We start from the raw sequence: 53,162 nt of genomic DNA, 5'->3' as shown, positions 1-53,162 counted from the left end.
CTTTAAGAGTAAATTGTCATTCTTCCAATTTACAAGCGACAGCTCCCTTTACACAAGGGAGCCTTATTTGCTGAAATCTAACACTTTACATTTAGCCCTACAAACCCAAATTTGCAGAGCTAAATTATTATAATCTACAATAACCCACAATCGAAATCAAAAAACTAAATTGTATTATTATTTAGAACCGTTTACCATAGACTATAAAAACACATTACCGGTTTAGTTACATAAATAAAAGCAAGGAGTTTATAATGCTAAATACGCATAGCAATATAGCTAAAAGGGATAAATCGCATAGGGATACATATTGATAAAACGGAGAAGATAATGGATAATAATAGTTAAGAAATAAATGAGCGTTACTTACCAAAATAATATATTAGCTAAATAACATAATAATATAGCTTATAATAAACAATTTAATTACACACTTACACACTCAGAAGAATTAATAATACAATTTAGAAAAAGAAAATATAACAATACAGTAAAACATCTTATCAACAATAACAAAGAATAGAGATGATTAATTAATGGGAAAAATCAAAAGAAAATATACATTAGGGGAAGAAATTTTTTCTTCTGTCAGTCATGGTGTGGGAGCTTGTTTGTCCATAGCCGGTACAGTTGTTTTGCTTGTATTTTCGGTTATATACGGAAATGCATTGGCAGTTGTCAGTTCGGCAATTTACGGTGCATCACTGATAATTCTTTATACAATGAGCACACTGTATCATTCATTTACAAATGAAAGGGTAAAGCACTTCTTTCAAATAATGGACCACAACACAATATTTTTGCTTATTGCAGGTACATACACACCAATAACCCTTTATATTCTTGGTGGTGTTACAGGTTGGATATTGTTTTCTGTTGTGTGGGTTGCATCAATTATTGGCATAACACTAAATTCAATTAATATGGAAAAGGCTAAAATTCCTTCCCTTATTTGTTACATTGCTACAGGCTGGGTTATTATCTTTGCTATAAAGCCGTTAATTGCAAAAGTACCTTTCCTTTCTGCATTATTCCTTGTACTTGGTGGTGTAATTTATACTGTTGGTGTTGTGTTTTATGTAATTAAAAAGGTAAAATACTTCCATCCCATATGGCATATTTTCACTGTACTTGGCAGTGCATTCCACTACTTTTCAATCTTAATAGCAATTATAAAAATGTAATGTAAATCTAAATATAGGCTGTAAAAATTAAGGCTGATACTTTATTGTATCAGCCGTTTTTTGTATGAGAAAAGCCAAGACTATAATAGTAGCCTTGGCTTAGGATTATAAAAACTTAAAAATTATCTGTAATTTAATTATGCTAATGCTTTCTTTAGTTCTTCTACCTTATCGGTATCTTCCCACTTAACATTAAGGTCTGTTCTGCCCATATGACCATAAGCAGCAGTAGGTAGGAACTTAGTATTGCGAAGGTTAAGTTCTTCAATAATAGCAGCAGGACGGCAATCAAATACCTTCTTAACGGCATTTGCAATTTCACTGTTACTATACTTACTTGTACCGAAAGTATCTACCATAATTGAAACAGGCTTTGCAACACCGATTGCATAAGCAAGTTGCACTTCACATCTACTAGCAATACCTGAGGCAACAATGTTCTTAGCAATATATCTTGCATAGTAAGCAGCACTACGGTCAACCTTAGTTGGGTCTTTACCTGAGAATGCACCACCACCATGACGGCCATAACCACCGTATGTGTCAACAATAATCTTTCTACCTGTTAAACCTGAGTCACCGGCAGGACCACCGATAACAAATCTACCTGTTGGGTTTACAAGAATTCTTGTATCATCAGTTAGTAGATTTTCAGGGATAATTGGCTTAATAACATACTTGATTAAATCATTTCTAATCTGTTCAAGTGTAACATCTTCATCATGCTGAGTAGAGATAACAACTGTGTCAATGCTAACAACCTTGCCGTCTTTATAAAGAGCAGTAACCTGAGTTTTGCCATCAGGACGAAGATACTTTAGTGTGCCGTTCTTTCTAACCTCAGTTAACTTCTTAGCCAGTTTGTGAGATAGTGAAATAGTTAGTGGCATTAGTTCTTCTGTTTCGTCACAAGCATAACCAAACATCATACCTTGGTCACCTGCACCAAACTGATTGTACTTGTCCTCTTCACCGTCTTTTAGTTCGTAACTTTCGTTAACGCCCATTGCAATATCAGGTGACTGTGTTGTAATCATATTGTTGATTTTGCAGTTGTGACCGTTAAATAGAAGTTCATCTCTGTCATAGCCGATTTCGTTAATAACATTTCTTGTAACTGCTTCATAATCAACCTTAGCAGTTGTGCTGATTTCACCCATAATGTTTACGATACCGGCAACTGCAGTTGTTTCACAAGCTACATGAGCCATATTGTCTTGTTCAAAAATTGCATCAAGAATTGCGTCACTAATCTGGTCACAAACTTTGTCAGGATGTCCTTCAGTAACTGATTCTGATGTAAATAAATACTTTCCCATATCTATACTCCTTTTCTTATATTTCTTACCACAAAAAAAAGCCACCGTGAAAGACGGTGGCTTAATACTCATCTTTCGGTTATACCGCAGGAATTAGCACCTTGCTTTTCGCAGGTTGCCGGACTTCATAGGGCCTGTCCCTCAGTCGCTCTTGATAAGAAAATATTTAATTTTTCTACCTTCATAGTGTAACACATAGTAAATATAATGTCAACTATCGGAATAAATTGTCAGTTATTCTGCTGAAGAAGTGCTTTCAGAAGTAGGTTCTGTTGTGCTTTCTGCTACACTTTCTGTAGTATTTTCTTCAGTAGAGTTTTCTTCTGTGTTAATTGATGGGTTTGTGTTGTCCTCATCCATTGTTTCAAAGTTACCACCGTAGTTGTTAACAATTTCAACAACCTTGTTGTATGTAGAAGCATTTGCATCATTGTTGATTAGAGAAATTGTAGGGTCTGTTTCCTTTGACAATCTGTTATTTAATTCATCAACACTACTTAGTACTTCACCGTTATATGTTACTGTATCACCTGAAACTGTAATTGCAACAAGTGTTTCGTGAATTGAAGCAGAAGAAGTAGGTTCTGCACTGTCTGACACAGGTAGTAGGCTCTGAATATCCTCCTTAGTTGGAATATGTCCAAAGTAAGCATAAACGCCACCACATAAAGCACCTAGGATAATAATGATAACAACAAATGTTTTTAGTCCTGTATGCTTTTTCTTTTCGGAATGGCTTTTGTCGCTTCTCTTAGAAGATTTTTCAGCTTTTCTATTATCGGATTTACTGTTATCTTTTCTGTTACTGCTATGACTTTCGTGACTATCGTGGCTACTGTGTCCTCTGTCCTTGTCCTTTTTCTTGGACTTTTTCTTTTTGTCCTTAGAACCTTTGGAACTTTTACTGCTTGAACTTCTGCTACCTGAACTGCCGGAACTTCTGTTACTTCTGCTTTCACCACTATCATTAGTATCAGCAGAGTGACTACCCTGTGGTTCTTTAGTTTCAGGTGTAACTTCTTCAGTTTCTATATTTTCAGCATATGTATTTTTTCTAGGGCTATTGCTCTTTAGTTCTCTTGAAGAACTGTTGTCAAATACATATTCATCTTCGTTATTATCAATAGGTTCATCACTAAAGAAGTCAATCTGTTGTTTTGCTTTTCTTTGTTCGGCTAAGATTTTGTCAACTTCATCATCAATGTTAGTCATATCAGTTTTGAAGTCATCAAAAGATGTGTCTTTGTTTTCATCTTCAAAATAGCCGTGTGTACCTTTTTTTGCCATACTATCAACTCCTTTAATCAAATATATCACATTTTTGTGATTACTTCAACTGTTATTGTGTGTTCTTTTTTTGAAAAAATTAGGGAAGTTACATAGAAACTGTAACTTCCCTTTGTGTTAAAGTGATAAATTTTTAAGATACTTTATCAAACTGACTGTTGTATAGGTCTGCATAGTAGCCACCCTTAGCAAGTAGCTCATTATGAGTACCTTGTTCAACAATGTCCCCATCTTTCATAAATAGAATTAAGTCAGCGTTCTTGATTGTTGAAAGTCTGTGAGCAATAACAAAACTTGTTCTGCCTTCCATTAGGTTATCCATAGCCTTCTGAATATAAGCCTCTGTTCTTGTATCAACTGAAGAAGTAGCTTCATCAAGAATAAGAATCTTAGGGTCGGCAAGAATTGTTCTTGCAATAGTTAATAACTGCTTTTGACCTTGGCTAACATTTGATGCTTCTTCATTTAGAACCATATTGTAGCCATCAGGTAGGTGTTTAACAAAGTCATCAACATGAGCAGCCTTTGCAGCCTTTATAACATCTTCATCACCGGCATCCAATTTACCGTAACGAATGTTCTCCATAATTGAGCCTTTAAATAGCCATGTATCCTGAAGAACCATACCGTAAAGCTCTCTTAGTTCTCTTCTGTCAAAGTCATTAATGTTGTGTTCATCAACTAGGATGCTACCACCGTTTAGGTCATAGAATCTCATCAGTAGCTTAACCATTGTTGTTTTACCTGCACCTGTAGGGCCAACAATAGCAATCTTCTGACCTTGCTTAACTTTAGCTGAGAAGTCGTGAATAATAATTTTATCCTCGTTGTAGCCGAATTTAACATGGTCAAATGTTACATTACCTGTGATTTCATCAACAGTAACATTTTCACCGTTAGGCTTCTTGCAATGGTTTTCAGCTTCTTGGGACTCTTCCTTTTCACCGATAAATTCAAAAATTCTTTCAGCTGATGCAGTCATTTGCTGAATCATATTACTTACCTGAGCAAGTTGCTGAATAGGCATTGTAAACTGTCTTACATACTGTATAAATGACTGAATGTCACCGACAGTAATTGTACCCTGAATAGCTAAGTAACCACCAAGTACTGCAATTGCACCGTAAGCTAAGTTACCGATTACCTGCATAATAGGACCTGCTAAACCTGAGAAGAACTGGCTCTTCCATGCTGATTTATAAAGCATATTGTTGGACTTTTCGAATTCTTCAACATTTCTGTCAACTGTGTTAAATGCCTGAACAATGTTAACACCACTGATTGTTTCTTCAACTTGACCGTTAACATGACCTAAGTAATCCTGCTGATTTCTAAAATGTTTCTGAGAAATCTTAAAGATAAGTGAAATAAAGATTAGTGCAATCGGTAGAATAACTAATGCAATAAGTGTCATCATCCAGTTAATGCTAAACATCATATATAGCACACCGATGATTGTTGAAATTGATGTTACTGCCTGAGTTGCAACCTGGTTTAAACTTGTACAAAGAGTATCAACATCATTTGTGATAATAGATAGTGTTTCACCTGTTTGATGTCTGTCAAAGTAGTTCATAGGAAGAAGATTGATTTTGTAAGAAATATCTCTTCTTAATCTATAACCAACCTTCTGAGTTACTGTACTCATTAGGAAGTTCTGAACAAAACCACAAATCGAACTTGTAATATAGATACATAGTAGTCCGATTAAGATACCGGCAATTTTACCGAAATCAATGCCTGAACCACCGGAATACTTACTCATAATTCCGTTGAAAAGTTCTGTTGTTGCATTACCTAAAATCTTAGGTCCTATAACATTGAAAACTGTACTTGCAATGGCGAAAATTACAACAATGAGTATGGCAAATTTGTAGTTGCCGATATATTTAAAAAGGCTTTTGATAGAACCCTTAAAGTCTTTTGCTTTAGCTGTTCCCATCATTTTTCCTTGTGGACCTCTACCACCTCTAGGTCCTCCCATAGGCATAGGCATTACTGTAATTCCTCCTTTGACAACTGACTTTCTGCAATGTCACGATAAACTTGACAGTTTTTCAGTAGTTCTTTGTGTGTACCCTTACCAACGATTTTACCGTTGTCAAGTACAAGTATCTGTTCAGCATTTAGAACTGTGCTGATTCTTTGAGCAACAATAAGGATTGTGCTATTCTTAATATTTTCACTAAGTGCCTTTCTGACTGCAACATCAGTCTTAAAGTCTAGTGCTGAGAAGCTATCATCAAAGATTAGCACTTCAGGTTCATTTGCAATAGCTCTTGCAATAGAAAGTCTTTGTCTTTGACCACCTGAAACATTAGTACCACCTTGGCTAATATGTGTTTCATATTTCTGAGGCTTTTCATTGATGAATTCTGTTGCGTGAGCAATCTCTGCTGCTTTTTCGATTTTTTCCATTGGTAGGTCTTCATTTGCAAAAGCAATGTTTGACTTAATAGTACCGGAGAATAGCATACCTTTCTGTGGTACATAACCGATTTTATCTCTTAAATCAGTTAGCTTAACATCCTTAATATCTTGACCGTCAACTGTAACAGAACCCTTAGTTGTATCGTAAAATCTTGGGATAAGGTTGATAAGTGTACTCTTACCACTACCTGTTGAACCGATAATAGCAGTAGTTTCACCTGGCTTTGCAGTAAAGCTAATGTCCTTTAGTACAGGTTCTTCTGCTCCCGGATAAGCAAATGTTACATCCTTAAATTCTACAACGCCCTTTTGTTTTTCTTCAAACTGCTTAGGGTTTTCAGGGTTATGGATTGTAATTTCTGTATCGTAGATTTCACCAAGTCTTTTTGCTGAAACAAATGCTCTTGGAATCATAATACTTGCCATACAAATCATTAGGAAAGACATAATAATCTGCATTGTGTATTGGATATATGCCATAATGTCACCGACTTGCATATTACCTGCATTAGTTTCATTAGCACCAACCCAAACAATAAGTACTGTTGTACCGTTCATAATAAACATCATAGCAGGCATCATAATTGCCATAACTCTGTTTACAAATAGGTTAGTCTTTGTAAGAGTTTTGTTTGCATCGTCAAATCTTTCATTTTCGTGGTCTTCACGGCTAAATGCTCTGATAACAGGTAGACCTGTAAGAATTTCTCTTGAAACTAGGTTTACCTTATCAACTAGCTTTTGAAGTGCAGTAAACTTAGGCATTGCTACTGTCATTAGTGTTGAAACAAGTACAAGGATAACGCCAACTGCTAAGGCAATAACCCATACCATACCGGAACTCATATTAGTTACCTTTAATAATGCACCGATACCTAAGATTGGAGCATAGATAATCATTCTTAGCATCATTACAACAACCATCTGAATTTGCTGAATATCATTTGTACATCTTGTAATTAATGAAGCATTACTGAATTTGTTTGACTCACTGGCTGAGAAGTTGATAATTTGGTTATATGCATGACTTCTAATATCCTTAGAGAATCTAGCACCGATAATTGATGCAAGTAAGGAAACGGCAATCATACATACAAAGATTACACCGGCATAACCAAGCATTAATGCACCTGCTTTAAATAGGTAATTCATTCTAACCTGGTCAGTATCAACACCGGCAGACTTCATAAGGCTTTCTGTATATGGTGTTACAACCTGTGTGATTGTGTCCTCTCCTAGTTTGTCAAATGCCTTTAACTTGTCGTTCATTACATCAGTAATTTGACTCATAGTGTTTTCGCTGAATAAAGGCAAAATCTCAAACATATCAACTGTTTCACCGGCTTGAGACTTCTTATTGATTTCCATAAACTTCATTTGGTTTTCAGGTGTCATTTCTTTAACACCATTTTCCATAATCTCTTGGAAGTCCTTGTTGTCAATCTTGCCACTTACTGAGTCGGAAGAAAGTTCGCCTTTCTCACTCTTTTCTAACATATAAGTGATAAGCATAGGCTTTGTTAGCTTATCGGCAAGTTTATCGGCATTTTTATCGCCGATATTTTCCTTTAATACAAGAATATCTTTGTTTTTGTACTTCTCACTTTTATACTGAGAATTTACAAAGTCTTTGTCATTTTTGTCCATAAAAAGCTCTATTTTATCCATTTCACTTTTTGGAGCTTTTTCCGGTGTAACAGTTTCAATACCGGACTGCTGAATACCAACATTGACAATATTACTCATATATGTTGGCAATGATAAGTCACAATAAGCCTGAATTACTAGCAAAATTACAACGAAAATAATAGGAATGATTGCAGGCTTAAAGTGCTTTAGTAATTTCTTCAATATATTCACCTCTTATTTAGTTTAGTATATTGATTTTAACATTATTTAAGGATATGTACAATGTATATTTTAAATTCAATGTTCATTATTTTGCACAAGAAATAAACCGTTTAGTTGTACATAATGCTGAAAATAATAATCATTTCTGTTTTATTGATATTTATTTTAAGTTATGGCTATTCTTAACAATTATTTTATTAAAAAATAACATATATAATTCTATACTAGAATAAAAATATGAATAAAATGTGATATTCTATCCTTAATTAAGAAAGAGAGGTATTAATTATGATTAAAGAAATAACAAAAGATATTACTTATGTTGGTTGTGATGATAAAACTCTTGATTTGTTTGAAAGTCAGTATATAATTCCTAACGGTATTGCATATAATGCTTATGTTATTATGGATGAAAATATTGCACTTATTGATACAGTTGATAAAAGAAAAACTGATGAGTGGCTTGAAAATGTTGAGAAAGTTCTTGACGGTAAGACACCTAAATATCTGGTTGTAAACCATATGGAACCTGACCATTCCGGTTCTGTAGAGGCTTGTATCAAGAAGTACCCTGAAATCACTTTGGTAGGTAACAAGAAAACTTTCCTATTTCTAAAGCAGTTTACAGGTCTTGACCTAGAAACAACTTCAAAGGTTGTTGCTGAAGGTGATACTCTTGAACTTGGTACTCATACATTAAGTTTTGTAATGGCACCAATGGTTCATTGGCCTGAAGTTATGGTTACATACGACAGCACAGATAAGGTACTGTTCTCTGCTGATGCATTCGGTAAGTTCGGTGCATTAGATACTGATGAAGATTGGGCTTGTGAGGCTAGAAGATACTACTTTAACATTGTAGGTAAGTATGGAGTACCTGTACAAGGACTACTAAAGAAAACATCAAAGCTTGACATTCAGATTATCTGTCCTACTCATGGTCCTGTACTAACAGAAAACCTAGGCTACTACCTAGACCTATACAACACTTGGTCAACTTATCAGGCTGAAACAGATGGTGTATTTGTTGCTTATTGTTCAATTCATGGCAACACAACTGAGGCAGTAGGTAAGCTGGAAGAAATCCTAAAGTCTAAGACAGACAAGGAAGTTGTTGTAACTGACCTTTCAAGATGTGATATGGCAGAGGCTATTGAAGATGCATTTAGATATAGCAAGTTAATTGTTGCTGCTCCATCATATGATGCAGGTGTGTTCCCTGTAATGGCAGACTTCCTACATCATCTAAAGATTAAGGCTTATCAGAACAGAAAGGTAGCTATTGTAGAAAACGGTTCATGGGCACCTACTGCTGCAAGAACTATGAAGGGTTACCTGGAAGAAATGAAGAATGTTACTATCTGTGATACAGTAGTTACAATTAAGTCCAAGGCAACAGAAGATACATATAAAGAAATGGAAAAACTTGCTGACGAAATCTTGGCATAATTTTCAAACTCAATTATTATTAGCCTCTGCAAAATAGCAGAGGCTATTTTTATAGTAATTTGTGAAATTACTAAATGCAAACAAAATAAAAATAATGGCAACAAGGAGTTGCTTGTACTAATAAACAATTTACATTATAATACAAATAGGTGGTGAATAATATGGAAACAAAGGACATAATCCTTGAACTAAGGACAAAGAAAGGTTTATCACAAGATGAACTGGTGGAGAAAGATATTTCGGTATAGTAGCAAATATAGACTTTATCCTTGTATCAACATATGAAGAAAATGGAATTAACCCAGAACTGGTTCTATATAAGAAAAGATAATTTAGATTTATTAATATCTTAACCAACAAAAAGCCCCATAGCTTGTGCTATGGGGTAATTTTATATATTTCTGAATTTTTATAATTTTCCCTATAAAAAAGCAAGTGACAACATAAGTCATCACTTGCTTATAATTATTTCTTAATTTCTAGGAGTCTTTCGGCTTTTTCAACTTCTTCAGCAGTTGGAATTTTATAGCCGTCAAGTGGGTAAGGAATACCTAACTTTTCCCACTTCATAAGACCTAGTGTATGATAAGGAAGAATCTCAACCTTATCTACAGTTTTAAGTTGTTTAATAAACTGATTTAACTTCTTTAGACCTTCTTCGTCATCAGTAAGGTTAGGAACAAGAACATGTCTTATCCACATATGAACACCCTTATCTGATAGATACTGAGCCATAGCAAGAATATTTTCATTCTTATGACCTGTTAGTTCCTTATGCTTATCACTTTCAATTTCTTTAATGTCAAGCATAACAAGGTCGGTATATTTAATTAGTTCATCAAACTTACTTAGAAACTCAGGGTCATTTTTAAATGGTTGACCACAAGTATCAAGGGTAGTATGAACGCCCTTTTCCTTAGCTAGTCTGAAAACCTCTGTTACAAAATCAATCTGTAACAGTGGTTCACCACCACTGATTGTAATACCACCGTTGTTCTTCCAATAATTCTTATATCTATAAGCCTTATCAAAAAGCTGTTTAGCAGTTAATTCATCACCGGCGTTTTTGTCCCAAGTGTCTGGGTTGTGGCAATATTTACAACGCATATTGCAACCCTGTAAAAATGCCACATATCTAACACCCGGTCCGTCAACCAGACCAAAAGTTTCGTAAGTATTAATTCTACCTGTTATATTACATGCTTGCATGACAAGTACGAGCAATAACATCTAGCTGCTGTTCACGAGTTAGGTCGATGAACTTAACAGCATAACCTGAAACACGGATTGTGAAGTTTGCATATTCTTCTTTTTCTGGGTGTTCCATAGCGTCGATTAGCTTATCCTTACCAAATACATTAACATTTAGGTGATGAGCACCCTGATCGAAGTAACCGTCCATAACCTGAACTAGGTTATTAACTCTTTCATCTTCTGAGTGACCTAGAGCGTCTGGGTTGATTGTCTGAGTATTTGAAATACCATCTAGTGCCCAGTGATATGGTAGCTTAGCAACTGAGTTTAGAGAAGCTAGTAGACCGTTCTGTTCTGCACCGTAACTTGGGTTAGCACCAGGTGATAGTGGTTCGCCGGCCTTACGACCGTTAGGCATAGTACCTGTAGCCTTACCATAAACAACGTTAGATGTGATTGTTAGGATAGATGTTGTAGCTTCAGAATCACGGTATGTGTGACGCTTCTTAATCATATCTAGGAATGTCTTTAGTAGCCATAGAGCGATTTCGTCAGCTCTGTCATCATCGTTACCATACTTAGGGAAGTCGCCTTCTGTTTCGAAGTCAACGATGATACCGTCTTCATCACGGATTGGCTTAACTGTTGCGTACTTAATAGCACTTAGTGAGTCAACAACATGTGAGAAACCTGCAATACCTGTAGCAAATGTACGACGAACATCAGTATCAATAAGAGCCATTTCAGCTGCTTCATAATAATACTTATCGTGCATATACTGGATTAGGTTTAGTGTATTTACATATAGACCAGCTAGCCAGTCCATCATTGTTGTATACTTATCAATAACCTTATCATATTCTAGAGTGTCACCTTCGTATGGCTTGTAAGCAGGACCAACCTGTTCACGAGTCTTAACATCAACACCACCGTTTAGTGCGTATAGAAGACACTTAGCTAGGTTAGCTCTAGCACCGAAGAACTGCATTTCCTTACCTGTCTGAGTAGCAGATACACAGCAGCAGATTGAGTAATCGTCACCCCATACAGGCTTCATAACATCATCATTTTCATACTGAACTGAGCTTGTACGAATTGAAATCTGTGCAGCATAGTCCTTGAATGTTTCTGGAAGTGATGAAGAATATAGAACAGTTAGGTTTGGTTCTGGTGAAGGTCCCATATTTTCTAGTGTGTGTAGGAAACGGAAGTCTGTCTTTGTTACCATTGAACGACCGTCAACACCTGTACCACCAACTTCTAGTGTAGCCCAAACAGGGTCACCTGAGAATAGCTGATTGTATGATGGGATACGAGCGAATTTAACCATACGGAATTTCATTACCATGTGGTCGATTAGTTCCTGAGCTTCTTTTTCTGTTAATGTTCCGTTTTCTAGATCTCTCTGAATGTAGATGTCTAGGAATGTTGAAATTCTACCAACACTCATTGCAGCACCGTTCTGAGTCTTGATAGCAGCTAGATAACCGAAGTATAGCCACTGACAAGCTTCGTGAGCGTTACTTGCTGGTTCTGAAATGTCGTAACCATAAGCCTGAGCCATAGTCTTCATATCATTTAGAGCCTTAATCTGTAGAGAAAGTTCTTCTCTCTGACGGATAACGTCATCTGTCATTGTGCCGTCGCCTGTGTTAGCAAAGTCATGCTTCTTTTCTTCGATTAGGTAATCAATACCGTAAAGAGCAACTCTACGATAGTCGCCAACGATACGGCCACGACCGTATGTATCTGGAAGACCTGTAATAATCTTGTTATGACGAGCCTTCTTCATTTCTGGTGTGTAAGCATCGAATACACCTTGGTTATGTGTACGGCTGTATTCATTGAAGATCTTGTGGAACTTAGGGTTAGGTGTGTAACCGTTAGTTGTACAAGCCTGTTCAGCCATCTTAATACCACCGAAAGGCATAAATGCTCTCTTAAGTGGCTTATCTGTCTGAAGACCAACAATCTTTTCAAGATCCTTAGTTTCTTCACTAATATAACCAGGGCCATAAGCTGTTAGAGTAGAAACAACTTCTGTTTCCATATCTAGGATACCACCCTGAGCTCTTTCTTTCTTCTGTAAATCCTGTAGAACGCCCCATAGCTTATCAGTTGCTTCTGTTGGGCCTTCTAGGAATGATGAATCACCATCGTATGGTTTGTAGTTGTGTTGGATAAAGTCACGAGTGTTGACTTCTTCTTTCCACATACGGCCTTCAAAGCCGTCCCATTGCTTAAAATTAATCATTTTCTATCCACCTCTACTATTACTTTTTGGGTCTTTTTTTCTAACCAAATTCATTATACTACTATTTCTCTAAAATACAAGTAAAAATCATAACTATTTTGAATAATTATTGTAAATACCAAAAAAATCGAAATATTAGTTAATTTTATAGTGCAATTTAAAGAATAATTGACCGTTATTTTCACGTTTTTAGAAATTTATAACAGTATATTCTTACATTTTTGATTTATCAATATATGTATATAGTGTATTACCCTTATCACAATAACTACATATTGTGTGTTTTCATTGTTAAAAAATTAACCTAAATTTTACAAAACACTTTAATTTTTTAACTAAATAAACTGCAAAATTATAATTATACTGTAATTATTTTTCACTATTTATCCTATAATTCTTTATAAAAATTATACTGTTTGTTTTAATAATTATTCCATCAATTTTCGGCTGAAAATTCTTTATTTTAAACATATAATTTACTTAATATTTCAGTTGTGATAAAATACCCTTGAGGTGATAAAAATGAAATGTGATATGCACAATCATTCAATATTTTCCGATGGCACATTTACACCGGAAAAATTAGTTGAAATTGCAAAGGAAAGTAATCTTTCTGCTATTGCACTAACTGACCACAACACTATTTTAGGTTTAGATAGATTTTTAAATACTCCTAACAGTAGCAACATCCATCTTGTAGGTGGTATTGAATTTTCTACTGACTATAAAGGAACTGAATTACATATTTTAGGATTATTTATTCCTAAAGAATTTTACAGTGAGATTGAAGAAAAGGTTAAGAATGAACTTAAGAAAAAGGAACAAAGCAACATTAACCTAGTTAACAACCTTATTAAAAAGGGCTTTAACCTTACATATGAGGATATTAAAAACACAACACCTAACGGTAACATCAATAGAGCAGTTATTGCAAACTATATGATGCATAAAGGTTATGTTAAAAGTGTAAGTGAGGCTTTTGAAAAGTACCTTAACCCAAGTAACGGGCTATATACCCCACCTGAAAAGTTATCAGCCACAGACACAATAGAATACATCAACAGTATCGGTGCAGTTTCTGTATTGGCTCATCCATTCCTAAACTTAAAGACAGAAGATAAAATCAGAGAATTTCTAACAGTAGCTAAAGAAAAAGGTCTTGACGGTATGGAAGTTTATTACTCTAAATTCAGTGAAGAACAAACTGCTATTGCCGAAAAGTTAGCTGATGAATTCCACCTAATCAAAAGTGGTGGCAGTGACTTTCATGGTGAGAACAAACCTGAAATAAAAATGGGTACAGGCAAAGGCAACCTTAACATTCCTTACTCTGTTTATGAAAATCTAAAAAGAAGATTTAACGAAAAGAACAAATAATATATTCATTTATAATGGATATATTTGCAATTTTTCTTATGATGAATTATAATAAAGTTTAGACTAATTTTTAGAAATAAACGGACGGTGATTTTGTGGCAATTGATTCATACTTATATGGCAACACAGCAAATGATGAAATGATAATGTCTGCTGTATCAAGCATTGTACCTAATGAAGATTTGTTCTCTACTTTATCAGGTAATGAACCTTTCTCTAGTCAATACAAGCTATATGTGCCTATGCGTGTTAAAGGTGATATGTCACATATTTTAATAGAACTTGCTTTTCACTACATAGCTAAGGTAATTGTTGCAGCTTACTGTAACGACACCACTAACTGTAATCCATTTGAAAATAGCATTGCAGAAAGAAGTATCAGAAATCTACAACCTAAGATTGAGAAAAGCTACTTTCAAGAAGTGTATGAAAGATATGAATATGCTACAATGCAACTTCAAAACTATATTGACGGTGAGGACAACTCAACAAACAATATTATTCAGCATTGTTTCTTCTTAGCTAAGTTAGATATTTGCTACAGAAAAGCAGCTATTCCATCAGACCTTAGTCAGTTCTTTACACCGGCAACACCTGATGAGGTTATCGAGATTAAAGAAATGGCACTTAAATTTGGCAAAAGTTTCATTCCGAGAGTTTTGCGACCTGAAAGCAAAATTATCTTTAACCCTAACTTTGGTTTTGGTGAATGTTTAATCGGTGAGACTGAATGTGATATGATTATTGACAAAACTATCATTGACCTTAGAACCGATATTGGTACAAGCTATCCTAGGGATAGAGTTACAAAAAGTATGGTTCACTTTTTGCTGACAGAAATCAACAGAGATTTTGGCAATAAAGAAAATGCTTTTCCAATTGACAACCTTGTATTTTATTCTGCCAGATATGGTGAAACAGAAATTTTAAGTTTGGAAGATATTGATCAATATGACATTACCAAAGCAGTTAACAAATTCACTTTAGCTACTAATGCCGAACATAAATTTGACCAAATGATAGCTAAAGGAAAATACAAAAATACACCTAGACCTAACAATGTTAACAGTCAGGAACAATATTACTCACATTCTAAACAAAGTAGAAATGATGATATTGACAGACAGGACTATAATGACGGTTACAACCAAGTGGTTAGGAAGAAAAAGAAACATACTTTTAGAAAAGTTTTGATTTTGATAATTGTACTTTCTCTTATCACTATTGGATTTGTTTATCTTAAAGATTATTATGTAATGAATTACGGCAATGACTTTGCTATTGAGTCAATACTACATAATTTATTTGGTTTAGACATATAAATATATATCAAAAGGGACAGTTTGCACTAAGCAGACTGTCCCTTATTTTATTTATTAATTTGTAACAGAATATTTAAATGTGATGGGAAGAAATCTTCCACACAACTTTTCACAAAATCAAAATTACTTACTATCCAATCATTTTTATCAAAGGTAATAAGTATTCTGTTTGTAGTTGCAAATTCAGTTATCTTTGATGATACAGGAAACTGTTTCATAAACTTATTCATACCGTCTAAATTAAAATCGGTTTCATTAACAGAAAGTAAAGAAAGTAACATCTCTCTTCTAGATTTTACATCACTTGCTCTGGTTATTGAGTCAAAGTATCTTTCCTTAACAGTAAGTCCATAGTCCTCTGCTGTAGAAACAAAACATTCTTTCTCAACATTCATTAGTCTGTTACTGATAATTTCAAGACCTTTTGAATAAGCATACATTTCACTTTGCAAATTCACATTGTCCTTGTTATAGGCTTTAAAGTTACAAATAATACTGATAATTCTACTGTAAATATCCATTTTACAACTCCGTAACCTGTAAAGTATTTAGCTTTAGAAAATGCTTGTTATCCACTACCATATCGGTAGTTAAAGCATCATCAAACTGAAAACGCTTTATGCCGTCAATACTCTGCACCTTTTCAGCAACTCGTGAAAGAAAGAATGAACCACCTACACCTAAACTTGAAACATAATCTCTCAGCAAGGTTTCACATTTACTCTTAATATCAGCAAAGCTATAACCACTTTCAAGTTCCAGCTTTACACCGATATTTACATATGAGGCAGTTGCACTATATACTACTGTGTTAACATTAACTTCTCTTTCCTTTGTTATAACTCTCTGTACATTAGAAGCCAAGGTAGCATCTGCCATTTCACCTTTTTTAGAAATAAAAATATCTACAGTACCTGCACCTCTGTTTTTAGGTACAACACCGGCAGAATATACACCCTCCATACTTTCGGCAAGTGACTTATAAAAAGCAATATTAGTACCGTTGTTGTGGTGCTTATATATGTACATCAATCTACTTCTAAGTTCTTCATCTGTTTCTATATCTTCACCATCCTCAAAAACATCTTTATTTGTTACCGAATAGACACCTGGCACTTGAGAAACCAAGGTAGCAATCTTCTTAATAGCTATATTATATTTTTTGCCTACCGATTCAGCCTCAGCATCTACAATAGCAAAGGTACCTCCTACTGAAACATATCCGTTTATTGTAGTGACAAATCTCAATGGATTTTCCCCTGATGTAGAAACAACAGTACCCTTAGGTATTAATAGTGTACTTTCTGTTGGTGAGTCAAGTGTAAAAAAAACACTACCGGTAGCTTTTGCACCTTGCTTTCTGGTGACACCTCTTTCTGCACAATGATAGTCAAGGTACTTACCGGTTGCAGTTGTAGGGAACATTTGTTTTTCCAAAAAATCTAATTGACTTGAAAAGTTAAAAAGTTCACCGGCTAAAATTCTAAACTTAATACCTTGGTCAGAATATTCATCCGGTACAAAGCCTGTTTTCTCTTTATAGGCATTTTCCATTGTAGTTAGTATTTCATTATAATCTACCACACACATTCACCTCTCTTACATATTCCTTATTACCTAGTTTTAGGCTAATATTAACAGTCTGTTTCTCTTTATCTACCCACAGTACAGTTACCCTAGTATTTACAATATTAAATACACATTGATTTATGTACATTTCAAGTTGTGCCAAATCTTCTTCAGTAGAGTAATCAAGTTTAGGAATAGTTGAACCTAAATTTTTATTATAAATAAAACTGCCTTTATCAAGAGAAAGGCACAATTCTATTCTCTGAAAAATACTATCAACATCATAAACTTTTTCTTCTGTATTACCTAAGAAAACTGTACCACCATCTTTAACCTTTAAATCATACATCAAGAAATCACCTTGCCGTTTATCAGCACTTGACCTTTATTATTGAGAAGAATTTTTGCACCACCTGCACTACACAGCAGCACCTCACCTACTTCTAAATTATGGGAATTGTTGTTACATACTCCCACAACAACATTGCCGTTTTCTGTAGGGATAATTACAGAATTTTCTCCAACAACAGGAACAGAATACAACCCATAGGGCAAAGCAACCTTTACATTACTTTGCTCTACAGAAGAAAACACATTTACTGTATTGTCATCACTTTTTACCACTTCACCACACTTTGATTTAGGGGAATTTTCCTTTGCAATATAACCGGTTAACCACATTTATTTACACCTTCTTAAAATTAACTTTGTTTCTTCACCTTTTGAATTATAGGAATATTCTATTTCTGCAACTTGCAATTTTTCTGCTATACTTTCAACCTTACATTTATAGCCTAAACAGTAGGTTAAGTTATATGGGCAAGTTACCTGTACTTCATAACTGTTTAAGTTAGAATTTTCTATTAAATTTTCACCATTTTCCGGATAAACATTTTTACCTACTGATGCATCCAAAAATCTTTCTCTGCATATTGAAGTACCCTTAGTTTCTTTATTCTCAATTATATAGTCGTAAAATCTTGAATTTGTCATTAAGGATACTTTGGAGATTTTCTCACATCTCTTTTTATTTTCGATTAGTGAGGTGTAGCTCAAGTTACTTAAAGTTATTTCACTGTCAATATTACTGTAAAAAATCAGCTTACCCTTAGGTGTCATTCTAGGTAAAGAAGAAAATACCTTATCACAATATTCTGCAAAAATATCATAAACAGTCATACCGTTATCAACGGTAATCTTTCCGGTATAAACTTCCTCACCATTATCAAAATCAATAGAAAAATCTTTAAGATATTTATTACCTAAATATGTTCTTGTAACATTATTCAATTCTGTAGGATAGGCTTGATTATCCAGTAGCAAGGCCATCTTACTTCTTGCTACATACTTTTTATAGTTACCTGTAGTATTAAAAATGCTGATTTCTTCATCAATAACCCCAACAAAGATAAGGTCAGTCTCATTATAAATTTTAATCTCTGCACCATCAGCATAATTTTTATAAGGCAACACAACAGTAGCACTGTCACACGGAACAGTTAAACTCATATCAATAGTCAATGACAAGGGCTTTTCAAAGCATATAATGTTACCCTTATCATCAAAAATATATACACCTAACATAATGCCACCTTATCCCCTACCTTTAAGTCAAAAGGATTTTTCAGCTGATTATTCAGTAACATAAGTCTTTCAATACCAACATTATATTTATTGCTGATATTCCATAGTGACTCACCACTTTCAGCATAACAAAATGATGGTAAATAAGTTTTATCAATACCGGACATATCTTCAACAAAAGTAAATTTATAGGAAATCAGATTTTCTTTAGGTTCACCTACAATTTCAAGACTTGTAAAGTAGCTATTCATTACAGAGAATTTAGGAATTGTCAGCAGTCCTGAAGTTTCTTCTTTATGTACCTTCCACAAAGAATCATACTGACTAAAACAATCTTCACCAAAGAGATAACCTTCACCTGTAATTACTCTACTGTTTCTGCCAAAGTTTTGAATAAGGTTATTGCCCATAGGAATTTTTTGTTCCACAATTTCTCTATTGGAAAGTAGTTTTACTGTTGATGGGTTATAGGTCCAGAAATGATTTTTGAAACTCATTTTTGCTATCTTCATTTTTTCAAATCCTTTGTGTCAATAATTTTTCTGCTGTATCTGCGAATATCCCTACTGATAATTTTGGAAATATTTTCACAAGCAGATTTATCAACCAGCTTATCGGCAAATTCCAAGAATTCCTTATTCATTAAATGACCTTCTTTCACAAGAAGTTATCAGCAATTCTCTATACACAAAGCCATCCTTTGTATATTCTCTTTCACCTAAAATTTTGCAGTTGTAATACATTACTGTGTAGTTACTTTGCTTTAGCTTTAGGGTAAATTCATTATGAGGAAAAGTGTTGTGGTTACTTGCTAAAGTTAGTGTAAGGGTATAATCAACATTTTCACTTGTTACACCGTAACTATTGCCACACATATATTCATTAATCTTAGTGGTAGATGAATTTACTTCCGATGTAAGTCCAACTACTCCACCTACTACCTTGTCATCAATAGTGATAACTAAATTTTTCATTAAATCCATTGTACCTATCATTTACTCACCTCTGTAATCTAAATAATCTAAGGATAGAGAAAGTGTCCTATACACTGCCTCATACTCTTGGCTATACTTTATTTCAGAAACATTTATACTGCTTATAATATTGTCACTGTCTGCTTTAGGTAAAAGCTCCACAATAGAATTTATTGTATGGGTGATACCATCCCCACCGTTTTGGTAGGGACAGTAAATATTCAGCTTTAACTCTGACTTTATATTTTCACCACTCATTCCGTTACCGGCAAATCCACCGGCAAAAGAATTTACAATATTAACACCATTATTTACGGTAACAAGTATTCCACCAAGTGGTGTTTCTTTTAGCTTACCGTTATAGGCTTTTACAAATCTTACATCATCAAGGTCTTTACTTAGCTTGATTTTCTTAATAATATCTTCAACCTTATCATTATGAATTACCACTAAAATCATCCTCCAAAATAGGGTAACATAACTTTAGTATTGCCCACTTATACATACATTTATTCTGATACATATAACTCTGACATTTAATAACCTCATATGTTGAATTATCAAGAATCAGTTTGTCGTTACTGTCTACTGCACTGTCCTTTTCTGCTACTAAAAGATAATACATTTTATCCCTGGCAGAGATATTTGTGCTTTCATAAATATTACTATGGGATTTATAGTTTAGTGGCTGAATAAAACCGTAAATTGTACTTACATTGTCCTTTGACAAGGCAGTTATTTTGTTGCCGTATTCTCTAAAGGACTTTGTAATTGAAGAACTTATATTCATACACTAACACCCTTAAAGTAAAAGTCAGATGACTTTGTGAACCTAGCAATTTCCTTTAGACTTTCTTTCCATAGTGAATATGCCCTTTCGGTAACTTTGCTTTCACTGCTTTTGGAAACAGTTAAGTCACCTGCCTTAAAGTAGCTAACATTACTTTGGCTATAGAACAAACTCCAATTGTAATAAGCATATGTACCACAAGCAGAACTTAGTAATGTACTGTTCTCTTTAACATCAACTTCTTCCTTTAGAATTGACTTTACATAGGCAATTGACTCTCTGATAAGTGGCAGATACTTGCTAAGTTCACTTTCATCAATACCGGACAGTAACAGAAATTTCTTTGCTACTTCATTAATTCCCAAGTTATCACCTCTAGTACTTTAGTACCTTAGCAGAACCTGTAAAGATTTTGCCGAAACCTGCAATAGAAGTAATTGCTGCTCTCTCTAGCTGACGGTCAATTAGCTTGTCATACTCTGTCTGCACATCACCGGCCTTAACCATCTCTAATGCACAATTCTTGTCAACACCAATAATATAGTTGCCTGTAATTTCAGGTGTATGGATAACATTAGCACCCATAGGTGTAATCATTTTGCCTGTACCCTGAAAGTTTAGACCGGCTACCGAATCCTTCATTTCTGTAAGTGAAAGTAGCTTTTCCATTGAAGAAGTAGGTGCAATAATTGTGTTAAGCTCATAAGGGCTTAGTGAACTCCATAACTTTACAAGATCACCGTAACTGATGTTACCTGTTGAAGAAGTATTGATTGTACTTGCCGGATTACCGTTACCGTCACCGTTAATCAGTACATCAACTGCATCCTTAAGCTGTGCTCTTGCAATATATGCACCAATCTGCTTTAGTGTGACAGTAAATAAGTCAAGTCGCTGAAATCTGATTGCTTCATAAGAAGAAACTAACATTCTGCCTCTTTTATGTAGCTTAATTAGGTTATCCTGAGTTTTGATAGTTGTCTGTGGAATCTGTGTACCTTCCATAACAACCTTTAGTGACTTATCATCAGTTGTAGGTTCTGAAGTAATTGAACGGTAGTCCATACCGTCAATCATTGTAGTAGTTGCTACAATGTCAGAAAGTACATCAGCCTGTTCCATACCTTGCTTTACTGCTCTGCTGATATATTCCGGAAACAGTGCTGATGAACTGCTTGTTGAAAAGAACTTATCAACTGTGTCACTACCTTTACCTGAAACCTTAATGTCAAATCGCTTTAACTGTCGAGAAAATGCATCTAGATTTTCCAGAGAAGTACCTCTGTAGTTTTCTGATGGGTCTAGTTCTTCAAGAACATCTGTAAAGCTCTTACCCTTTACACCGTACATACCTTTTTCTAAAGAAATATTTTTATAGTTACTCATATTCATTCTCCTTATAGTAAAATTCCTGATTCATTATCTGTTGAGTCCAGTACAAAGTACATTTTACCTGCACTGTTCTCTGCTACCTTACCGTCACTTGATGCTACAAGCGATACACTACCTAGGCTAAGTTTTGCTGTGGTTTTCACCTTGCAATAACCTCTTGTCTGTACAGTTGCATAACCGTCCCTTACACAAGTACAAACACCTAGGAAAGGCTTAGTTGCCTTTGCTACTGTTGCAGTACCGTTTGCACCAACAGTAACAAGCACATTCTGTTCTCCCTCTTTTAGAGTAGTATCAGCTAACATAGTAACTGAGTTTTCATCATAACCGTTAAAATTAATATTCATATAAACCTCCGTTAAATAGTAAATTCTTGATTTTTGTTACTTACACTTTTATTTTCTTTGTAGGATTGTGGCACAATAGGTAGCCTTTCACTTGCTCTGTCCTGATACACATTTCTAAGTTCACAAAGCTCATTAATAGAAAGTGTCTTTACAATAGACTCCATTGTTGTACTTGAAATCCCACTTTTGCTAATTAGAGAAAGTCGCATAATGTCCTTAACCACACTTTCTCTATATGCCCTACCACATTCAGCATCCTTTTCAAGACTTTGAATGTATGAAAGCAGTTTTACCTTTTCATCTTTATTAAGGGTAACTTGCTTTTCGCTTTTTAGGCACTTAATAATATCTTCCATAAAATTCTCTCCTTTTAAAAATGACTTAATTACACCTGCTTTTTTCTGTGATGGTACTGCCACAAAGCTCCATTCATATGCATCCTTTACGCCGGTTAATTCACCGTAACAAAGAGTATCACCGTAATATTCACCTTTATGATGATTGCACATTGATGAATTAATAGGATTACCACAAATTGAACACAAGGTGCTTTCTACACTACAACCGACACTTACTTCCTTTAGAATTCCTGTTTCCAGCTTACTGATAAAGTCCTTGGTACTTTCGGTTTTAGGCACATAGGCTTTTGCTATAAGCCTAAAGTACTGATCACCTGTTGTGGTGACTTCACCCTCAACTGCCTGTACCTCAGTTTTGTAAATTCTTGCAAGTTGGTTTTCAGCCTTTGGTGAATGGTCCATAATACCGGTTTTACCTACAAAAAGTTTTTCAAGTGCAAAAAGACTTTCCACAGTAAACCTTTCATAGTCCCTATCAACTTCATTGTCACAAAGTACAACAGAAAATGTATATACTTCATCTTCCGTTAAGTCACTTCTTGTGTAGGTATTTATAAGGGCAATATCCTCAGCTAAATTTTCATTTGATTTAATTACTAAACCTTTCTTCATACAGTTTCTAAAATACCCTCCTCACTTTCTTTAACGCCAAACTCTCTTTCAATTTCCTTTTCAATTTTTAAGGCATTTGCCTTGTTTAGTCTTGCCTCAGAAAGTTCAAGTTCATCTTGTAAATTAATATGTGTCCACTTTACAGTTACCTTTTCATCAATACCATTTAAACTTAAATATACCCTTGCTATTCTCTCAATTACAGGATTTAAAATTTCTCTGTAACACTCAAGTTCACTTGTAAGAATATCAGCTTGTTGGCTACTCATTCTTTCAGTAGTACTCCAACTTAAACCAAGCAAAAATGGTGGTACAGAAAGTTTTGCTACAATCTGTTCTGTAATATGTCTAATAGGCAGATCACAATCAAGAACCTGATTATCAGCACCGATAGTCTTTATTGACACATCACCTACCGAAACAAAGTCACATACACTGTTTTTGTTACGCATAACCCTTGACCATTCATCGGCTATTTGTTGTGCATTTTCTCTTGTATAAGCTGATGAACCACTGTTGCTGTCAGGCTTATATGTAACTGCAAATCTCACATTGCCCACTCTATCCCAATTCTGTCCCAAAGCATTGAAAATCTTTAACAGAATACCACTTACAAATGGCAAACCTCTTAGGATTGACACACCTCTACTTCTGCCTGACTCAGGGTTTAGCATTGATGTTACAAACAAATCTTGATAAGGAAGTTCCTCATTTATGCCTTTACTGTTGCTACACACCACAAGGTTAAGAGGACTGTCCTTTTCAATCAGTGTTACATCCCTAGGGTCGGTGTTGTACAATGCTCTAATATTTTTTCCGTCACTTGTTAAAACAATTTCTGCTACTGCCTCACCATAAGTCAGTAGGTTATCAAAGTAACAAGAAATAAAGTTATACATACCCTTATTACCTTGACACACATCAACATTTCTAAAAAAATCATCAACCATTGCCTTAGTTTTTTTGCTTTCACAATCTACAGAAAATGTACCTAATAGCCTATTGATTTTACAAATTGCTGCATCAATAATGGGCAAAGCCTCTCTAAGAGAAGAATAAAGGTCAAGCTCAACTTTGGTTAATGGACTGTATGAACCTACAATATTAAATGGATGTGATGAACTGTCATTTTGTGGAGCAGAAAGTATAGAAACTTTTTCCTTAACTTTTCTTTTTCTAAATATACCCATAACTCTCCTATCTTCTGGTAGCAAAAGCTATGAAACCACTTTCACTATTCAGAATTGTTGTTACAAAATATCTAATATCGTCCATTGCATGGTCATTCTCCTTTATCGGACAATCGTTACCACCTCTTTCGTCCCAACGGTAAAGGGAAAATTCTCTCATAGAGTCTGTACAGTTGGAACATATTTTAATTTTATTTTCTTTTAGTGCAGTAGATACTTTTCGGATACCGTCAAGTACATTGTTCCTTGCCGGTACAACATTGAACCTCTTGTGTCGCTTTATTGTTTCAATGAAGCTTGCTGCTGAGGGGTCAACTGTAATGGATGATAGGTGTCTGTTACCTATCAACTTTTCAAGTGAAGAATAATGTTCTTCATCAGTTTTTTGATAACCCTCAACTCTGGAATTAAAGTAGTATTCATCAATTCTGTACCAAGTATCTTGGTACTTACCCCAAAGTCCAAATGATGCAGGATTTACCGTACCATAGTCGCAAGAAACTGCATATTCACTAAACTTAACCTTAGGCACATCACAGTAAGCATTATCCTTATCCATAAATGGATAAACTGCACCTGTTGTTGCAACCCACCTACCCTTTACAAATCTTTCATAAAATGCACCGGTGTACAAACTCTGATACCTATGAATCATTCCTTTACTTAAAGATGGGTTATCCTCCATTTCAAAATGAAGGTACAATGCATTTTTCATTTTGCATTTCTTTATCCACTCACAATAAAACCAATGACCCGGATACTCAGGGTTACAGTTAAACCAAAACTTACTGCCCTCAACAGAACATCTTGCAAGAGACTGTTCAACAAATGACCTAGGCATAAGAGCCACTTCATCAAAGAACACACCTGCCAAAGTGATACCTTGAATAAGTGATGCTGACATTTCATCTTTACCACCAAAAAGGTAAAAACGATTTACCATACCCTTATACATAACTTCAAGAATGTTCTCACTTTTCTTTAGGTTAGTTTCAAAACCTAGGTCGGTTAAGTTCTTTATTAAAGGTGTTATTACATTTCGCTTTAGACTTCTGATTGTTTTGCCACACATTGCAAAGGACATATTGTTAAAAGTGCTAAAGGTCCATGCAACAAATGAAATTGACATACAAAAGGTTTTGCCACTTCTAACTGCCCCGTCACAAATAATTGCATCTTTACTTTTATCGGCAGAATTACTGCACCACCAAGTAAGGACTTTCATTTGCTTTTTAGAAAATGGTTTGTAACTACTCATTACTGTCACCTAAAGCCTTTGCACCTTTTTCCAAAGCCTCATAAAACGGTACACATTGACTTTCACCGTCAAGGTAATTTTGTAGCTTTTCAAGTGCCTTTAGTCTGTCAAAAAATTTAATTTCCATTGCACCATCCTTTGGTTTCTTAATTTCAGAAATCATAAATAAATTCATATTCTGCAAATCTTCTTTAGTGACCTTTTCTTCTGTTACAAGTGAAATACAATCGGCAATACTGCCAAAGGCAAGTTGCTGATAACCGATAACAGAAAGGTTCTTCATTAGGTTTGCTTTTGCCTTTAGCAAAGCAGTTATCTCCTTGATAATTTCAGGTTTTGTAATTAAGGTAACACCTTTATTTTCTTCATAGCCACTAAGGATTGATGCTTCCTCAAGTGACTTGCCTTGTGCTACATAAACACAAAAAGTTTTATCTCTTTTTCTCATATCAACCTCCAAAAAACATCCTGCACCCATACCCCTACAAAAGAGAAAAATTGCATATAACTATGCAATTTCTTTGAAATGTTCATAATTTGTTTACAAAAAATGCAATAATTGCATTAGCTTTTGGGAAAAATAAAATCGGTGATACAATGTTTAATACTAATATAGAAAACAACATAACTGTCCTAGACAAGCTAACCAGGGCTAATGAAAATTTTGATATTATCAAGAGAGTTATTCGCATAAATAAAAGAAAGTCCGTTCTATATTTCATAGACGGACTTCTTAAAGAGGCTATTATGGAAAAGATGATGGAGTTTTTCTACGGAATTACCGAGGACGACTTTTTCACAAATACCGAAACTTTTGTGGAAAACTGTGTTCCATATATTGAAGTTGATAAAAGTAAAAATTCCAATGCTGTTGTAACTGCACTACTGTCAGGCATTGCAATTCTTTCAGTAGATGGACTTGATGAAATTATTTTAATTGATGCAAGAAGTTATCCTCAAAGAGAAACTGCTGAACCTAAAAATGATAAGGTTCTTCGTGGCAGTATGGATGCTTTTACAGAAATATTTGTACAAAACTGCGTATTGATTAGAAGAAGAATCAGGGATAAAAACCTTACAATCAAGGCTTTACAAGCCGGTGACAAGTCCAAAACCGATATTGCACTAATTTATATGGACAACAAGGTGGATAAAAATTTACTGAAAAATATTGAGCAGAAAATTAAGAATATTACAACCGAAGAACTGTCTATGACACAACAAGGATTTGTTGAGGCATTAATAAAATCAAAGTGGATAAACCCATTTCCAAAGGTAAAATATTCCGAAAGACCTGACACCACCTCAGCAAATATTCTAAAAGGCAACATAGCAATAATCGTAGACAACTCACCATCTTCAATAATCATTCCCACATCAATTTTTGATTTAATGGAAGAGGCTGATGACTACTACTTCCCACCTGTAACCGGCACATACCTAAAAATTTCAAGGTATGTTGTGTCTTTACTTTCAATTTTCATCACACCACTTTGGTTACTTACTAACCGTTATCCTGATTTTGTACCAACATTTTTCCAATTTACAATTGTAAGTGAACCTCAGAAAATTCCAATATTTTGGCAACTTATTTTGATAGAAATTGCAATTGACGGTTTGCGACTTGCATCAATCAACACGCCGGAAATGCTCAGCACAACTTTAGGAATAATCGGTGGTATTGCACTTTCCGAATTTGCAATTGATGCCGGGTTTGCCAGTACAGAAACCATACTTTATATGGCATTTGTCACAATAGCAAACTACTCTCAGCCGAGTCAAGAGCTATCCTATGCAATAAAATTCCTAAGAATTTTGTTACTGATAGCAACTGAGCTTTTCTCAATTTTCGGCTTAATCGGTGGTGTAGTCCTTATTATTATTTTGTTATATTCAAACAAAACCCTTTCCGGCAAAAGCTACCTGTACCCACTTATCCCATTTAACGGCAAAGCACTCCTAAGAAAATTTGTAAGGATAAGGAAATAATCGGTTGACTTTTTTGAAATACTAACATATAATAAAAATAGGATTAATTTATCCTATTTTGTTAAGGAGGTATTCTTATGAAAGTTAATACAAACGCACTTGTTTCTATTACAGAAGCAAATCAGAATTTTTCTAAAGTAGCAAGACTTGTGGACGAAAATGGTTCTGCCGTTATTCTAAAGAACAATACTCCAAGATATTTAATTGTTGAATTTAGTAAAGCAGAAAATATGCAAACTGCAAATGATGAAGATATTTTATCAATTTCTAAAAAATTAATTGATAAAAATAAAGAGGCTTATAAGGTACTAGCAGAATGATTGTTTTATCCAAATAACAAATATTACTTTTGCACAGTCAACTAATCTCAGGAACCGGTGGTAGTGATGGGTTAAGGGATGTCGGTTTATTGGAATCAGCCATAAATTCTCCTTTTCAGCAATTTGGAAATGAAGATTTATATCCAACAATTCAACAAAAAGCGTCACGATTATGTTTTGGGTTAGTAAATAATCATCCATTTATTGATGGAAATAAAAGAATCGGTGCACATGTGATGTTAGTTTTTTTAGCTTTAAACGGAATTGAACTTGAATATACACAAGATGATCTTTCTTCTACAATATTAGAACTTGCTTCAAATGAAATATCCTATCAACAATTAACGAAGTGGATAATCAATCATCAGATATAAAAAAACGGCTGACAGATGTCAGCCGTTTAATTTATGTAGTTTGTAAAAAATTACTTCTTTACTGTAACTAAAATTCTCTTGAATTTCTTTGAACCGTCTGTAGCAGTAGCACGAACATAAGTCTTGCCCCTCTTAACTGCAGTTACTGTGATAGTAGCACCTGAGTTTACAGAAGACTTATTAACTTTAGCAACCCTAGTGTTTTCTGACTTAACAGTAAGCTTCTTAACACTTGCATTAGTTGGGTTAACAGTAGCCTTTAGTTTTGCCTTAGCACCCTTCTTAGGTAGTCTAACAGACTTTTTGTTAAACTTAACGCTCTTTACAGGCTGCTTAACTGTAACCTTAATTTTAGCAGTAGCTAATTTACCATCAGTGATACAACGAACTTCTGCTTTACCAGGACCTACTGCAATAATTCTTACATAAGTACCTCTGCCTGAAACCTTAACAACCTTTGTGTTTGATGAAACATAAGTTGCTGAGTAAGAAGAATCTATATCATTGTTTACAGGTCCTACTGACTTAACCTTTACAACTTCGCTATCACCCTTGCCGTTATCAAGAAGTACAGATGTCTTTGCCATCTTGATAGAAGTTGCACCGATGATTGTTCTTGTTGTAATGTTTGTGTTAATGTGCTTCATTAGGTCTGTACCTGTTTCACCAATTAGCTTTGTAAAGCAACCTGAAACAGCATCAGCAGTTGTAGCACTTGTGTACTTATCGCTAGTATTAGTTACCTTAAATACAGCAGTTAGTACAGTCATTCTTCTTGACTTACAATCGTAAAGTGACTTTTTACCATTAAAGCTAACCTGGGTCATATCGCCCTTTACAGATGCACTTGAGTCAAATGAATTAGCAGTATCAAAAGAAAGTGATGTTAAATCTAGGACAGTATTGTCATAGTTTAGTCTACCTTCCATTGTGTTTGCCTTTTCATCAGTTTGCAAATAGATATTATATACAATAGAATATCCTACATTTGCATTTACTTCATTAATTCTAACTGTTGATGTAGCAGAAGCAGTAGGAATAACTACAAGAATACTTAATGCCATAACAAGAGCTAAAACTAAAGAAATAACTTTGTTTGTCTTTTTCATAATTAGAGTTCCTCCGTTTTCTTTTTTAATTTAATAAAATTAGTACTATTTATTGCTATATTTATTATACAACACAAGTATTAATTTGTCTAGATAAAAATACTACTTAATAAAACTTTTACAATGTTAATTTTACGGTCATAATTGCCAAAACAAGTGCAGTAAAATCTGCAAGTAAACCTACAAAAAGTGTATGTCTTGTTTTGGTAATACCAACACTGCCAAAGTACATTGTAACTGCATAAAGGGTAGTTTCTGTACTACCGGCAAGAACTGAGGCAATATTGCCTACTAAAGAGTCAGGTCCATAGTTCTCGTATATATTAGTTAGAAGTGCAGTAGCACCACTGCCACTGATAGGTCTGAGAACTGCCATAGGAACAATTTCTTTGGGAAAGTTGAAAAAATCAGCTAAAGGTTCTACTGCTTTACATACCAAGTCAATAGTACCACTTTGTTGCAACATTTCAACTGCAACTACAAGTCCTGTTATTGTAGGAATAATCATATAAAGAGTATGTAACCCCTCAACTGCACCTTCAATAAATGCATCAAAAATTTTAACTTTCTTTATCATTCCGTAAAGCACAACAAATGCAACTGTTACCGGTACTATTATTTCCAAGACTTCACCCTATTTAATCCTTTAGCAAGTAGTAACGCAACACATAAAGCACAGAAAGAACAAATAATAACACAAGGAATAATTGAAAATGGTTCTTTGCTACCATAGCTGTCCCTAAGGAAACCTATAGTTGCCGGTATAAGTTGCATTGAGGCAGTATTCATCACAACAAAAATAACCATAGAGTCGGTAGCAGTATCTTTCTTAAGGTTATTTTTCTGCAGTTCAGCCATTGCCCTTAGTCCGAAGGGTGTTGCTGCATTACCGATACCAATTAAATTTGCACTAATGTTCAAAGCCATTGCTTGAAAAGCATTACTGCTTTCATCAACATCAGGAAAAATTCTTTTCAATATAGGTGACAGAAGTTTCACTAATTTTCCTGTCAGTCCACTTCTTTCTGCCACTTTCATAATACCTGACCAAAATACAATTACACCAAAAAGTGTTATTAAAAGTTTAGTTGCCTTTTCTGCACCATTCATAAGACCGGAAGAAACACCTTCTCTATTTCCCGTTACAATGGCACAAATCACAGAAATTATTATTAAAAATCCCCAAACATAATTAATCATATGTACATATTACCACTTTTGTTCATAATTATTTGAATAAATTGTTAAAATCAAACTTACGGTAAAAACTGCAACTTGAACATACTTGACAAAAATTTTATCATTTGGTAGAATAAAATCGCAATAAGTATATAAGTGTAGTTGCTTGTATATTTTTGTCGTGTATGATATTTACTGCTTGTAGTATTTTTTGGAAGGTGAAAAGTATGAGACAGATCGGTTATGTAAGCAAAATTGACACACTTGGCAGAGTTGTAATTCCTAAGCCAGTTAGACAGATGTTTAATCTAGAAAAGGAAGATTCTATTGAAATTCTTCCTAAGGACAATGGTCTACTAATTAGAAAGTATCAGCCAACTTGCCTATTCTGTGGCGAAAGCGATAATGTTATCACATTTGAAGGCGTTAAAGTCTGCGAAGAATGTGTAAAGAGAATGTATAAGAAAATCTAGTTTGATTTTATTTATTCATTAAATTATATTTATTCAAAAATTAAATATTACTAAATACAATCTATATTTTATTTTTTTATTATTTATACAAGCAGAAATACCTTTAATTGATTTAATAGATTTGTTTTGTAGGAATATTTATTTTCATTTGTGCGTAAAAAAGACACTATCCTTAGTGTCTTTTTTATTTTGTTTTTTTAATTTTCAAGAGTCCCATAACAACACAAAGTTTCATAGCAATGATTAGTACCTTATTAATATAGCACATTATTAATCTTCATAAAGCATTACCATATTCGTATAAACAGATTAAGTAAAAATATAAATAATGAAATTAAAATAGCAAAATTAAAAGCCCCATCATAATTAATGGGGCTTGATTAATTGAGTTTTAGTTTTGAGTTTTGTTAGTTCTTAGACTTAAGCTTCTTTCTTCTTACGAGTTAAGAAGTAAACACCGGCTGCTGCTAGCATAACACCTAGACCAATGTAAATTGGAGTTGCACTTTCACCAGTTGTAACTGTGTCAGTTGTTTCTGTTGTTGCTGTAACTTCAGAAGCGTCAACTTTATTACCGTTTGCATCTGTGTATGAACCATCAGCATTTCTTGTTACTGTGTTACCATTCTTATCCTTATAGATCTTCTTACTTGATGAGTTAGAAGAGCTTTTTGAGCTTGAATCTGAGCTTGAACCTGAGCTTGAACCTGAGCTTGAGCTTGAACCTGGTTTAACCTTATCTAGGTCAGTCTTTTCGGTGTAAACACCACCACCCAAAACTAGTACTTTACCTTTGCTAACAAGTTCTTTGAATTCTGCTTTAATTTCAGCAAGTCTTGTCTTATGGTCTCTAGCACTTGACTGTGTACTAAAAGAAGCCTTATTAGGATACTGCTTGTAGTTCTTGTCCCATGCCTTGACAATATCATCTGGACTTGAACCCTTTGTAACAAATTCACCCTGTACTGTACCTACTGATGTAATCTGTAGAGGAATACCGTATTTCTTAGCATTATTTGTCCAACCAATTGGATAGCTGTGCTTTGTAGAATCCTCTGTGTTTTCAAATGATCTTTCATTTGAAGTTACTCTAATAGTATCACCAGCACATTCTGTACTAAACATCAGACCACATGATTCAACACCATTATTATTATAAACTATTAGGTTGTATGTAACGCCTGCTTTTAAGCCACCTTTAATGTATGTACTTTCGTTCAACTTTGATAGATCATAAACCAACTTACCATCTTTTTCTTCGAAACGTTCTTTCTGTGTACCATAGCTAAAGAACTGTTCACCGTTCTGCTTTGCTTCCCAAATGTGGATTGAGTAATATTTACATTCCCCCCAGTCAGGCTTTTCTAGGTAAATTAAACCTGATGTACCTGTTGCTTCAGTATCTGTACCTGCACCAACAGATACATTACCGTCAGCTGCTGCTGTTTCAACATCCTGTGAAGCACCTGCAGAAGCTAAATCTTCTCTTTCGTCAGCTGACACTGACATAACAGTTGCAAAACTCATAACAACTGCCATAACTAATAGTACGCTTAATAACTTTTTCATAGTTATCTCCTCCTATAAAATTAAACCAATATAGATTTGTGGGGATATCTCCCCCATTGCCATAATTATACACCTTTAAAATTTGTAAAGCAACAATTTTGTAACATTTTGTTGACGATAAAATGCACAAACTTTGTGCATTCAAAATAGGCATAATGCACAAATGAAAAGAGAATTTGAACAGAGTATTAACTGAAATACTGTTTATTCTTCTTTTTTACCTTTTTTCTTATCAACAATAACTTTTATTACAATAACTATTACAATAAGTGCAACAATTCCAACGATACCAAGGTTTCTCCAAAAATTATCTGAATCTGTGTATGAAACCTCTTTACCGTTAGAGTCTGTTACATTTTGACCTGATGAGTTTGTTCTCATAGCAGTTGACTCTGTAGTTGCTTGATATGCAGTTGTGGCATTTTCTACTGTGTTACCGTTTGCATCAGTTGCAACACTTGCATTATTCTGTACAACATTACCGTTGCTATCGGTAGTTTGGTTGTTGGTGTTGTATCTACCATACTGACCACCAATTGGGTTGTCACCACCGTTTTTTGTACCTTTACCGTTTTCATAATTGATAAATATACCACCGTTACCGTTTTCGTTAACCTTTGGTACAACATTCTTTTTTGCTGTTTTACCGTTAACTAAAAAGTCAGTTGTAAACTGTAGTGTGTCAACATTCTGACTATTTGATTGGTAGTCAAAGCACTGTACATAGTAAGTAATGTCGGTAGAACCACCCTGTAGTACTTCAAAAGTTAGTGAAAGAATCATTGTTTTTTCTTTCATATCCCAACCTTGAACACCATTAGCACTATTAAACAGTACTTCATTTTCTAGGTCAGTGTTATAAACTGAACTGCCACCATCAAGGTATTCAACCTTGTCCGGGTCAACCTTTAGATACTGAGAGTCATATGCTACCTGCATCTGAATATCCTCAGTTTTTTCAGGAACATCAGATACACAAAATTCATATGTAACCTTATCCCCAACCTTTGCATTAACTTCGCCGTTTAGCTTTAGATTTTCTTCTGCTGAAAAACTAGTAACAGAAGAAGCTAAAGCAAGTAAGCACATTAGTAGTGCAAGAACAACAGCACTAATTCGTTTTGTCATATTATTTTCCTCTTTATTCTTTTATTATTCTTCGTAACCCTTAGGATTATTTTTCTGCCAATTCCAGGAATCACGGCACATATCTTCAAGTGTCTTTTCAGCAGTCCAGCCAAGAACTTCCTTAGCCTTAGTTGGGTCAGCATAACATTCTGCAATGTCACCGGCTCTTCTTGGCTTAATCTGATATGGAATTTCAACATTGTTAACCTTGCTGAATGTCTTAACAATATCAAGAACCGAGTAACCAACACCTGTACCTAGGTTAAAGATTTCTGTACCCTTGTGAGCATCGGCATAGTCAATAGCCTTTACATGACCTTTAGCTAAGTCAACAACATGGATATAGTCACGAACACCTGTACCGTCAGGTGTTGGGTAGTCGTTACCGAATACACCAAGTTCCTTTAGCTTACCGACTGCAACCTGTGTGATATATGGCATTAGGTTGTTTGGAATACCGTTAGGGTTTTCACCGATTGTACCACTTTCGTGAGCACCGATTGGATTAAAGTAACGAAGAAGAACAACAGAAAGTTCAGGGTCTGTCTTTGTAACATCCTGAAGAATCTGCTCTGTCATTAGCTTTGTCCAACCATAAGGGTTTGTACAAGAAGTTGGCATTGTTTCTACTAAAGGTACAGTCTTAGGAATACCATAAACTGTAGCTGAAGATGAGAATACAAAGTTGTGGCAACCAAATTCCTTCATAACTTCCAAAAGTGTTAGAGTACTGTCTAGGTTGTTACGGTAGTACATTAGTGGCTTTTCACAGCTTTCACCAACTGCCTTAAGACCTGCAAAGTGAATAACTGCATCAATTTTGTTTTCGCTGAATACTTTTCTTAGAGCGTCATAGTCACAAACATTGATTTCATAGAAAGGAATTTCCTGACCTACAATCTTTTCAACTCTCTTAACAGCTTCTTTCTTACTGTTGCAAAGGTTATCAGCGATTACTACTGTATGTCCGGCACTAATTAATTCTATGCAAGTATGTGAACCAATATAACCGGCACCACCGGCTAATAAAATATTCATTTTAAAAACTCCTTATTAAATTAATAAAAAATTTCAAAATCAGCTATTAATAATATCATAAAGTTCATTAGCAAATTTTGAGTAGTCTTTTCTGTCTTCTTTAACATAAGAAATTGCAGGACGAGGATGAGTATTTAACTGACCTGTTAGCATATATGGAATGTCATAACCCCACTTTACGCCTTCAGCCTTTAACTTCTCAGTATGTTCTTCAATAATCTTTAGGATAGGTGCAACCTTATACTTAGGGTTCTTTAAGAAACCAAGTAGTAGTTCAAGTGCACAATTACCTGCACCTCTACCCATGCCGTCAACTGTAGCATCAAGGTAACTAACACCCTGAGTCATAGCTTCAATAGTATTTGCAAATGCAAGTTGCTGATTATTATGAGCATGAATACCAACACTCTTGCCGTACTTATCGGCATATTCACAATATAGGTTAGCAAGTTTTCTTGACTGTTCAGGATATAATGCACCATAGCTGTCTACAATATAGAAAGCATTAACAGGGCTTTGACCTAAAATGTCAAGTGCTGTCTTAATATCATCTGTGTTAGCCTTAGAAACTGCCATAATGTTGATAGTTGTTTCATAGCCTTTCTTTGCACAATTTTCAATCATTTCTACTGCTGCAGGAATTGTGTTAATGTATGTTGCAATACGAACAAGGTCAATAGGACTGTCCTTTTTAGGGATAATATCCTTCTGAAAATCTGTTCTGCCTACATCAGCCATTACTGCAATCTTTAGACCTGTTTTGTTGTCACCAACAATTTTTCTAATATCTGAATCGTTACAGAATTTCCACTTACCAAAGTCATCTTCGTTAAAAATTTCTTTAGATGCTTTGTAGCCAAATTCCATATAGTCAACACCGGCTTTTACATTTGCCTGATATAAGTCCTTAATAAACTTATCGTCAAATCTAAAGTTGTTGCAAAGTCCTCCATCTCTAATTGTTGCATCAACAACCCTAATGTCTTGTCTTACTGAAAGTAAGTCACCTTTTTGTGCCATTGGTATATCCTCCATCTATAATAAATTAAACATATAAAATGATATAGTTATTCATAATATACATTATTACATATACATAATACTACACAATGTAAATTAAAACAAGATTTTTCTTGTTATTTATTATAATAATTGATAGAATTAGTGTAGGTGATATTATGAAGATTTATATTGACGGTGACGGTTGTCCTGTTGTCGATATTACAATAAAAGTTGCAAAGGAATATAAATTGCCTTGCACTATAATTACAGATACTTCTCATATTTTTAACAAGGAATATGCAGATACCATTACTGTAGAAAAAGGTGCTGATTCTGCCGACTTTAAAATTGCAAACCTTATAGAAAAAGGTGACATTGTAGTTACTCAGGATTACGGTTTAGGTGCAATGTGCTTAAGCAGAGGCAGTAAACCTATCAATCAAAACGGTCTTATCTATACTGACCAAAACATTGATTCATTACTGATGACCAGGTACATCAGTAAAAAAGCAAGAATGGCAGGTAAACACACAAAAGGACCTAAAAAGAGAACTGCCGACCAGGATAAAAGTTTTGAAAAATCATTGAGAAAATTAATTGAATCTTTAAACGGTTAAAAAATTAAGTGAATATCAAAGAAAACAAGATTGATTTACTAATGTGAACTTATACAAAAGTCCTTAAACGGGCGAACACTGTTCGCCCCTACATTTTAAGATAGGGTTTGAATATGAAAGTTATAGATTACTTAAAGGAATACAACAAAAAAAATATTTATCCTTTCCATATGCCGGGAAATAAAAGACAAGGCGAATTTAATCAGCTTGATTTTACTGAGGTTGAGGACTTAGACAACCTATATCACCCTGAGGGTATTTATAAGGAAAGTTTAGACAGAATTAAAAATTTATACAGTACCAAAGAAAGTTATATTTTAGTAAACGGCAGTACAGTTGGAATTTTATCGGCTATTACAGGTTGTGCTAAAAAAGGTGGCAATATTTTAATGGCTAGAAATTGTCACAAATCTGTTTATAATGCAGTAGAAATTTGGGACTTATCCCCTACCTACTTAATGCCTAAATCGGTACATTCTTTTATGGGAGAAATTTTGTCAAGTGATGTTGAAGATGCACTTAACAGTAATCCTAAAATCACAGTATGTATCATAACCTCTCCTACATATGAGGGGATTGTAAGTGATATAAAAAGTATTGCCGAGATTTGTCACAACCACAATGTAACTTTAATTGTTGATGAGGCACATGGAAGTCACTTAATGTTTGATAATTATTTTCCAAATTCAGCAACAGAACTTGGTGCCGATGTAGTAATACAGAGTACCCACAAAACATTAACTTCCTTAACAGGTACAGGGTTACTTCATATTTGCAGTGACAAGGTTAGCAAAGATATTATTAAGAAAAGACTGATGACTTTTCAAACTTCATCACCTAACTACTTAATGGTTGCATCAGTTGACAGATGTATTTGTGAAATTATTGAAAAGGGCAAAGAATTATTCTCTGCATACAGAAAAAGAATTAACAATTTTTACTTAGAATGTGGAAAACTCAAGAACCTTTCTATATATAAAGGTGAAAATGCTTTTGCATTTGACAAAAGTAAAATTGTAATTCTAACACAAAATACCAACTTATCCGGTACAGAACTGCAAAAAATATTAAGAAAAAAATATTTAATAGAAACAGAAATGGCATCAGCTGATTATATTATTGCTATGACAAGCATATATGATACTGATGAGGGTTTCAGCAGATTAATTAACGCCCTTAAAGATATTGACAAAAACTGTATATATAGAGAAAAGAAAAATATAACTCTAAACCACATTCCTAAAATGAAAATCAATCCTTGTAAAGTTGAAGATATGAAAAAGGAATTTATAGACATAGAAAACTGTTATGGTAAAGTTTCCGGTGAATATATTTATGCTTATCCACCGGGAATACCTATTATTTCAATAGGTGAAGTTTTTGACGAAAAAGCAGTTAATACCATTAAATATTTAATAGAAAAAGGTGTTAATGTGGTGAGTGAAGGCAATAAACTTCCTTTTAAGGTGTGTTGTGCTATTGACACAAGGTAAAAAATGATATAAAATATTATTAAATAAATTTGTTATTAATTAAGGAGGAAATTTCCTATGAAGAGAATCGTAACAGTTAATACAAGAAACCTAACTGAATCAGTTAAAAAGGGTGGCTGTGGTGAATGTCAGACATCATGTCAGTCAGCTTGTAAGACTTCTTGTGGTATTGCAAATCAGCAGTGCGAAAAGCTAAAGGCTGAAAAATAATTAAAAAAGTAAAAGGTCGCCGTAGGGTTTCCTATGGCGATTTTTATTGTGGGGAAATTTTATGGTACATTGTTATAAAAATAATGGCTACAATATTGTCCTAGACAGTAACTCAGGCAGTGTACATGCTGTTGATGAAGTAGCCTTTGAAGTAATTGATAAATATGAGTCAAGAAGTAAAGAAGAAATTATCCTTGAACTTTGTGACAAATACCCTGAAATTACTGCTGATGATATTGAAGAGATTTTTCAGGATATTGAGGAACTAAAAAAAGAAGGTAAACTATTTTCAGAAGACAAGTTTAAGGACTTACAGATTGACATTAAAGCAAGACCTACTCAGCTAAAGGCACTTTGCTTACATATCGCTCACGATTGTAATATGTGTTGTAAATACTGTTTTGCCGGTGAAGGTGAATACAGTGGCGACCGTTCACTTATGTCCTTTGAAGTAGGCAAAAGAGCTTTGGACTTTCTTATTGAACAGAGTGGTTCAAGAAAGAACCTGGAAGTTGACTTCTTCGGTGGTGAACCATTACTTAACTTTGATGTTGTTAAACAGCTTGTTGCTTATGCAAGAAGCATCGAAAAAGAAAAAGGCAAGAACTTCCGTTTCACACTAACAACTAACGGTGTACTTCTTAATGACGAAGTTATGGAATGGGCTAACAAGGAATGTTACAATGTTGTTCTTTCACTGGACGGTAGAAAAGAAACTAACGACAGAATGAGAAGAACAAGAAACGATAAGGGCACTTATGACCTTATCCTACCTAAGTTCCAAAAAATGGCTAAAGAAAGGAATCAGCAAGGCTACTACATTCGTGGTACATACACTCACTACAACACAGACTTTGCAAATGATATTCTTCACCTTGCAGATTTAGGCTTTGAACAGTTAGCTATGGAACCTGTTGTTACCGACCCTAAGATGGACTATGCTTTACAGGAAAGTGATATTCCTAAGCTAAAAGATCAGTATGACCTACTTGCAAAGGAAATGTGCAAGAGAAACAGAGAAGGCAAAGGCTTTACTTTCTTCCACTATATGATTGACCTAGAGGGTGGTCCTTGTATCTACAAGAGAATCTCAGGTTGTGGTGTTGGTACTGACTATATGGCAGTTACACCTTGGGGTGACCTATATCCTTGTCATCAGTTTGTGGGTGATGAAAAGTTCTTACTTGGTAATGTTTTTGACGGTGTTAAAAACACAGATATTGTTAACGAATTTAAGCTATGTAATGTTTATTCAAGAGAAGCTTGTCAAGATTGTTTTGCTAAGTTATACTGTTCAGGTGGTTGTTCAGCTAATGCTTACCACACAACAGGCAAAATCACAGGCACTTGCGATATGAGTTGTGAACTACATCGTAAGAGAGTTGAAAATGCAATTATGATTAAGATTGACGAACTTTTTGCAAATAGCGAAAATAACGAGAATAATCAGGAATAAGGAGAAACTATGAAATCAAATTTCAAAGCAAAAATGATTTTCATAACAGAGCTCTTGCTAATTGGTTTTGTAGTTTTTTATGCAATTTTCTTATTTTTCAGAACAAGTATTTTCAAGACTATTACAGTTACACTAGGTGTTTTGCTATTTCATTTTGCAATGCGACTTTTTGTTAACTGGTTTTTCAAGAGTATGAAAGGCAGACCATGGAACCACACCAACAAATGGTTTAGGGAAAGAAATTACGAAAGAGGACTTTTCAAAGTTCTAAGAGTTGCAAGTTGGAAAAATCACATTCCCGACTACAACCCTGAAGATTTTGACCAAAAGCAAAAGAGATTATCCAAGATGATTTCTAACAGTTGCAGAGAAGAAGTTACTCATATTGTTATGATTATAGCTAATTTCTTACCTATCCTCTTACCTATCTTTTTGTCAGGTGTTAACTTTTGGTTACTGTTTTGGTTATCTGTTCTGGGTGGCATCATCGACTTAATGTTTATCCTAAAGCAAAGATATAACAGACCAAGAATGGTTAAGGCTTTTCACTCACAAGAGTCCCAGAGAAAAGAATTTTATATGAATAATTAATCTATAAAAGGACTGGAAACAGTCCTTTTATTTTTTTAAAATTATTCAACAACTTTCAAACAATTTTCAAAACATTTTAAATAATTGCAGAAAACTCCCTCAAATGAGGGAGTTTTTGTTTTAGATTATTTAGATTATAATATTTAAAAATCAATCTTCATCGTCAAAGCCACCGGTAACAGTATGGTTTACTGAGCTGAACGGTTCTGTCATCGACACTAACATAACACTTTCTGTAGAAAAAGTTTCCACAATCAATTCCGGCTTTTTGTATTCTTTCTTCATAAAAGCACCTCCTACTTACACAATTCATCAAGTGCATTATATAGCTCAACATAAGCCTTTAGCACATCGTTATCTTTTGCTTTTGTTTCAATTTCTTGTAATGCAAGTTCATAAGAATTTGCATAATAGGACTTTTCCATTACCATATTGCCGGTTTCATCAATATACCAAAAAGCAAAGATATAGTCTGTATTCATAGTATTTGCTTTTAGACCGTTATTATAACAAACAGACATTTTTTCTGTATCGGTAATGTTGTTTAATGAATAAACTTCAACACCCTTTAGCTTTAACAAATCTTTTCCACAAGGAATATTACTTCTGTTATAGCCTAAATCTTTTAAGTCACCGTTATTGCAGTTATACACAGCATAACCGTAATCTTTGCAAGTTTTCTCAATACAACCGTCTACATTAAATGAAAGGCAGTCACTACACTTTAGGCAAACATTTTCTGTAAGATTTTCGCACAACACTATATTTTTAACATTACTGTTTAATGGGTTATCAATCTTGTTTCCTACATTTTCACTAGGTGCAACATTCTTCTTAAACATAGTGTCATATAGCTTAACAATCTTGTTGCAAACATTGATTTCTTTACTGTTAAAGTCTAGATTTTCAGCATTACAAAACATAGGGTAAAGTTGTCTGTCCTTAATACCACTATGAACAATCTTATCACTTTCTTCTCTGGCGAACATTACATAAATATGACTTTTTAGATTCTTTATATAAAGGTCACCTGAGATTTCACCACCACTATATTTATAACCATTCTGAGTTGTGGTTTTGTTACACTTAACCTTTGTGCCATTTGTCATCATTTCTTTAGGTGCAGGCTTTTCACTGTCTTCTGTAATAATGTAGTACATATCTAGGTTTTCACCTTTACCATAACAAGTTAAGTTATATGGTTCATCATAATGAAAATTAGTGTAGTAAGAGAACCTCTGTTGATTTAGTGGCAGGTCAACAATTTCAACATAATTTGAAATACCTGTACCGGAATAATCCCCTGTACCTGTTACTACAAGGTAGGCATATTTTCCTACCATATCCTTAGTAACTTTTAGAGTTTTACCTGTTTCATTAGGTAGTGGTGTTCCCTCTTTCCCCTTTTCATCAGCAATATACCACTGATATGTGCAGGTAGTTGCAGTATCCTTAAATGTAGGACTTAATGTACCGTTAGGCATATTTACGCCACTTATGATAGGATTCTCAATCTTCTTACCTAAGTTAATTGACTTACCCTCAATAAATACTGCTGAATTATAAATTGCATCGGAACAGTCGGCAATTGCAAGTTTTAGCTTTACTTTGCCACCCTTAGGAATTTGTTTTGAAGTTTGAGCAGTAAACACATTACTCATACCGTTAAAGCTGTCTTTATATACCTTGCTTGCTGAACCGGTAAAATACTTGCCATACTTAATATTCATAATTGAAGTATTATTTCCATTAGGTAGCTTTGCAATATTTTCATCATAGATACCGTCATTGTCGTAATCTACAAACAAACCGAAACAATCGTTGTAAATATCAGGTTGGTCAAATTCTGCTGAACCAAAAGAATAATTAAAGGCTAAAACAGTATCATAATTTTCATTATTAGTTAGGGTAAACTCCACACTTGCCAAATCGTACATACTGAAGTTAGTCATTTTCTTTAAATCTTTATCTGTTTGACTGTAGAAATGTACTTCATCACTGCCTCGTTTTGATGACTCCAAAATACTTGACACATAACCTGTGGATAACACAAGTCCTTCATCAATGCCAACATTACCTTTGCCATTTTTGAAAGCACCTATCTGTCCTGATAAATTACCCTTCACCTTAATGTTAGAGACATTCATACCATCCGACAGTACAGAAGAAACTATCTTCTCCTTATCACTTACATTAGTTACAGTAAAATTTTCTTTAGCACCGACACTTATAATAGGCAAACAAAGTGCTGCCATACCAATAGAAACTACTGCTTTACATTTGTTTCTGAAATTCAAATTCTGAAACACCATCCTTTCTCATTTATTTATATGCGATGGATGGTGCAAAATTACTGTTATTTTCGTTTACAAGTTAAATTTGTTACATTAAACATAATAAATTACAGTAACAAAAAATTTTCCTTTATATTTCATAAACCTTTAGAAAAATTAATTTGTAGAATTTTCCCTTTCATTGTGCTAAATCACAAAAGGAAAAAGGACTGCCTTTGCAGTCCCAATCCTTAACTATTCAAAACATCATCTATTATATCGTAATGTAGGTTAATAGCGTTTTCACATTTTTCTTTATCCTTACTAATAAGGCTACTTAAAATATTTTTATGTGCAGTATCTAACTTTTCTTTTGTATCAATGCCAATAATCTTAATTACTTCATCAATCCATCCTCTATACACATCAATAACTGCATCCATTATTGCCATCCAAAATACATTACCTGAGGACATAGCAAGAAGATAATGAAACATTTTATCCTTATCAACTTCATCATCAGTTGAAATGGTTTCTTTATTTAGTACACTTTCAATTTCAGTAAAGTCAAAGTCACTTTTGTTCATAATTGTCATACAAACAGAAAGTTCCATTGTTCTTCTAAAATCACAAATATCTTTCTTAGACACTACCTTTATCATAAGTAATGTTCGTATCATTTCAGAAAATTTCTTAGACACATTACCTGTATAGTAGTTGCCTGAACCTCTCACACTTTCTGTGATACCCATATTTTCTAAACTTCTTAGGGCCTCTCTTGTGGAGTTTCTGCTAATGCCTAATTGTCCTGACAAAGTTCTTTCTGTTGGAAGTCTGTCACCGATAGAAATATTGCCATTTGCAATTTCACTACAAATATAGTCAACTGCTTTTTGATATTCTCTAGAATTTTCTTTCATAAGTCACCTTACATAAACTGAGCAAACACTGATGCACCGATAACTGTCATCAAACCGGAAACTGCAATAGACAAGCTACTCATAGCACCTTCGGTTTCGCCCATTTCCATTGCTTTTGCAGTACCTACTGCGTGACTTGCAGTACCGATAGCAATACCCTTTGCAATAGGATCTTTGATTTTAAACAACTTGCAAATTGCCGGTGCAATAATATTGCCAAGTACGCCTGTAACAATGATAATTACACAAGTAAGTGTAACATTGCCTTTTAATTCTTCTGAAACACCGATACCGATAGCAGTAGTAATTGACTTAGGTAACATTGTTACATACTCTGTATGATTTAGTCCAAAAATCACACTCATACCTAAAACAGAAAGCAAAGAAGTAAGTACACCGGAAAGAATACCTATCAAAATTGCCTTAATGTTCTTCTTAAGCACCTCTAGCTTTTCATAAAGAGGAATTGCTAAACAAACAGTAGCAGGTGTTAAAAGATAGTTAAGATATTTAGCACCGCTGTTATAAACTTTATAGTCAATACCACTTACAAGCAAAACAACAATTGTTGCTACAATAGAAATAAGTAGTGGATTAAAAATAGCTAACTTAAACTTGTTATTTAACAAGATACCAAAACCATAGGACAAAATGCTAATCGCAACACCAAAAAATACAGAATCCTCAAAAAAGTTCATTATTCCTTATCCCCCTTTTTACTATGTCTAATAACCCACTGTGTAACTCTACCGGCAACTGCCATAACAAGTACAGTTGAAACAATAGTAATAATTGCATAGGCAATAACATTAGGCTTAATAATATCCCAAGACTCAATTATACCTACTGCTGCAGGTATAAACATCAATGGCATAATTTCAATTAGGAATACTGCTGTTTTCTTAATCTCATGAACCTTGATGACCTTGAAATGTAGGCACAAAAACATTATTACCAAACCATAGATACTTGATGGTATAGGCAAAGGAATAAGATAATTCAAAAGTTCCCCTATTAATGAAATTACAATGATAATCCCAAATTCACGAATATATTTCATAAAACCCCTCCAAAATTGGTACTACCAATTATACACCTTTAAAATTCTACGGTCAATAAATAGATGTACATTTCTTAAAAACTGTTAATACCACTATGTAGAAAGGTTTTCTCACTATAATTTTGTGAATATTTTAATTTTTAATACGGATATAATTACAATTGCAAAATTCAAATCAGAGTTTTATAATTATAATATAATTTTATAGGAAGTAATAATATGCAAACTATTGATGAGGCATTAGAAAAATTAAGTAAATCAAAGTTCCGTTCAAGTTTTCACTTAAAAGAAAAGGACATTGAATATATAAACAAAGTTGGTATGGAAAAAATAAAACAACATGCAAAGGACTTTATCAAAACAAGACTTGCACCAAAATATATTCCCAATGACGGAAAGCAAACACCAATGAAGGGGCATCCTGTTTTCATTGCACAACATGCTTGTGGTTGTTGCTGTAGAGGTTGCTTAAACAAATGGTATAGAGTAAGTAAGTCCACCATTCTTACCGAAACTCAGCAAGAAAAAATTGTAAACCTACTTATGGCTTGGATTGAAAAGGAATATAACAGTAAAATTAATACACAAAAATAAGCCCTATTCACAACAGAATAGGGCTTTGCTATACCAATATTTAATTAGATAAACTTTGCAATAACATCAAGTTCTCTTCTCTTAGGTGCTGAAGGTTCAATATCTCTGTAACCTAAAGCAATGATACCCATAATAATTTCATTAGAAGGAATCTCGAGTGTATTTCTTGTAGCAATTTCATCTCTGACACCCATAACAAGTGTATCAAGACCAAGGTCAGATGCTTTCATCATTAGATTCTGATTCTGTAAACCTAAATCATAAGCACCCCATAGGTTACCGGCTTCATTAGTTGGTGAACCGTTCTTTTCAAAACCTGACCAATCCTTAACGAATGTTGTAACAATAAGTACCGGTGCATTCTCAGCATTAATACCGTTACGAGAAAGTAGGCAATTCTCCTTAATTTCCTTTAGCTTTTCTTCATCTGTAACAACATAATATCTACCTGTTTGTGAATTTTTCCAAGTAGGTGCTTGTTGAGCTGCTTTGAGGATTTCTTCTATTGTTTCTCTATCAACAGTAGTATCAGCTTTATATTTTCTAACACTTCTTCTTTTCTCCAGTAATTCATTAAATTCCATAGCAAACTCCTTGTGTATAAATTTTATTTCATTTTATCAACTTTTCAATAATATGTAAAGTAGTTTATAAAAAATGGGTAGTTAAGAAACTACCCATTAAATATTTTAAATTATTGTGTTACACACTTGTCAAGATCAGCAGTAATCTTTTCTTTGTCCATATGTTGACCGATAAATACTAACTTAATTTCTCTGTCACCATAAACATCATCCCAGTTCTTCTTAGCCTCAGGATATTCCTTTAGGTAAAGTTCCTGTTGTTTCTTAGGGAAAGCAGTTAGCCACTTGCCCTGTTCAGTAGCAGAAATCTGTACACCGGCCTGTTCAAATACAAACACACTGTCTCTCTGGTCATCAAACCAAACAATACCCTTTGCACGAACAACACTCTTTGGCCAATGGTTTACAAATTCTTGTAGCTTTTCCTGACTAAATGGTCTTCTACTATGATATACGAATGTACCGATACCATATTCATCTTCGTCATCATCGTGATGGTGGCCACAGTTACATACACCATGTTCATGATCACAATGTGAATGGTCCTCATGGTCATGGTCGTGATGTTCATGATCGTGGTCATGGTCATGATGGTGGTGATGATGGTGATGGTGATGATGTTCTTCTTCCATCTCTTCCTCATCCTTATCATAAACCTGAGCCCAACCTGCTGATTCGGCAGTATCTTCAAATGTATAACTGTTTGTATCTAGGATGTCACCTACTGCAACCTTACCGTAAGTTGTTTCAATAATTCTAGCCTTTGGCTGTAGAACCTTAATCATAGCCTTAACCTTGTCTAACTGTTCAGGCTTAACCATATCAACCTTATTAAGAACGATTGTAGAACAGAATTCAATCTGCTGAATTAGTAGGTTCTCAATATCTTCTTCAGCAACTTCCTTCTTTAGTAGGTCATCACCACAACCAAATTCTGATGCAAGTCTTAATGCATCAACAACAGTTGCAATGTTATCCAGATGACATAGTGCAGGAGTTTCTTCATCACCCTCCAGCATAGCAATTGACTGTGCAATAGGTAGTGGTTCACAAATACCACTGGCTTCAATAAGAATGTAGTCATACTTACCACTTTCGCAAAGGTCAGTAATTTGGTTAATAAGGTCAACATTAAGTGTACAACAGATACAACCGTTTGATAGTGGTACAAGGTTCTGGTCTTCCTGAGTTACAACACCTGTTTTCTGAATTAGTTCAGCATCAATGTTAACTTCACCAATATCGTTAACGATAACTGCACATTTGTAACCTTCCTGATTATTTAAAACATGATTTATTAAAGTAGTTTTACCTGCTCCTAAGTAACCTGTAAGTAGGGTAATCGGAATAGGCTTTCTTGTATTATTCATAGTACAATTCCTTTCTAAAATAAAGATTTGCTCACCTGAATTTTATTATAACACAAATTCCGAAAAAGTAAAATAATGTTTACTTTTATTTTTCTGTATATAATGTATAACATTTTTTATTTGCTTTATCCCCTAACACATCAAGACTTTTTTCTGAAATCAAAATTTCTTTCTTCTCTTTAGTTAGCCTTTTGATTTGATATTCAAGTTTTGAGGCTAAAGAACGATTTTCCGAAACAAAGACAATTTCAATTTTCTCTGCATTATGGGTATGGGTATATTTTGCACCTTTAGGTAACTTTTCCTTATGCTCGGTAAATCTTCTTTTTATATCGGTAGTAATCCCACAGTAAAGGCTATTGTCACTACATCTTATAAGGTATGTATAGTACATAATTTTCCTAACTAAAAAGGACTATAAGAATATAGTCCTAATTTTAAAATAAAAATTTTTCGTAATCAATTTCAGGTAACTTAGTTTCCTTGTCTAAACTGGCATTTTTGCAGTTTTCAAGAACAATCTTAAGAGTGTCGTTAAACTGAATAAGTTGTTCATCAGTTAAGTCACCTGCCATTTGATAAATAAGGCTAAAGAGGTTTTTCTTCTGCTTTAACAGAACAGGCAAAGCCTTTTCGCTATTAATAGAAATTCTAAGAATTCTTCTGTCTGATTCATCTTGATATGTATTTAGATAACCACTTTTTCTTAAAATCTCAACATTTCTTGACACTAAGCCTTTGCTTACTTCCATATTCTGTGCTAAGTCGGAAACAGTATTTTTGTCCGGATAATATCTTAGTGAAGTTAGAATTTCTAACCCACATACAGAAATATCTTCATCTTCTACTGCTACCTTGCTAAACTTCTTGTAATTATGGATAGTAGCCTTAGAAACTTTGGTTAGTAATACACCTGTATCGTGTAAAAACTTTTCATCCACATAAACCACTCACTTTCTTTTATTGATAAACATTTTATCAAGTAAGCATTATAAAGTCAATGATATGTGAAGAAACTTGCCCTTTAAATGTTATTTTTTTAACGAAAAATCCATAAATATTCAAAACAAATGAACATTTATGGATTTCAGTTTATAAATTTATTGTTTATTCTTTTTGATTTGGCTATAAATCACTTTAACAAGCTGAATAATTACAGTAGGAATAAATGCCAGTAAACCGATAAAACCAACCTGAGTACCTGTCAAAACTTCAACACTAAACAGTGGTTGCATAAAAGGTACAAACAGTACAAATGCAAGTAACAACACACCAACTACAAATGCACCTACACTATAGATATTTGAGAACAAGCCCAGTTCAAAAATGGACTCTCTGCCTCTACAGTTAAAGCCATGGAAAAGTCTTGCAAGTGTAAGGGTAGCAAAAGCCATTGTACTTGCAACTGCTGAATTAACTTGTAGTCCAATATAGAAAGCTATAATTGTAACTGCACCGATTAATGCACCTTGTAGGAACATTAATGTTGTAAAGTCCTTTGTCAGTATTCCCGTTTTAGGGTCTCGTGGTTTTTGTCTTAGAACATCTTTATCCGGTTTTTCCATACCGATTGCAATTGCCGGTAATGAGTCGGTAAGCAAGTTGATAAATAGCAGATGTACTGCTTGGAAAGGTACAGGCAAAGCAAAGAATGAAGTATATAGCACTGCAAAGATACCTGCCATATTACCTGAAAGTAGGAACAGAATTGAGTTCTTAATATTTCTGAAAACATTTCTGCCATTTGCAACTGCTTTAATAATTGTTGCAAAGTTATCATCCTGAAGAATCATTGATGATGCATCCTTAGAAACTTCTGTACCGGTAATACCCATTGCAACACCAATATCGGCTTTCTTTAGTGCCGGTGCATCATTAACACCATCACCTGTCATAGAAACAATATTGCCTTTCTTCTGCCAAGCCTCAACAATTCTGATTTTGTTTTCAGGAGAAACTCTTGCATAAACAGAAATTTTCTCAATTGTCTTGTCAAGCTCAGCATCACTCATAGAGTCAAGCTCCATACCGGTAACTGCAATGTCACCATCTCTGAAAATTCCGATTTGCCTTGCAATTGCAGTTGCAGTAACCTTGTGGTCACCTGTAATCATAATAGGTTTAATACCGGCACTTATTGCATCTGCTACTGCTTGTTTTGACTCTTCTCGTGGTGGGTCAATCATAGAAACCAAACCTAAGAAAATATAGTCATATTCAGTATCGACACTTAACTGTTCATCTGACTCTTTATAAGCAAAGGTCAGGACTCTCAAGCCTTCTTCAGAATACTTTTTGTTTTGCAATAAGATTTTTTCTTTATCTTCTTTTGTAATAGGTCTTACACCCTCTTTAGTTGCAATGCTGATACATCTATCAAGAATTACATCCAAAGCACCCTTAGTTAGAATATGATTAACACCATGCATTTTGTACTTTGTACTCATCATTTTTCTATCTGAGTCAAAAGGTACTTCCTCTATTCTTTCAAGGGACTTTCTAATATCATTTTCGTCATAACCGATTTTACGGAATGTTTCCAGCAAAGCATATTCTGTAGGGTCACCGATACCCTTACCGTCAACAATACTTGAATCATTGTTAAGGACCATATCATAAACTAAATGTCTGTGACTTTCTACATCAAGGTCAAGTTGTTCTTCAAAAATACTTTCGTGATTAATATAGATTTTCTGTACAGTCATTTTATTCTGTGTCAATGTACCGGTTTTGTCGGAACAAATAACAGATACACAGCCTAAACTTTCTACTGCTTTTAAATTCTTAATAACTGCATTTTCCTTAGCCATTTTCTGAGTACCCATTGCCTGAACAATGGTAACAATAGAACCTAAAGCCTCAGGAATAGCTGCAACTGCAAGTGCAACAACAAACATCAATGCTTCAAGGATAGTGTCCTTATTAATAACCGGTGCTTGAATAAGGTTTAGCACAAAAACAATAGCAGAAATAATCATAATGATTATTGCAAGTTTTGCAGAGAATTTATCAAGGCTAACCTGTAAAGGTGTTTTCTTCTCTTTAGCACTATTCATTAAGGTTGCGATTTTGCCGATTTCAGTTTCCATACCTGTAGCAGTAACACACACCATTGCTCTACCGTAAGTTACTAAGCTACCTGAATACACCATATTTGTTCTGTCAGCTAAAGGAACTTCCTTGTCAATTATACTGTCATTTTTATCAACATTAGTTGACTCACCTGTAAGGGAACTTTCGTTAACTTGTAAGGAATAGTTATTAATTATTCTACCGTCAGCAACAATCAAGTCACCTGCCTCAAGAATAACAATATCACCTTTAACAACCTTCTTTGAGTCAATCTCAATCTTCTCACCGTTACGAATAACCTTAGCACTAGGTGATGAAAGCGACTTTAGGCTATCGAGAGTTTTTTCTGCTTTAATGTGTTGCACTGTTCCTAAAATTGCATTAAGGATAATAACTGCAAAAATTACAACAGTACCCTCTAGATTTCCGGAAAAAATTGAGATAATAGCAGCAATAATCAGAATAATAACTAACAAATCTGCAAACTGAGAAATAAACACACTAAAGGCTGATTTTTTCTTACCCTCAGCTAAAGCGTTTTCCCCATCTTTCTCCAGTTTTTCTTTTGCCCTTTCATCGGTAAGACCGTCTTTTGAAGTACCATACTGCTTTAGCACTTCTTCACTAGGCATTTGATACAAGTTTTTCATCTTTTCTCCTCCCAAAAAAAAATAATGATAAAGAGTAAAAAGAGAATAAAAAAAAGAGACTTTTATTGCAACACCCAATAACCTTAGGTACTACAATAAAAGTCTCGTTCTTTAAGATATAACCGATACCAAAAGGTATGTGTACTGACGGTTATACCACAGTATTCTGCGAACTACTCCCCTTTATTGCTTTGATATTATCACATTAATCTTGCTTTGTCAACTAATAAACTAAAACATATAATTATTTTTCACAAGAAAGAATTTTATTATATTAAATGCTATTATTTGCTATTTATTATTGACATTTAAGCATTTATATTATATTATAGTAAACGTTGTACAATTATTATAATATGTTATATTTATTACTTTAAACAGGTGGTGATAAGACTTATAATTTTTTAATATTGAATTGAGTGGTATTAACACACTGGAAAGGATGAAAAAGAAATGACAAAATTTACAAAAACCGTTTCATGCATAATGATGGCAAGTTTAATACTATTTATTGTTTTTGCAAATGCATTTACTTCAAATGCAACTATCACTTTAACAGAAAATCAAGTTAAAGCACCTATTGAAAAATATATTGCTGAAAGTTTAAAAAAATATGATACAAGAACTAAATCAACAATATCTTTCAATAACATTGTTGATAATAATAGTAGTTTTTATCAATATGCAAAGCAACTAACCACATTAACTAATAATAGATATAAAAGTTTTCAAAGTTTAAAATTAGATAAAGTAAACTATTATATTGAATACACTAGTTTTAAAAAATGCAAAAATTCATATAATATAGAGGCAAATGTATATGAAGAAAAAAAGTATTCTGACTCTAATATTCCTGGTTATGTTTGCACAAAACACAAATTTACACTTAAAAGCTTAAAAAACAAAGCTATTATTGTAAATGATGTAACTAATTCTGTTGAAGAACAATACTTGCAACATAATTCAAAATCTGATAAAATGGTAGTTAGTAAAGCTATTTCAACAGATAATATTAACATACAAAATGAACTTAAGCGCTCAAAAGCATTAAGTTTTAATAACAAATCTAATAATCATAATTTGATTATTAAAAAGGTTAATAAGTCTAATTTCGGCTTATTATCAAAAGAGAGTTCTAATTATAGCAATAATAATTATACAACAACTGAAAGTACCAATACAACTTTCAAAAAGGGAAAATATCATAAATACAATTTTAATTTTAATAAAATGTATCAATACGCTGAAAAATACAATGCAAGTAGCCCTAAGAAGAAAGCCAATAGGAATACAAATTACGCTAATTTCGACAATATGGGTGGTGATTGTACTAACTATGTTTCACAAATTTTGCGTGCAGGTGGTGCACCACTAGATACTACAGGAAACTATCAATGGTACTATCATAAAGTAACAGACAGGTCACCTTCATGGACAGGCGTGAATCAATTGTACAACTATTTAATTCATAATGATTATGTCGGTCCACAAGGTTCAATAATTAAATATGATCAACCTTATGTTGCTAGCAAAGGTGATATTATACAAGTAAAATTTAACGGTAAAAAAACTTTTACCCATTCATTATGGATAACTAGACATCAAACTGGAACAACATCCTGTACTAGAATTGCTTGTCATTCAAATGATAGATGGGAAGATAAGTTAGATTCGATTCCTGGAAGCAAAAGATGGATAAAATTGAAAGGTTACGGTAAAATATCATGAAAGTAACAAAAATAATAAGTATAGTTTTTGCTATTATAATTGCAATTTCACTATGCTCTTGCAGTAATGAAAGTAAAGACACTTCTGTTTCAGTAACTACTACACAAACAACAACTGTTGACCAATACAAAGAAGTTAAGAACAAAATTAACAGTACAATGCTCCTTTACTGTAACTCTTTAAAAGAACATAATGCTGATAATTTTAATATGTGCTTTGTAAAAGACAAAAGAGAAAACTACAGTAAAGGTGAAATTACTGCTCTATTTGATACTGTAGAAGAATGCAAATTACAGAAGATTGACTTTGACACATTAGAAAATGTGGGCAAAGATAAATTTACAGTTGAAGTATATTATACTATAGTATATTCAAAGGACTATGTTCCTGTTGGCAATCGTAAAGTAGGCAAAAATAACCTCCATGAAAGATTTACCTTTAATAAATCAGATAAGGATTACCTTATCTCAAATATGGAGTATGATTGGTAATTTGTTCTAGATTTATTTGCTTTATTTGCTTTACAAATTAGGGTTTGTAGGGCTAAATGTAAAGTGTTAAATTTCAGCAAATAAGGCTCCCTTGTGTAAAGGGAGCTGTCGCTTGTAAATTGGAAGAATG

The 53,162-nt window shown here is 34.0% G+C and carries 56 protein-coding genes and 1 riboswitch; of the genes, 16 read left to right on the top strand and 40 right to left on the bottom strand.

Translation table 11 applies throughout. The annotated features are described in order from the left end of the window. The first annotated feature begins 536 nt into the window (after positions 1-536). The gene (gene trhA / locus WMO18_RS05100) at positions 537-1,184 is read left to right on the top strand and encodes a PAQR family membrane homeostasis protein TrhA (protein ID WP_211148022.1); all 648 of its coding nucleotides are present in this window, start codon (positions 537-539) and stop codon (positions 1,182-1,184) included. Between the two features lie 137 nt (positions 1,185-1,321). Here trhA and metK read toward each other — a convergent pair whose 3' ends face one another. The 4 genes from metK to WMO18_RS05080 all read right to left on the bottom strand — a co-directional run bounded on the left by metK (position 1,322) and on the right by WMO18_RS05080 (position 8,071). Then, entirely contained in the window at positions 1,322-2,503 is a 1,182-nt protein-coding gene (gene metK, locus WMO18_RS05095; RefSeq protein ID WP_211148021.1) for a methionine adenosyltransferase, read from the bottom strand. Between the two features lie 65 nt (positions 2,504-2,568). Continuing rightward, positions 2,569-2,664: riboswitch (SAM riboswitch) on the bottom strand. A 73-nt stretch (positions 2,665-2,737) separates the two neighbouring features. Further along, a complete protein-coding gene (locus WMO18_RS05090; protein WP_211148020.1) occupies positions 2,738-3,790 on the bottom strand; it encodes a hypothetical protein in 1,053 nt (350 codons plus the stop codon). Between the two features lie 133 nt (positions 3,791-3,923). Beyond that, on the bottom strand, positions 3,924-5,780 hold the full coding sequence (locus tag WMO18_RS05085) for an ABC transporter ATP-binding protein (protein WP_248004713.1): 1,857 nt from the start codon (positions 5,778-5,780) through the stop codon (positions 3,924-3,926). Between the two features lie 5 nt (positions 5,781-5,785). Beyond that, entirely contained in the window at positions 5,786-8,071 is a 2,286-nt protein-coding gene (locus tag WMO18_RS05080) for an ABC transporter ATP-binding protein (protein WP_211148019.1), read from the bottom strand. A gap of 288 nt (positions 8,072-8,359) precedes the next feature. Here WMO18_RS05080 and WMO18_RS05075 point away from each other — a divergent pair, with 288 nt between their 5' ends. After that, a complete protein-coding gene (locus WMO18_RS05075) occupies positions 8,360-9,520 on the top strand; it encodes an FprA family A-type flavoprotein (protein WP_211148018.1) in 1,161 nt (386 codons plus the stop codon). 465 nt (positions 9,521-9,985) lie between these two features. Here the strand turns inward: WMO18_RS05075 and pflA are convergent, their stop codons facing one another. Next, positions 9,986-10,729, bottom strand: a complete 744-nt coding sequence (gene pflA / locus WMO18_RS05070) for a pyruvate formate-lyase-activating protein (RefSeq protein ID WP_248004712.1) — start codon at positions 10,727-10,729, stop codon at positions 9,986-9,988. Further along, positions 10,716-12,968 carry a formate C-acetyltransferase gene (gene pflB, locus WMO18_RS05065; protein ID WP_367286406.1) on the bottom strand — a complete coding sequence of 751 codons (2,253 nt, stop codon included), beginning with the start codon at positions 12,966-12,968 and terminating at the stop codon, positions 10,716-10,718. The genes pflA and pflB overlap by 14 nt, the downstream gene beginning before the upstream one ends. Positions 12,969-13,490: 522 nt before the next feature. On the opposite strand from pflB, the gene WMO18_RS05060 reads away from it, so the two are divergent. Both WMO18_RS05060 and WMO18_RS05055 read left to right on the top strand, forming a co-directional pair. After that, positions 13,491-14,345 carry a PHP domain-containing protein gene (locus WMO18_RS05060; protein ID WP_022505829.1) on the top strand — a complete coding sequence of 285 codons (855 nt, stop codon included), beginning with the start codon at positions 13,491-13,493 and terminating at the stop codon, positions 14,343-14,345. A 95-nt stretch (positions 14,346-14,440) separates the two neighbouring features. Further along, positions 14,441-15,667, top strand: a complete 1,227-nt coding sequence (locus WMO18_RS05055; protein ID WP_022505828.1) for a hypothetical protein — start codon at positions 14,441-14,443, stop codon at positions 15,665-15,667. Between the two features lie 47 nt (positions 15,668-15,714). On the opposite strand, the gene WMO18_RS05050 is transcribed toward WMO18_RS05055, so the two are convergent. Genes WMO18_RS05050 through WMO18_RS04970 form a run of 17 tightly spaced genes read right to left on the bottom strand, consistent with a single transcriptional unit; the run spans position 15,715 to position 26,190 of the window. Beyond that, entirely contained in the window at positions 15,715-16,188 is a 474-nt protein-coding gene (locus WMO18_RS05050; protein WP_022505827.1) for a hypothetical protein, read from the bottom strand. 1 nt (position 16,189) lies between these two features. Further along, positions 16,190-17,251: a baseplate J/gp47 family protein gene (locus tag WMO18_RS05045; RefSeq protein WP_022505826.1), complete on the bottom strand. Its 1,062-nt coding sequence runs from the start codon at positions 17,249-17,251 to the stop codon at positions 16,190-16,192. Continuing rightward, positions 17,238-17,585, bottom strand: coding sequence for a hypothetical protein (locus tag WMO18_RS05040; RefSeq protein WP_022505825.1), 348 nt, complete (start codon positions 17,583-17,585; stop codon positions 17,238-17,240). Before WMO18_RS05040 ends, WMO18_RS05045 begins: the two co-directional genes overlap by 14 nt. Further along, positions 17,585-17,917: a phage baseplate assembly protein gene (locus tag WMO18_RS05035; RefSeq protein ID WP_022505824.1), complete on the bottom strand. Its 333-nt coding sequence runs from the start codon at positions 17,915-17,917 to the stop codon at positions 17,585-17,587. The genes WMO18_RS05040 and WMO18_RS05035 overlap by 1 nt, the downstream gene beginning before the upstream one ends. Beyond that, on the bottom strand, positions 17,918-18,820 hold the full coding sequence (locus WMO18_RS05030) for a hypothetical protein (protein ID WP_022505823.1): 903 nt from the start codon (positions 18,818-18,820) through the stop codon (positions 17,918-17,920). It lies immediately after the preceding gene. Beyond that, positions 18,814-19,332 carry a LysM peptidoglycan-binding domain-containing protein gene (locus WMO18_RS05025; protein ID WP_211147409.1) on the bottom strand — a complete coding sequence of 173 codons (519 nt, stop codon included), beginning with the start codon at positions 19,330-19,332 and terminating at the stop codon, positions 18,814-18,816. The genes WMO18_RS05030 and WMO18_RS05025 overlap by 7 nt, the downstream gene beginning before the upstream one ends. After that, positions 19,329-19,463, bottom strand: coding sequence for a hypothetical protein (locus WMO18_RS05020; RefSeq protein WP_022505821.1), 135 nt, complete (start codon positions 19,461-19,463; stop codon positions 19,329-19,331). Before WMO18_RS05020 ends, WMO18_RS05025 begins: the two co-directional genes overlap by 4 nt. Continuing rightward, entirely contained in the window at positions 19,456-19,815 is a 360-nt protein-coding gene (locus WMO18_RS05015) for a hypothetical protein (protein ID WP_022505820.1), read from the bottom strand. Before WMO18_RS05015 ends, WMO18_RS05020 begins: the two co-directional genes overlap by 8 nt. Continuing rightward, a complete protein-coding gene (locus WMO18_RS05010; RefSeq protein ID WP_022505819.1) occupies positions 19,816-20,244 on the bottom strand; it encodes a hypothetical protein in 429 nt (142 codons plus the stop codon). Beyond that, the gene (locus WMO18_RS05005) at positions 20,231-20,584 is read right to left on the bottom strand and encodes a hypothetical protein (RefSeq protein WP_022505818.1); all 354 of its coding nucleotides are present in this window, start codon (positions 20,582-20,584) and stop codon (positions 20,231-20,233) included. The genes WMO18_RS05010 and WMO18_RS05005 overlap by 14 nt, the downstream gene beginning before the upstream one ends. Then, positions 20,581-20,949: a hypothetical protein gene (locus WMO18_RS05000; protein WP_022505817.1), complete on the bottom strand. Its 369-nt coding sequence runs from the start codon at positions 20,947-20,949 to the stop codon at positions 20,581-20,583. The genes WMO18_RS05005 and WMO18_RS05000 overlap by 4 nt, the downstream gene beginning before the upstream one ends. 10 nt (positions 20,950-20,959) lie before the next feature. Beyond that, the gene (locus tag WMO18_RS04995) at positions 20,960-21,970 is read right to left on the bottom strand and encodes a phage major capsid protein (protein WP_211147412.1); all 1,011 of its coding nucleotides are present in this window, start codon (positions 21,968-21,970) and stop codon (positions 20,960-20,962) included. 11 nt (positions 21,971-21,981) lie between these two features. Then, positions 21,982-22,323 (bottom strand): hypothetical protein, encoded by a 342-nt coding sequence (locus WMO18_RS04990; protein ID WP_211147413.1) that lies wholly within the window; start codon positions 22,321-22,323, stop codon positions 21,982-21,984. An 11-nt stretch (positions 22,324-22,334) separates the two neighbouring features. Beyond that, entirely contained in the window at positions 22,335-23,294 is a 960-nt protein-coding gene (locus tag WMO18_RS04985) for a hypothetical protein (protein ID WP_211147414.1), read from the bottom strand. Next, a complete protein-coding gene (locus tag WMO18_RS04980) occupies positions 23,291-24,484 on the bottom strand; it encodes a phage portal family protein (RefSeq protein WP_211147415.1) in 1,194 nt (397 codons plus the stop codon). Before WMO18_RS04980 ends, WMO18_RS04985 begins: the two co-directional genes overlap by 4 nt. Positions 24,485-24,491: 7 nt before the next feature. Further along, a complete protein-coding gene (locus WMO18_RS04975) occupies positions 24,492-25,742 on the bottom strand; it encodes a PBSX family phage terminase large subunit (RefSeq protein WP_211147416.1) in 1,251 nt (416 codons plus the stop codon). Then, on the bottom strand, positions 25,735-26,190 hold the full coding sequence (locus WMO18_RS04970) for a terminase small subunit (RefSeq protein ID WP_211147417.1): 456 nt from the start codon (positions 26,188-26,190) through the stop codon (positions 25,735-25,737). The genes WMO18_RS04975 and WMO18_RS04970 overlap by 8 nt, the downstream gene beginning before the upstream one ends. Positions 26,191-26,339: 149 nt before the next feature. On the opposite strand from WMO18_RS04970, the gene WMO18_RS04965 reads away from it, so the two are divergent. The 3 genes from WMO18_RS04965 to WMO18_RS04955 all read left to right on the top strand — a co-directional run bounded on the left by WMO18_RS04965 (position 26,340) and on the right by WMO18_RS04955 (position 28,425). Further along, positions 26,340-27,731 carry a spore germination protein gene (locus WMO18_RS04965; protein WP_211147418.1) on the top strand — a complete coding sequence of 464 codons (1,392 nt, stop codon included), beginning with the start codon at positions 26,340-26,342 and terminating at the stop codon, positions 27,729-27,731. A 77-nt stretch (positions 27,732-27,808) separates the two neighbouring features. Continuing rightward, entirely contained in the window at positions 27,809-28,051 is a 243-nt protein-coding gene (locus tag WMO18_RS04960) for a type II toxin-antitoxin system Phd/YefM family antitoxin (protein ID WP_211147419.1), read from the top strand. A 29-nt stretch (positions 28,052-28,080) separates the two neighbouring features. Further along, on the top strand, positions 28,081-28,425 hold the full coding sequence (locus WMO18_RS04955) for a type II toxin-antitoxin system death-on-curing family toxin (RefSeq protein WP_248004661.1): 345 nt from the start codon (positions 28,081-28,083) through the stop codon (positions 28,423-28,425). A gap of 50 nt (positions 28,426-28,475) precedes the next feature. Here WMO18_RS04955 and WMO18_RS04950 read toward each other — a convergent pair whose 3' ends face one another. From WMO18_RS04950 to WMO18_RS04940, 3 genes are all read right to left on the bottom strand, one after another. Next, the gene (locus WMO18_RS04950; RefSeq protein WP_211147420.1) at positions 28,476-29,534 is read right to left on the bottom strand and encodes an Ig-like domain-containing protein; all 1,059 of its coding nucleotides are present in this window, start codon (positions 29,532-29,534) and stop codon (positions 28,476-28,478) included. A gap of 118 nt (positions 29,535-29,652) precedes the next feature. Next, positions 29,653-30,159, bottom strand: coding sequence for a spore maturation protein (locus WMO18_RS04945; RefSeq protein WP_022505808.1), 507 nt, complete (start codon positions 30,157-30,159; stop codon positions 29,653-29,655). Beyond that, positions 30,150-30,734: a nucleoside recognition domain-containing protein gene (locus tag WMO18_RS04940; RefSeq protein WP_211147421.1), complete on the bottom strand. Its 585-nt coding sequence runs from the start codon at positions 30,732-30,734 to the stop codon at positions 30,150-30,152. The genes WMO18_RS04945 and WMO18_RS04940 overlap by 10 nt, the downstream gene beginning before the upstream one ends. A gap of 206 nt (positions 30,735-30,940) precedes the next feature. On the opposite strand from WMO18_RS04940, the gene WMO18_RS04935 reads away from it, so the two are divergent. Beyond that, the gene (locus WMO18_RS04935; protein WP_138156454.1) at positions 30,941-31,186 is read left to right on the top strand and encodes an AbrB/MazE/SpoVT family DNA-binding domain-containing protein; all 246 of its coding nucleotides are present in this window, start codon (positions 30,941-30,943) and stop codon (positions 31,184-31,186) included. Between the two features lie 420 nt (positions 31,187-31,606). Here WMO18_RS04935 and WMO18_RS04930 read toward each other — a convergent pair whose 3' ends face one another. The 4 genes from WMO18_RS04930 to WMO18_RS04915 all read right to left on the bottom strand — a co-directional run bounded on the left by WMO18_RS04930 (position 31,607) and on the right by WMO18_RS04915 (position 35,941). Beyond that, positions 31,607-32,755 (bottom strand): LPXTG cell wall anchor domain-containing protein, encoded by a 1,149-nt coding sequence (locus WMO18_RS04930; RefSeq protein WP_211147422.1) that lies wholly within the window; start codon positions 32,753-32,755, stop codon positions 31,607-31,609. A gap of 204 nt (positions 32,756-32,959) precedes the next feature. After that, positions 32,960-33,883: a cohesin domain-containing protein gene (locus tag WMO18_RS04925; protein WP_211147423.1), complete on the bottom strand. Its 924-nt coding sequence runs from the start codon at positions 33,881-33,883 to the stop codon at positions 32,960-32,962. Positions 33,884-33,907: 24 nt separating this feature from the next. Further along, entirely contained in the window at positions 33,908-34,921 is a 1,014-nt protein-coding gene (gene galE / locus WMO18_RS04920) for a UDP-glucose 4-epimerase GalE (protein ID WP_211147424.1), read from the bottom strand. Positions 34,922-34,960: 39 nt separating this feature from the next. Next, complete coding sequence (locus tag WMO18_RS04915; RefSeq protein WP_211147425.1) at positions 34,961-35,941, bottom strand: aldolase catalytic domain-containing protein; 981 nt, start codon at positions 35,939-35,941, stop codon at positions 34,961-34,963. Positions 35,942-36,099: 158 nt separating this feature from the next. Here WMO18_RS04915 and WMO18_RS04910 point away from each other — a divergent pair, with 158 nt between their 5' ends. From WMO18_RS04910 to WMO18_RS04890, 5 genes are all read left to right on the top strand, one after another. Beyond that, positions 36,100-36,540, top strand: a complete 441-nt coding sequence (locus WMO18_RS04910) for a YaiI/YqxD family protein (protein ID WP_211147426.1) — start codon at positions 36,100-36,102, stop codon at positions 36,538-36,540. A 113-nt stretch (positions 36,541-36,653) separates the two neighbouring features. Next, a complete protein-coding gene (locus WMO18_RS04905; RefSeq protein WP_211147427.1) occupies positions 36,654-38,033 on the top strand; it encodes an aminotransferase class I/II-fold pyridoxal phosphate-dependent enzyme in 1,380 nt (459 codons plus the stop codon). A gap of 57 nt (positions 38,034-38,090) precedes the next feature. After that, positions 38,091-38,243: a six-cysteine ranthipeptide SCIFF gene (gene scfA, locus WMO18_RS04900; protein WP_022505797.1), complete on the top strand. Its 153-nt coding sequence runs from the start codon at positions 38,091-38,093 to the stop codon at positions 38,241-38,243. A gap of 61 nt (positions 38,244-38,304) precedes the next feature. Continuing rightward, a complete protein-coding gene (gene scfB / locus WMO18_RS04895) occupies positions 38,305-39,699 on the top strand; it encodes a thioether cross-link-forming SCIFF peptide maturase (RefSeq protein ID WP_138156461.1) in 1,395 nt (464 codons plus the stop codon). A 9-nt stretch (positions 39,700-39,708) separates the two neighbouring features. Continuing rightward, complete coding sequence (locus tag WMO18_RS04890) at positions 39,709-40,290, top strand: glycosyl-4,4'-diaponeurosporenoate acyltransferase CrtO family protein (protein ID WP_211147428.1); 582 nt, start codon at positions 39,709-39,711, stop codon at positions 40,288-40,290. Between the two features lie 150 nt (positions 40,291-40,440). Here the strand turns inward: WMO18_RS04890 and WMO18_RS04885 are convergent, their stop codons facing one another. The 5 genes from WMO18_RS04885 to WMO18_RS04865 form a co-directional block, all read right to left on the bottom strand. Beyond that, on the bottom strand, positions 40,441-40,575 hold the full coding sequence (locus WMO18_RS04885; RefSeq protein ID WP_022505795.1) for a hypothetical protein: 135 nt from the start codon (positions 40,573-40,575) through the stop codon (positions 40,441-40,443). A gap of 11 nt (positions 40,576-40,586) precedes the next feature. Further along, positions 40,587-42,587 carry a choice-of-anchor L domain-containing protein gene (locus WMO18_RS04880; protein WP_211147429.1) on the bottom strand — a complete coding sequence of 667 codons (2,001 nt, stop codon included), beginning with the start codon at positions 42,585-42,587 and terminating at the stop codon, positions 40,587-40,589. Positions 42,588-42,814: 227 nt separating this feature from the next. Then, entirely contained in the window at positions 42,815-43,483 is a 669-nt protein-coding gene (locus tag WMO18_RS04875) for a FadR/GntR family transcriptional regulator (protein WP_211147430.1), read from the bottom strand. An 8-nt stretch (positions 43,484-43,491) separates the two neighbouring features. After that, on the bottom strand, positions 43,492-44,181 hold the full coding sequence (locus WMO18_RS04870; protein ID WP_211147431.1) for an LrgB family protein: 690 nt from the start codon (positions 44,179-44,181) through the stop codon (positions 43,492-43,494). Then, positions 44,181-44,543, bottom strand: a complete 363-nt coding sequence (locus WMO18_RS04865; protein ID WP_022505791.1) for a CidA/LrgA family protein — start codon at positions 44,541-44,543, stop codon at positions 44,181-44,183. The genes WMO18_RS04870 and WMO18_RS04865 overlap by 1 nt, the downstream gene beginning before the upstream one ends. A gap of 219 nt (positions 44,544-44,762) precedes the next feature. On the opposite strand from WMO18_RS04865, the gene WMO18_RS04860 reads away from it, so the two are divergent. Continuing rightward, positions 44,763-45,137: a DUF4186 domain-containing protein gene (locus WMO18_RS04860; RefSeq protein ID WP_211147432.1), complete on the top strand. Its 375-nt coding sequence runs from the start codon at positions 44,763-44,765 to the stop codon at positions 45,135-45,137. Between the two features lie 44 nt (positions 45,138-45,181). On the opposite strand, the gene WMO18_RS04855 is transcribed toward WMO18_RS04860, so the two are convergent. The 5 genes from WMO18_RS04855 to WMO18_RS04835 all read right to left on the bottom strand — a co-directional run bounded on the left by WMO18_RS04855 (position 45,182) and on the right by WMO18_RS04835 (position 50,813). Continuing rightward, positions 45,182-45,721, bottom strand: coding sequence for a nitroreductase family protein (locus tag WMO18_RS04855; RefSeq protein WP_211147433.1), 540 nt, complete (start codon positions 45,719-45,721; stop codon positions 45,182-45,184). Between the two features lie 110 nt (positions 45,722-45,831). Continuing rightward, positions 45,832-47,091, bottom strand: coding sequence for a CobW family GTP-binding protein (locus WMO18_RS04850; protein WP_211147434.1), 1,260 nt, complete (start codon positions 47,089-47,091; stop codon positions 45,832-45,834). A gap of 85 nt (positions 47,092-47,176) precedes the next feature. Then, on the bottom strand, positions 47,177-47,485 hold the full coding sequence (locus WMO18_RS04845) for a GIY-YIG nuclease family protein (RefSeq protein WP_211147435.1): 309 nt from the start codon (positions 47,483-47,485) through the stop codon (positions 47,177-47,179). A 43-nt stretch (positions 47,486-47,528) separates the two neighbouring features. Continuing rightward, on the bottom strand, positions 47,529-48,032 hold the full coding sequence (locus WMO18_RS04840; RefSeq protein ID WP_211147436.1) for a MarR family winged helix-turn-helix transcriptional regulator: 504 nt from the start codon (positions 48,030-48,032) through the stop codon (positions 47,529-47,531). 159 nt (positions 48,033-48,191) lie between these two features. Next, positions 48,192-50,813 carry a cation-translocating P-type ATPase gene (locus WMO18_RS04835; RefSeq protein ID WP_211147437.1) on the bottom strand — a complete coding sequence of 874 codons (2,622 nt, stop codon included), beginning with the start codon at positions 50,811-50,813 and terminating at the stop codon, positions 48,192-48,194. 453 nt (positions 50,814-51,266) lie between these two features. Between WMO18_RS04835 and WMO18_RS04830 the strand changes: the two genes are divergently transcribed. Both WMO18_RS04830 and WMO18_RS04825 read left to right on the top strand, forming a co-directional pair. Then, the gene (locus WMO18_RS04830; protein ID WP_367286405.1) at positions 51,267-52,541 is read left to right on the top strand and encodes an amidase domain-containing protein; all 1,275 of its coding nucleotides are present in this window, start codon (positions 51,267-51,269) and stop codon (positions 52,539-52,541) included. Further along, positions 52,538-53,032, top strand: coding sequence for a hypothetical protein (locus WMO18_RS04825; protein WP_367286404.1), 495 nt, complete (start codon positions 52,538-52,540; stop codon positions 53,030-53,032). The genes WMO18_RS04830 and WMO18_RS04825 overlap by 4 nt, the downstream gene beginning before the upstream one ends. Positions 53,033-53,162 lie beyond the last annotated feature (130 nt).

It is taken from the genome of Ruminococcoides intestinihominis, from assembly GCF_040096285.1.
Taxonomy (GTDB): domain Bacteria; phylum Bacillota; class Clostridia; order Oscillospirales; family Acutalibacteraceae; genus Ruminococcoides; species Ruminococcoides intestinihominis.
Note: the sequence above shows the minus strand (reverse complement) of the source record. Positions and strands in the feature narration are given on the sequence as shown.

Bases quoted from the DNA above. Each gene is read 5' to 3' on its own strand.
- WMO18_RS04835 (WP_211147437.1), bottom strand. From the start codon at position 50,813: ATGAAAAACTTGTATCAAATGCCTAGTGAAGAAGTGCTAAAGCAGTAT.
- WMO18_RS04910 (WP_211147426.1), top strand. From the start codon at position 36,100: ATGAAGATTTATATTGACGGTGACGGTTGTCCTGTTGTCGATATTACA.
- WMO18_RS05015 (WP_022505820.1), bottom strand. From the start codon at position 19,815: ATGATAGGTACAATGGATTTAATGAAAAATTTAGTTATCACTATTGAT.
- WMO18_RS05040 (WP_022505825.1), bottom strand. From the start codon at position 17,585: ATGTATGATTTAAAGGTTAAAGATGGTGGTACAGTTTTCTTAGGTAAT.
- WMO18_RS04905 (WP_211147427.1), top strand. From the start codon at position 36,654: ATGAAAGTTATAGATTACTTAAAGGAATACAACAAAAAAAATATTTAT.
- WMO18_RS04935 (WP_138156454.1), top strand. From the start codon at position 30,941: ATGAGACAGATCGGTTATGTAAGCAAAATTGACACACTTGGCAGAGTT.
- WMO18_RS04865 (WP_022505791.1), bottom strand. From the start codon at position 44,543: ATGAAATATATTCGTGAATTTGGGATTATCATTGTAATTTCATTAATA.
- WMO18_RS04930 (WP_211147422.1), bottom strand. From the start codon at position 32,755: ATGAAAAAGTTATTAAGCGTACTATTAGTTATGGCAGTTGTTATGAGT.
- trhA (WP_211148022.1), top strand. From the start codon at position 537: ATGGGAAAAATCAAAAGAAAATATACATTAGGGGAAGAAATTTTTTCT.
- WMO18_RS04890 (WP_211147428.1), top strand. From the start codon at position 39,709: ATGAAATCAAATTTCAAAGCAAAAATGATTTTCATAACAGAGCTCTTG.
- WMO18_RS05030 (WP_022505823.1), bottom strand. From the start codon at position 18,820: ATGTTAGGTGTATATATTTTTGATGATAAGGGTAACATTATATGCTTT.
- WMO18_RS04970 (WP_211147417.1), bottom strand. From the start codon at position 26,190: ATGAGAAAAAGAGATAAAACTTTTTGTGTTTATGTAGCACAAGGCAAG.
- WMO18_RS04870 (WP_211147431.1), bottom strand. From the start codon at position 44,181: ATGAACTTTTTTGAGGATTCTGTATTTTTTGGTGTTGCGATTAGCATT.
- WMO18_RS05050 (WP_022505827.1), bottom strand. From the start codon at position 16,188: ATGGATATTTACAGTAGAATTATCAGTATTATTTGTAACTTTAAAGCC.
- scfB (WP_138156461.1), top strand. From the start codon at position 38,305: ATGGTACATTGTTATAAAAATAATGGCTACAATATTGTCCTAGACAGT.
- WMO18_RS04995 (WP_211147412.1), bottom strand. From the start codon at position 21,970: ATGAGTAACTATAAAAATATTTCTTTAGAAAAAGGTATGTACGGTGTA.
- WMO18_RS04860 (WP_211147432.1), top strand. From the start codon at position 44,763: ATGCAAACTATTGATGAGGCATTAGAAAAATTAAGTAAATCAAAGTTC.
- WMO18_RS05035 (WP_022505824.1), bottom strand. From the start codon at position 17,917: ATGTGGTTAACCGGTTATATTGCAAAGGAAAATTCCCCTAAATCAAAG.
- WMO18_RS04915 (WP_211147425.1), bottom strand. From the start codon at position 35,941: ATGGCACAAAAAGGTGACTTACTTTCAGTAAGACAAGACATTAGGGTT.
- WMO18_RS04875 (WP_211147430.1), bottom strand. From the start codon at position 43,483: ATGAAAGAAAATTCTAGAGAATATCAAAAAGCAGTTGACTATATTTGT.
- pflA (WP_248004712.1), bottom strand. From the start codon at position 10,729: ATGCAAGCATGTAATATAACAGGTAGAATTAATACTTACGAAACTTTT.
- WMO18_RS04965 (WP_211147418.1), top strand. From the start codon at position 26,340: ATGTTTAATACTAATATAGAAAACAACATAACTGTCCTAGACAAGCTA.
- metK (WP_211148021.1), bottom strand. From the start codon at position 2,503: ATGGGAAAGTATTTATTTACATCAGAATCAGTTACTGAAGGACATCCT.
- WMO18_RS04855 (WP_211147433.1), bottom strand. From the start codon at position 45,721: ATGGAATTTAATGAATTACTGGAGAAAAGAAGAAGTGTTAGAAAATAT.
- WMO18_RS04940 (WP_211147421.1), bottom strand. From the start codon at position 30,734: ATGATTAATTATGTTTGGGGATTTTTAATAATAATTTCTGTGATTTGT.
- WMO18_RS05020 (WP_022505821.1), bottom strand. From the start codon at position 19,463: ATGAATAAGGAATTCTTGGAATTTGCCGATAAGCTGGTTGATAAATCT.
- WMO18_RS04925 (WP_211147423.1), bottom strand. From the start codon at position 33,883: ATGACAAAACGAATTAGTGCTGTTGTTCTTGCACTACTAATGTGCTTA.
- WMO18_RS05090 (WP_211148020.1), bottom strand. From the start codon at position 3,790: ATGGCAAAAAAAGGTACACACGGCTATTTTGAAGATGAAAACAAAGAC.
- WMO18_RS04885 (WP_022505795.1), bottom strand. From the start codon at position 40,575: ATGAAGAAAGAATACAAAAAGCCGGAATTGATTGTGGAAACTTTTTCT.
- WMO18_RS04825 (WP_367286404.1), top strand. From the start codon at position 52,538: ATGAAAGTAACAAAAATAATAAGTATAGTTTTTGCTATTATAATTGCA.
- WMO18_RS04975 (WP_211147416.1), bottom strand. From the start codon at position 25,742: ATGAGTAGTTACAAACCATTTTCTAAAAAGCAAATGAAAGTCCTTACT.
- WMO18_RS04850 (WP_211147434.1), bottom strand. From the start codon at position 47,091: ATGAATAATACAAGAAAGCCTATTCCGATTACCCTACTTACAGGTTAC.
- scfA (WP_022505797.1), top strand. From the start codon at position 38,091: ATGAAGAGAATCGTAACAGTTAATACAAGAAACCTAACTGAATCAGTT.
- pflB (WP_367286406.1), bottom strand. From the start codon at position 12,968: ATGATTAATTTTAAGCAATGGGACGGCTTTGAAGGCCGTATGTGGAAA.
- WMO18_RS05075 (WP_211148018.1), top strand. From the start codon at position 8,360: ATGATTAAAGAAATAACAAAAGATATTACTTATGTTGGTTGTGATGAT.
- WMO18_RS05005 (WP_022505818.1), bottom strand. From the start codon at position 20,584: ATGAATATAAGTTCTTCAATTACAAAGTCCTTTAGAGAATACGGCAAC.
- WMO18_RS04990 (WP_211147413.1), bottom strand. From the start codon at position 22,323: ATGAATATTAATTTTAACGGTTATGATGAAAACTCAGTTACTATGTTA.
- WMO18_RS05085 (WP_248004713.1), bottom strand. From the start codon at position 5,780: ATGCCTATGGGAGGACCTAGAGGTGGTAGAGGTCCACAAGGAAAAATG.
- WMO18_RS04845 (WP_211147435.1), bottom strand. From the start codon at position 47,485: ATGTACTATACATACCTTATAAGATGTAGTGACAATAGCCTTTACTGT.
- galE (WP_211147424.1), bottom strand. From the start codon at position 34,921: ATGAATATTTTATTAGCCGGTGGTGCCGGTTATATTGGTTCACATACT.
- WMO18_RS05060 (WP_022505829.1), top strand. From the start codon at position 13,491: ATGAAATGTGATATGCACAATCATTCAATATTTTCCGATGGCACATTT.
- WMO18_RS04950 (WP_211147420.1), bottom strand. From the start codon at position 29,534: ATGAAAAAGACAAACAAAGTTATTTCTTTAGTTTTAGCTCTTGTTATG.
- WMO18_RS04980 (WP_211147415.1), bottom strand. From the start codon at position 24,484: ATGGGTATATTTAGAAAAAGAAAAGTTAAGGAAAAAGTTTCTATACTT.
- WMO18_RS05025 (WP_211147409.1), bottom strand. From the start codon at position 19,332: ATGAAGATAGCAAAAATGAGTTTCAAAAATCATTTCTGGACCTATAAC.
- WMO18_RS04960 (WP_211147419.1), top strand. From the start codon at position 27,809: ATGAAAGTTAATACAAACGCACTTGTTTCTATTACAGAAGCAAATCAG.
- WMO18_RS04985 (WP_211147414.1), bottom strand. From the start codon at position 23,294: ATGAAGAAAGGTTTAGTAATTAAATCAAATGAAAATTTAGCTGAGGAT.
- WMO18_RS04830 (WP_367286405.1), top strand. From the start codon at position 51,267: ATGACAAAATTTACAAAAACCGTTTCATGCATAATGATGGCAAGTTTA.